We start from the raw sequence: 57671 nt of genomic DNA, 5'->3' as shown, positions 1-57671 counted from the left end.
CGACCCCAATTATTTAGCCCGGTTTGATTCCAATATTTCCCAGCAACAAAATATTTTGGCTGCACTCAGCCGGGACCTGGGAGGGTATAGTGACGAAAACACACGGCGGTTTACCTCGGTGTTCAATTTAAATTATGTGATTCCAACAGTAAAAGGCTTGAGTGCAAGGGCGGCATTTGCCTATGACAATAATTACGGCCTTGCCCAGACTTTCAACAAGGCATTCAACTTATACACTTACACCAATGGCGTGCAGTCGCCGACGCTCAATAATGCACCGTCGAATTTGACCGAACGATTCGATCAAAGCACTAAAAATGACTTACAACTTGGATTGAACTACCAGCGTAGCTTTGGCAAACACAACCTGAGTGCCCTGGCTCTTTATGAGAATATCGATAATGCTGCTAACTTCACGCAGACCTATATCCAATACGCTATTGATGCCATTCAAACTACTAATGCGGGGATCTTGTCTACATCACAGGCGACAGGTTCGAAGAGTGCGAATGCTAACATTAGCTATGTGGGGCGCATCAATTATGATTACGCCGGGAAGTATTTGGCAGAATTCGGTTTCAGGGAACAAGGTTCATCTTACTTTGCACCCGGGAGCAGGTATGGATTTTTTCCCTATGGATCGGTGGGCTACCGGCTATCGGAAGAGCCATTCATCAAAAATAATTTTAAATGGATTGATAACCTGAAAATCAGGGGATCGTACGGTAAATTAGGGGATGATGTGGCTGCCGCGCAAGGTTTCCCTTCCTTTCTGACGGGCTACGTTTATCCTGCCACCGGAAGTACATTATCTCCCGGTAGCGGGGGCTCGAAGGTAGGCAGTGTGTTTGGGACCTCTGGAATCACCAAGGGCGTAGACTTCCGCAGTGTCGTGCCTAGTCTAACTTGGTACGAGTCGAAAACGACCGATATTGGATTGGAAGCCTCATTTTGGAAAGGTTTGCTGACATTTGAAGCCGATGTTTTCCGGAGGGATCGAACCGGGTTATTAGCCGGTCAGATCGCCTCAATCCCAAGCGTTTTCGGAGCTGCACTTCCAAAAGTTAACCTGAACTCAGACCGGACACAGGGTTTTGAAATCATATTGGGACACCATAATAAGATCGGCCAGTTAGTGTATAACATATCCGCCAACATGGGATATAGCCGTTCGCAATGGCTGCACTTTGAAGAGACGGCTGCGAGCGACCCGTATAACAATTATCGTACGAAGTTTTCCAACCGTTACTTCGATCAGATTTTTGGATACAAGGTCATTGGTCAGTTCCAAAATTACCAGGAAATATATGCAGCTCCTATTCAGGACGGAGCCGGTAACCGGACACTCTTGCCTGGAGATTACAACTATGAAGATACCAATGGGGACGGGATTATCGACCAACGCGACCAAACTGTTCTGGCAACCGGCGGTAACCGTCCGCTTACCTATTTCGGGGTCACCTTCGATTTTCAGTATAAAAACTTCGATTTGACGGCCTTGATACAGGGAGCGACTAATTATTCCATAACCTATCAGGATCAACTGAGCCGTCCGTTCTTTCAACCTGATGCCAATCCGGTTGCGTTATACTATGACCGTTGGCACCGCGCTGATCTGTTCGACGTTAACAGCGCCTGGATACCCGGCCGTTTTCCTTCGACCGGTGTCCGTCAAAATTACAAGGATGCTGGCTTCGTTAACATAGGCAATGGCGGGAATGGCAATGCCGCGGAGTCCAACTTCTTGCAATACGGTAATTCACGAAGCATATTTGACGGAACTTATGCCCGGTTGAAGCAATTGCAGATCGGTTACACCTTACCCGCAAAAGCTTTGTCAAAGCTTCATATAGCTAGATTCCGCGTTTTCGCAACAGGTTATAATCTGTTTACCGTTAACTCAAAAGCATTGGACTTCGTTGATCCCGAATTTACAAACTCACGTTTGTATGGCTATAATTATCCCTTAGTGCGCAACTACAACATAGGTGCCCAAGTAACTTTTTAAAATCAACGTGTATGAAAAGCATAAAAATTTTCATGATTATTATTCTTCTTACAGGTTTAGGTGCTTGTAGAAAGAACGTACTGGATGTAGAACCTACCAATCTTTTAACACAAGATGCCGTGTTCAGTTCAGTTGCTGGCGTTGACGCGGTATTTGCTCAACTCTATGCAGATATCCCTGTCGAAGATTATTCATTTAGCAACGGAAGTTTTGGCGCTTTTCCGGGCGCTGGTAACCAATATACTGCCAATTGGAGTGATGAGGCTTATGACTCAAATACCTATACGATGGATGCCGCGGTGTTTGACCGGTTATTTCAAAGTCTGCGTAACGTGAATGTCGTCATTCAGCAACTTCCAAATTATGCAACCAACTTCAGCTCAACGCAATTAGCTACCTGGCAAGGTGAGGCTCGATTTATTAGAGCTTACATCTACTTTGGTTTGGTTAAGTACTACGGCGGCGTGCCGCTGCTTACCGCCCCTCAAGCACAGCCTGTTTCCTTGCCCCGTGCCAAAGAAGTCGAAATATGGGACCTGGTAAAGTCTGATTTAGACTTTGCGGCAGCAAATATTCCGGAATCTTATAATACTTATGGCCGTGCTACCAAATGGGCAGCGCTGGCACTTGAGTCCAGGGCAATGTTACATGCCGGATCAATCGGTCTGTTTGATAACACTAATAATTTGACAACCACCGGCGGAATAAACGGGGTGGATGCGGCTCATGCCCAGACGTACATGCAAACTGCTTATGATGCTGCTAACGCAGTGATAAAAAGCAACAAGTTTGCCTTGTTCAACAAATATCTGCCCGACCTGCAAAAAAACTTTCAGTACCTTTTTTATGAATGTAAGCCTGGAGACACTAATCCTGAAGCTATATTTGCCAAAGGGTACGATTACAACTCCACTACGGGTGACCGCACGCATTCACAGGACCTGATGGTGCTGCCGATGTCGATACAGTCGACCAGTGGTTATGGCAACCGCTTGCGGACCAGCATGGATCTGGTAGAAAAGTTTCAAAATACGGATGGTACGACCACTGTGTTTGCGGTTAACCAGGATTATCATTTTCCGTCTATGAGTGCGGCTTTTCAAAATAAAGAAGCCCGGTTCGGCGGAACGATAGTCGCTCCGGGAACGACATTTAGGGTAGTGAGAGGAACATCGACCCCAGCCGTCATCACAGGTCAGCGTGGAGTGATTTTCAATAATACCACGTATGTAGCGAGTACCTACAATCAATACTTCAACACAGCCACCCGAAGTTTTACCACAACGACCACGCCTTATCCAGGCTCTGGTAACTCTTCAATCGATAACATCCCGTTTTGGCTTAAAAAGTGGACTGACCCGGTAACTGATTATGCGCTGATTAATCCTTTTACATCGCGTACCTCCTGGCTGGATCTGCGTTATGGTGAGGTTTTATTGAACTTTGCTGAAGCGTCCTTCGAACTGGGGAAAGGAACTGCTGAAGCAACCGATGCGCTCAACTTACTGCATGTGCGCGCTGGTCTCAAATTATTAACCACTGTTGATAGAGCAACTATACGTCATGAGCGTTATGTAGAACTTGCTTATGAAAACCGCGTATTCTGGGATTATATCCGCTGGAGAACCTTAACAACTGACTTTGTTAACCGGCAGCAATTCGGATTGCAAATTTACTACAACATCGACACCCAGGATTGGGTGCTTCGCAAAGTTCCGGGAAATACCAGAAACTATCTGCCCAGAAATTATTACGCTGATATACCTGCACAGGCTCTAGCAACGAATCCAGAGTTCGCCAAACAGCCAAACAGAGGACATAATCCAGGTTACTAAATTATACAAACATGAAAAATTTGAAATATCTATTCATTCTATCTTGCATGATGTTTGTCTTTGCAAGTTGCAAGAAGGATAACTACGACGCACCCGATGCCTCGATCCATGGTGCCCTCACCGACGGAGATACGGGGGGACCGCTTGAGCTTTCTCAAGCCGGCAGTAACAGCAATGTAAGAATGATCGTCAATAATCCAGCAAAATATCCGACGCCTGGAAATTTTGATCTTGCTGTCAAAGGTGACGGTACATTTTCGAATTCCACGGTCTTTCCTGAAAGCTATAAGGTCGTGCCGCTAGCCCAGTCAGGACCGTGGCAGTACCTAGGCGGCGATTCTACACGGGTTACCCTGGCATCCGGCCAAGATGTTCGTGTAGACTTTAAGGTTTATCCTTTTTTCCGGATCACCGCACCAAGCGTTGCTGACAGCACCGTTACTTTCACAGTCACCAAGGCAACAGCAACACCGGCAAGTAATGGTTTAACCACGGCTAACAACCTGCTTCTACTGATCAACAATTCCGTTATTGTCAACGAAAGCGTAAGTTCTAACCGGGTTGGTTCTTATTACCAGAACCAGTTCCAGTTCACCGTGACGAATGCGATTTTAGGTAACCCATATACACCGGCAGCTGGTACTGATGCAAGTACCGGCAAAACTTTTTCCTTTAACTTTTCTAAGACGCATTTGCCTAAAGGAGAGTACTATTTGAGAGTTGCCGTTTTAGGTTCTGGTTCGAACGGAAAGTATAATTACAGCCCGGTGGTTAAATTTACCATTCGCTAAACCGCTTAAGCTGGGTTGACTGTACCACGGCAACCGTTCGCTTCGACAAGCGATAGATTTTACTGAGTATTTTTACTTGAACGGGGATAGATTCTATCCCCGTTTATTATTTGCGGATCTTGCAAATTAGGGGTAAGTGTCAGCCGCTAATATTTTACATAATGGCATCAAAAACAGCTAAAATCAGCTGGAACTATGAATCCTGCAGCAGCCCGCCATTTTTTCATTTTCCCTAAGCACTTTCATAACTGCCATACGAAACGTTAAATGGCTTGTAAAGCAAAGTTCTTTGATTTGCCGTCTACGCGAGTAACCCCGCGTCCAGCGTAAATAGTGACCTTTTAGGTTCTGCGGATTGCTGGCGTATGTATCAAATTCATCAGTAGCAGGTGAATCCCCATTACACTTGTATTTTAGCACAGGTAAAAAAAGGGTGGACGATACACGGCAGCTCCGGCAAACATGCGGGTTTAGGAAGTTGCGATGGGACAGAAGCGGATAGGCAAGAATCTCCTAGGAATTGTGCGGTGTCAGCCTTATGCCGTTTTCACCCGCAGTTAAAACACAAAAAAAACGTCCCGGTGACCACCGGGACGTTCTGTGAATCCAATTATTACCTTGACTTTATTTTATTGGTGAGACGTGGGGTGTGTAGCAGTGAGTGCGATCTGACCCTTGATCATTTTTGCACCGTCGCCAGTCAAACGAAGGTAGAAATCCGAAGAACACGCAACACCGTCAGCGTCCAGCGTCAGGAAGTACTGGTTCGTTGGAATCATCGTGCTGTTTTCCGCTGCTTTAGCAATGGCGGTCGCTTCATCATATTCGTCAAACATGGCTACGTAGGCGCTGTTGATCCCGCGGTTTCTGATGTTGTAAAATTGCCGCCACATGAAATCTCCATGTAAGCGGGGAACTTCATTTCTTGGGGTGTTGGGTTTCCAATTAGACCAGGCAAAGCCAGGGAAGGTGACGGGCTGAAAGTCTAGATTATTTGAATTACAGTACGCCAAATCACCTTGCATAAGCGTAGAATAGGTATCAGCCCCCGCAAGATTATTGAATGTGCCGACACTCCAGGGCGAAATCATGTTGGCTGCATTGTAAGCCGGTAAATTAGCTGTTTGTGATCTCCAGTTACGTGGCGTTCCGACGATCACATAACATCCCTGGGCTTTGAACCAATTGATGACCTCTGTCCAGCTGGTTACATTGCCTGGCCGGCCTGACACGCCAATTCCCCAGATACAGACCACGGGTTTCCCATTTTGCTTGGCATAAGCCGTTGAGGCAGTATGGGTCTGCATGGACGATGTCCAATCGCTTTTGATTTCCGTTTGGAAGTTTGTCCAGCCCGATATATCATACATGACATAAAATTTACGGCCGTAGTTCTCAGCCTGATTACGCGCCTTGGCCATAATGCTGTTCCTGAAATCCCGGTCACGGTTATCCGAATACAAGTACCCGCCAAATCTTTGTACAGCAGCGCAGTCGATACCGTATTGCTGCATCCATTGGAAATGTTTGGCTACGGTCTGGGCAGTCCAGGAAGAAAATAGCTTTGCCGGCTGACCATTTCCCAGGTTGGCATAGGAAGTTTGATAGGTTGTCAAATACTCCCGTACGTCCGGATAAAGTTCAAAGCTCTGGTTGCCGGGACCCGGCGTGCCGGTAGCCGCCCAATGTCTCCAGGAGTTAAACGGTGAGCCGTCTCCGCTGGCACCAAACCAGCCTTGGTAGCCAACAACCAGTTTGCCTACGACATCACCTACAGGCGAGGCCGCTTCTTTTTTTTGTGGATTCTCAAGGGACGCCTGGTCCTGAGTGACCTCTTCTTTCTTGTTACAGGAAACTACGCCTGCTGCCAGGAGTGTGCAAAATAGCAGCGTTTTAAATTGATGAACTAGATTGTGCTTCATAATAATAGGTTTTAATTTATATGGTAAGTACCTTTTGAGGTAATAATTGGAAGCTGAAAATATTCAATCTGCGTTAAGGTGTTTGGAATGCCCATTGCTGATTGTTGCCGCCATTGTTTGGGTAGATGTCGATCAGAGCACCGGCTGTGGGACTGTTTCCCTTTACTTCCATTAGTTTACCGCTTTGTACACTCTTAATCGTATAATACCCACCGGACGTTGGCATGACTATCCATTTTTGATTATCCGTGCCTTGGTAATCGTATAAAGACAGGTTAGTGCCGTCTGCTATCGCTTGGCCTGTCACACTCAAAGAGCGTGAGCTCTGAACACCGACAATCTTATACTGGCCATTGCCTAAGCTGCTGACTGTCCACTGCTGATTAGTGCCGTTGATATAAGTCCATTGCTGAATAGAGGTGCCATTGGCTGTTAGCTTATCTTTAGCATCCACTGCAAGTCCGCTGCTGCGGCTGACGATTTTATAAGTGCCATTAGCAATAGCTTGTACGCCACCTACATACGGCGCTAGGATTGGCTTAAGCAAATTGGCCACCTTGATATGGCCGCTGACGCTCGGATGGGTACCATCGGTATAATCTGCTGATCCGGCGGTAAGCCAGCCCCCTGTATTGATGTAATGAACTTTTTTGTCCCCGGCCTGGTTGCGGACCAGTACAGCGTTAGCGGTGGCTGACGCTTTGGTGCCGGAAAAAGTTCTGAGGACGAAAATTTCGGCATTCGCGAATTTGCTCCGGACAGTCGCCAAAAAGTCTATATAGTTAGTTTGGAACGTAGCATCCGGTACGCCGTTGTTGGTGTCATTAGTACCCAGGTTGATCACCACAACTTTGGGTGTATAAACGGCGAAGTTCCAGTTAGGGGAGGAGGGGTAAGCTAAAGATTGTGACTTCAGATATTGCGTTTGCATACCCGTACCGGTAAATCCGTTACTTAGATTGATCCCTGGATAAGCAATCTGCGTGTGTTCGCAATTTAATGCTTCGGAGCATACCCACGCATAATCGGACACGTTCGCCTGCGGATCGGTATAACCCGCAGTAATGGAATCGCCGATGTATTCAATCAGATTAGTGGAAACTGGCGGTGCGCTTGTACTAGCGCCCGCGTCAAGTACCAGACCCTGGAAATTAAAGACATAATTGTAATCTTTTCCCTGTGCCAGGCTTAACGTATGGGTGCCGTTAGCAAGCAGGGATGGAGTCAGGTTAACCGTTCCCCCTACATTCAGAAAGCTCACCCAAGGGCCGTTGTCTATCTTGGCATAATAGTTACTTGTATTCCCTAATTTTACTTTTACAGAAGTACCGGTAAATCTTACGCGAAAGTAGGCGCCGCCCCAGTAACTGACGTACTGCGCGGGGTTGGAAAAATCCCAACGGCCGAAATATTTGATATTCGTGTCATCCAGCGCACCGTTATTCGCAAGCGTTGCCTTGACTGTTGCTGGCGGGCTTTCGGGAGAGGGTGGATCAACTGCGGTTCTCTTCGAACAACTAAACGAAAAAAGTGCAAGAATCATTAAAAATGTAAATTTTCTCATGGTTTTGATTTTGGTTTTAAATGAAATTAATGGGTAGGTAGCGTATTTAAATACGTAGAAATTGGTTGGCATTTAACTGCTGGTTTAGTAAATATCTTCTTACACGTTAATAAAAGATTAAAAAAGTATTAACCATTTTTACTTACGCTAACTTTTATATTCTTGCAGGTTGTACACACCAAATACCTGCCGGAAAGTGCGGTTTTCCGGAGGTCTATGGTGCAAATGCAAATAGCCTGGACTGCCTATGCTAGTCATTCGAAGCAATGAAAACTCATGTTTTCTGCCGAAATTCTCTTTAAGTAATTTACCAGGGTCAGCGTTAATATTTTATTAATGTTTTTTTAGGCGGATATCTTTAATTGCGCCTTATAAATGAAGGAGCATTGGGTATTCTGATTCCAGATTGAACTGGACTGGTGCTGAAACCTTGTTCACGACTAGATTACATGAAATATATTTTAACGACTCTGGGGTGTTGTCTGTCCCTATTTTCTTTGGCTCAAAATGCCGGACTGAGGCTATGGTACAACGAACCCGCCGGCCAGGTTTGGGAGCGGGCGCTTCCGATTGGTAATGGCCGGCTTGCAGCGATGGTATATGGCAATCCTGAAAGAGACCTTGTTAAGTTGAATGAAGCAACGGTTTGGAGCGGAGGACCGAACCGGAACGACAGCGAAACGTCGTTGGCTGCTTTACCGGAGGTGAGAAAGCTGATTTTTGAAGGAAAAAATAAAGAGGCTGCTGATCTTGCGGCACTTAAAATCAAATCCAATCGTATTAACGGGATGCTGTATCAGCCTGTAGGCAACCTCAATCTTTTTTTCCCCGAACATCAGAAGTATCAAAACTACTACCGGGAACTGGACATTGCGAGGGCGGTCAGTAGCACGACTTATGAAGTTGGTGGCGTGCGGTTCAGGCGGGAGTATTTAGCCTCACAGCCTGACCAGGTTATTGTCATTCATCTCACAGCCAACAAGCGTGCCAGCATCAGTTTTTCCGCAGGACTGACCAGCACTCAGCAAGTTAAGACATCGGTGCAAGATAACATGCTGGTGATGAAAGGGGTTACCAGCGATAAAGATGGCGTGAGAAGTCAGCTTCGGTTTCAGTCGCAGATCAAATTCAAGGCTACAGGTGGAAGGATTTCGTCGAACGATTCTACCCTGACCGTCACGAATGCCGATGAAGTTACAATCTATGTCGCCATCGGCACCAATTTTGTAAACTACCATGATGTGAGTGCAGATGAGACGAAGCGCGTGTCAAGCTCTATAAAACAGGCTTTTTTCAGAAGCTATGCTCAAATACTTACCGCACACGTTGCTGCCTATCAACGGTACTTTAATCGGGTAAAGCTTGATCTGGGCACTAGTGACGCTGTCAATAACTCAACTGATATCCGTATCCGTGATTTTGCGAATGGGTACGACCCTCAGCTGGTAACCCTATACTTCCAGTTTGGGAGATACCTCCTGATCTCTTCCTCGCAACCCGGAGGACAACCCGCTAATCTGCAAGGTATCTGGAATGATAAACAATCACCGCCATGGGGTAGTAAGTATACAATCAATATCAATACGGAAATGAATTACTGGCCGGCCGAGGTAACCAACTTGTCAGAAATGCACCTCCCGCTTATTGATATGGTCAACGACTTAGCAATAACCGGTCAACGAACGGCAAGGGAAATGTATGGCGTGGGAGGATGGGTCGCCCATCACAATACCGACCTCTGGCGTATAACGGGTCCTGTTGACGGCGTTTTCTCTGGAATGTGGCCCTCAGGCGGAGCGTGGTTAAGCCGTCACTTGTGGGAAAAGTATCAGTATTGCGGGGATGAGCACTACCTTAAATCTGTATATCCGGCTTTAAGAGGAGCCGCTCAGTTCTATTTGGAATTCCTCACAGAAGAACCGGAACATAAATGGCTTGTTATTTCACCTTCGCTCTCGCCTGAGAACGGCCCTGGCGCTTACAAGGGTGCTTCCATCGATGCAGGTGTAACGATGGACAACCAGTTGGCGTTCGAACTGTTTTCCAACGTGATTAAAGCAAGTCATATCCTGGGTGTCGACCAGGATTTTGCTGACAAACTACTGGCCGCCCGCAGGCGATTACCGCCCATGCAAGTCGGACGTTTTAGCCAATTGCAGGAGTGGATACATGACCTGGATAGCCCTAATGACAAGAACCGGCACGTATCTCATTTATTCGGTTTGTATCCTGGAAATCAGATTTCTCCCTACCATACACCTGAGTTAACCAGCGCGGCCCGTACATCGCTGATTTACCGCGGTGATGTATCGACCGGTTGGTCTATGGGGTGGAAAGTGAATCTCTGGGCCAGGCTGCTCGATGGTGATCATGCCTTCCAACTGATCAGGAATCAACTAACACCTACGGGCGTCAACAAGGGCGGCGCAAATAATGGTGGGGGAACTTATCCGAACCTGTTCGACGCCCATCCGCCCTTTCAGATTGATGGAAATTTTGGTTGCACGGCAGGCGTGGCCGAGATGCTGATGCAAAGTCACGATGGTTCCATTCATCTTTTGCCTGCTTTGCCTAAGGGCTGGCAGCGAGGACAGATTATGGGATTGAGAGCTGTTGGCGGTTTTGAAATCGTCGATATGCAGTGGAATAATGGAAAGCTCCTGAAAATAACGATTAAATCAAACCTTGGCGGTAATTGCCGTTTGCGTGTGCACAGTGCCCTGAAAGCGGAATCCCGCTTGAAAATCCGGGTTGCCGAGGGAGTCAACACCAATCCATTTTATCAGCCGGATACGATTCCGATGCCGCTGGTCTCGGAGAAAGCCCGGTTGGCGCTTATGGTTGTCAACGCAGGCCTGCTATACGACTTTTCTACAGAAGCGGGTAAGGTCTATACGTTGAGGGCTAAGTAACTGTTTACGAACGTTTAGAATAGAATGAAAAAGCAGGTTTCCCTTGTCCGCACTTATTTTTCTACGCTATGTAAGGACGGCACACTGGGCATTAAGCATGCGGACAAAGATGGCGCGGAAATAATTTTGAAACCCAAAACAAAGGTCCACGTTCCGGATAACCGGTTAGCAAAGCTATCGGGTCACGGTTTCGTTTCGACGGGCCTTGTCTCGAAAGTGAGCGATGCCGTTGGATCACAGGCTATTCGCTCATGTATTAACCAGAAAAATTTAGCGATGTATAATAAGCAATTCAATTTCCTGATTCTTTTCCTGGCCGCTTTTGCAAAGGTATCGACCGCCCAGCAAATGCCCTTTCAAAATGTGAACCTGCCCTTCGAAAAGCGAGTTGACGATCTGATGTCGCGCATGACATTGGAAGAAAAGGTAAGTCAGATGGTGGATCAATCCAAGGCCATCCCCAGGTTGCAAATTCCGGAATATAATTGGTGGAATGAGTGTTTACATGGCGTTGGCCGGGCTGGACTGGCAACCGTATTTCCGGAGCCTATAGGTTCGGCCGCTTCGTTCGACGCCGATCTGATTTCCAGAATTGCAGTTGCAACCAGCGACGAAGCCCGCGCAAAGCATCATGAGGCGCTTAGAGATAACCAGCACGGCCGGTATCAGGGATTAACTTACTGGTCGCCCAATATTAACATTTTCCGTGACCCGAGGTGGGGCAGGGGAATGGAAACCTACGGTGAAGATCCTTACCTCACGTCCGTGATGGGCGATCAATTTATCCGAGGCTTACAGGGAAATGATCCTAAATATCTAAAGCTGGTTGCCACCGCCAAACATTACATGGTGCATAGTGGCCCGGAGATCGGCCGGCATCAGTTTAATTCTACTACCGATACTTATGACTTCCTAGATACCTACCTCCCGGCTTTCAAAAGTGCCGTGAAAACGGGCGGATCTTATTCGATCATGAGTGCTTACAACAGTTACAATGGCGTTGCTGCACCGGCTAATGTGTTCTTACTTTCGAAAGTTCTGCGGCAGGAATTGGGCTTCAATGGTTACGTGGTCTCTGATTGTGATGCTGTGAAGGATATCTACACCGGACATAAGGAAGCCCGGAGCAAGGAGGAAGCCGCGGCGATGGCGGTGAATGCGGGAAATGATCTCAATTGCGGCGACACCTACCTTACTTTGGTCGGCGCCGTCAAAGCCGGCCTGATCAGTGAAGAAAAGGTCAACCTGTCGTTGCGGCGATTGCTACTGGCCAGGTTCAAGCTGGGTATGTTTGATGACGAGAAGTTTGTCAAGTACGCGGCGATCCCTTACAGTACCGTTAATTCTGCGTCTCATCAGCGATTGGCACTGGAAGCAGCACGGGAATCAATCGTGTTGCTTAAAAACCAAAACGGATTACTGCCGCTGAAAAAGAATTTGACTACGGTTGCTGTAATCGGTGCAAATGCGGATGACAAGGAAGCGTTATGGGGCAATTACAATGGTACGCCCGGGTTCACCGTGACGCCGCTTGAAGGTATCCGCAAGAAGCTTCCCGGCGCTAATGTAATCTACGCCAGGGGATGTGAATTAGTAGAACAGTCAGGTAGTGATACCGTTGCCGCCCAAAAAAACTTCCGGGAGGCCCTTGCTGCCGCGGAAAAAGCGGAGACGGTCATTCTTTTTATGGGGCTTTCACCGCGCCTGGAAGGAGAGGAGCTGCCGATTAAAATAAAGGGATTCGCCGGGGGGGACCGCGAAACCATTGCCTTGCCGCCTATTCAGCAAAGACTGATCAAGGCCATTTATCAGACCGGTAAGCCGGTTATCCTGGTATTGTTAAACGGCAGTGCTGTCGCTATCAACTGGGAAAAAGAAAACCTGTCCGCCATCATCGAATCCTGGTATGGAGGTCAGGCCGCGGGTACCGCGATTGCCGATGTGCTCTTTGGCGATTACAATCCTGCGGGCCGTTTGCCTGTCACCTTCTACAAAAGTGAGAACGACTTGCCGCATTTTCATGATTACAGCATGAAAGGCCGTACCTACCGGTACTTTACCGGCGAAGTTCTTTATCCGTTTGGTTATGGGTTAAGCTATACCCGTTTCCGGTATAGCCAACCCACTGTCCCCGGGAGCATTCTGACCGGAAAGTCAGTCCGTGTTTCGGCCCGGGTAACGAATACAGGCAAAGTGGCTGGTGACGAGGTTGTGCAACTCTATGTTAGACACCTCGCTGATGGAGTAAGGAAACCCTTGATCGCGCTGAAAGGCTTCAAAAGAATCCATCTAAAAGCCGGAGAAACAAAGGTCGTACCGTTTATGCTCAAGCCTGATGACTTAGCGCTGGTAAGCACCGGTGACCGTCTCGTAGAACGGGCCGGAGCGGTAAATATTTTCATTGCAGGCCAGCTGCCCTTGGTTGCAACCCACCCGTCTGGTGTCAACCTGGTCGTTCAACGGTCTATGATCAAAGGGGATGATTTCGTTTTAGACTGAACCGGAAATAAACTGATCTGAATTTTTGAAGACCTTATTGCTTGGTGTGTTTAATGTTGATAGTAACAGGAAGTACTTTACCTGCCAAATTTCCGGCAGATCTCACGGCCTGACCTTTGAGACCGATCCGGCAGGATCAATTCGGCTGACTAAGAAAGTGTATACCGGAAAACAAACCTTAACTAATTTAAAATACCGTTTTATGAGAACCATTCTATTCTACATGCTCGTACTTACAGCCGTGGCCGGCTGCAAAACGCATAAACTTTCCTCAGGCGGGGTATGGCGTTCGGTGTCTGCCCCAACAGACCGGCCGGACGTCCCAGGGTCATTGCAAGACCAAAATCTGCGCTTCGTAGGCCGGTGGGATTTTTCAGGCACAAACAGTGCAGTTAGCTACTGGGGAGGTGCCTATGTGAAGACGGCGTTCTCAGGAACTACTGCGCAAATGGTAACCGGGCATCGTTCTAATTTCTTCGTGAAAATAGACAACGGTCCGTGGACTAGTCTTCTTGGTGTGGGTGATACGGTCAACCTGACGCCAAATCCGTTAACGAGTAACTGGCATACGCTGACCGTTGCGCAGGGAAAAGATTATGATTATGTCTTTGATTTTAGGGGATTCGTTTTTGATAAAGGCGCGCAGACGAATTCACCGTCTTTATCGCCTGTATTGATCGAATATATAGGTGATTCTATTACTGCGGGTTATACGGATGAGCAGGCGAATGTTTCTGATTACGCTTGGATAGCATCCGAATTACTCGGCACCGAACACACCCAGATCGCTTATCCCGGCATCAATCTTGCCAGCGGCTACGGTCGGGTAAAAGGCAATGGCATGGACTGGCAGTATACCAAAGCGAGGTCTCTGAAGTATTCCGATGCCGCTGATTGGGATTTTAAGCGTTATGCCCCTGCAATAGTGCTTATCAATTTAGGTACAAACGATAATAACAACAAAGTTCCGGATTCCACTTTCATGCAGGCGTATGTATCTCTAATGAAAACGATACGTCACCATTTCCCCAAAACAAAGATTTTTGCCATGCGAACTTTTCTAGGTGTGAAGCAGCAGCCGACAATCAATGCCGTTAATCAAATGGTCAGAGAAGGTGATAAAAGGGTTTTTTATCTGGATACATCGGGATGGATAACGCCCAAAACAAGCGATTATAACGATTCTGCCCACCCCAGTGTTTCGGGCCAGCAAAAGGCTGCACGTTTACTGGCCGAAAAGCTGAAGTCTTATTTGTAATGCAATAAAGCTGTCATCTGATCACTGCTAGCTTCCATCGGCGGATCGAGCGGGAGCTGACAGAAGGTTCATGGACGCCGTTACTAAAGTTCCGTTGCCATATCGCGCGGCGGTCAGTGAGTAGGACTAAACAGTCCGCCCGGCAAATCTGGCCAAGCTAGCACTTTACATGCGGAGCTGGTCCGGATAAGCCTGTACAAAGATGGCTTTATTGGCAGGGTCATAGAAGCCGGTACAGCATGGATTTTACGTTAGAAAGGCCGCTTACGAACAGATAAAATATGGCGAAAAGTTTCACCAGATGATGATACCGTGAGATCGCCTGCTTTTGATAACAAGAAACCGCAGTCTTCAATCAACAAACGTAGACAGTTAATCTGACGAAAAGTATGAACAGGCATCCCCTCACTTGAATAATAATTTGTATGAAGAAATATCAACAACCGGTCCGCGGATTCATGAATTGTCTGATCCACATTTCAGCTTTCCGTATTTTTTGTTTTGTCGGGCTATTCTTCCCTGGATTAGCGCAAGCCCAGACCCGCCTTTCGAACACAGTTGACCTGCAGCGAATGAATTGGAGAGCTTTCCTTCAGCGTAATGATCTGATTTGGAAAGACAGGTTACCCGACAGCTGGGACACCGGTGGCTTCCTGGGCAACGGCTCGCTCGGAACGATATTTTGGCAGAGGAAACCAGGTGGAATGGACTTTGAGATCTCCCGTAGCGATCTGTACGACCACCGGGAGGACAAAGACGGTAAACGGGTGTTATATTCGGCAAACAGGCTGCCCAACGGCCATTTTACACTCAAGTTTGGTGACGACACCTTAAAGGGAAGCATGCGGCTCGACCTTTGGAATGCGGAGTCAGTAGCGGATATAAGAACGAAGGAGGGGATCCGTCAAGTAAGGGCTTTTACAGCGGCGAACCGGGATGTCATTATCATCCAAGTTTCCGGTGAGAACTCCGCCGAATTGCAATGGTTCCCGGATACGGCGAAATCTACCAGAGGCGGGCTGCCTAAAGGGTACCAGGCTTACCCGGTGCAGCAATGCAGACGCAACGGCGGCGTTACGGTCAGCGTTCAGGATATGCCGGAAGACGAGCGCTACGGAACTGCAGGTAAGGGATCTGGCCAGTATGCGACGGCATGGCGTAAACAAACCACGGGTAAAGCGACTATCTGGTACATCAGTTTGAAACGAACCTTACCGGGTCAGGACGCCGAAAGGAGCGCCGTCGGTGAAGTCCGGGCTGCGCAGCTGTTGGGAGTTGAACGCCTGCGGCAGGAGCACCAAGCCTGGTGGCATCAGTATTATCCCAAAAGTTTCCTCAGCATTCCCGATGCGCCCATGGAGAGCTTTTACTGGGTGCAGATTTATAAAATGGGCGCAGCCTCGCGCAGCGGTGGCCCCATCCTCGATTTGATGGGGCCATGGTTCAGGCAGACTGTGTGGCCGGCCATTTGGTGGAATCTGAATATACAGCTGGCCTATTGGCCTTACTACATGGCTAATCATCTGGATGAGGCCGAGCCATTAGCACGCACCGTCTGGGAGGACCGGGAAATGCTTGCAAAGAACGCTGCGCCGTTTCAGCAGGATTCGTATGCTATCGGGAGGGCAAGCGGGCCGGGAGGGTGGAGTCCGGTCGGTACTGAAGTCGGCAATTTGCCTTGGGTAATGCATAACCTTTGGATGTATTACAGAAGTACAATGGATGACGGATACCTTCGCCACCAATTGTTTCCTTTGATGAAAGGCACGTTCAATTACCTGGATCACATCACCGTGCGAACTTCCGATGGCCGGTTAATGTTGCCTAAAACAGCTTCGCCCGAGTATACAGATGGAGTGGAGAACAGTTCCTATACACTGGCCTGCCTGCGCTGGCTGGCCGCAACCATTATTACAGCGGATAAGAGGCTGCATTTGGACGATTCGATTGCGCTAAGATGCCGGCAGGTGCTGAATACGCTGGTTCCCTATGAAACGGATGTCCAGACAGGCTTGATGGTGGGCAAAAATTTGCCGTTTGCCAAATCACATCGGCACTGGTCACATCTTTTTGCGATATATCCTTTTCATGAAATGAAGTGGGAAAATGCACAGCAACGGCCGTTGATCAGAAAGTCGCTGGAAAACTGGGTCAGTATGCCACAAGCCTTTGCCGGATATTCGTGGTTAGGAGCCGCTTCCATGCTGGCAGCCGGTAACAACGGGGATAAAGCCTTGGATTTTTTACATTTATTCATCCGGAAGTCGCCGCTGCCCAATACCTTATACCGGGAAGGTTCTCCTGTGATTGAAACGCCCTTAGCGTTCGACCGGACCTTGCAGGAAATGATGATGACTTCATTCGATGACACCATCCGCATCTTTCCAGGCTTACCGGCTAAATGGCGGGAGGTTAGCTTCGCCAATTTTAGAGCGGAAGGTGCATTTCTGGTCAGCGCCAAGCGCGCTAAGGGTGTGACAACGGTAATTGTCATCAAAAGTCTCGCTGGTGAGCCCTGTGTCGTTCAAACCGGGTACGCCAGCCCGATCAGGGCTGTTGGGGTAAACAAGGAAAGGGTGAAAATACTGGATCATGGCCGTGTGGGGCTACACTTGGCAAAAGGGGAGACGGTTATTCTGTTTCCTGGCAACGGAGCCGAGAGCCTCGTATTTCAACCGGTCGTCCGAGTTGATCAACCAGAGCTTTGGGGTGGGAGGAAAGCTGCTGTCGATGACAAAGATTAAGGTTGAAGGGTTGCTTCCATTAATGTTTAATTAAGCTTTTATTAAGTTGCAGGGCTAGTTTAGTAATTTCTACAGTTAGCAAAAATGAAGTTATGGAAGTATTCCGGAGGTTAACCTTTTTGTTTATTACTTTATTGTTGGCAATAACAAGCGGCTTCGCCCAAAAAAACCCTTTTGTTACTCATATGTATACTGCCGATCCTTCCGCACATGTCTGGAAGGATGGCCGGCTGTACGTTTATCCCTCCCATGATGTAGACCCTCCACGCGGTTGTGATCTGATGGATCGATACCATGTTTTTTCAACTGATGATATGATTAACTGGAAAGACCATGGGGAAATCCTCAATGCGAGCCAGGTGCCTTGGGGGAGGAAAGAAGGAGGTTTCATGTGGGCCCCGGATTGTGCTTACAAAAACGGCACCTATTATTTTTATTTTCCGCATCCTAGCGGAACAGAGTGGAACAAAACCTGGAAGGTAGGAATCGCCACCAGTAAAAAGCCTGACCGGGATTTTAAGGTTCAGGGATATCTGGAATTGGGCAATGATAATTACGCGATGATTGACCCCTGCGTCTTTGTGGATACCGATGGCCAGGCGTATTTCTATTATGGAGGCGGAGGAAGATGCGCAGGAGCGAAACTGAAAAAAAATATGGTTGAATTGGCCGGACCCCTGCAATTTATGGAGGGCCTGAAAGACTTTCATGAGGCGACATTTGTCTTCAAACGAAACGGCTTATATTACCTGACGTATGCTGATAATAACCGGGTAGACGGAAAAGGAGCCAACCGGCTGAATTACGCGACAAGTAGCAGTCCGATGGGACCCTGGACCTATAAAGGTGTTTATTTGGAGCCGACGGGTTGTGATACCAGCCACGGCTCGGTTGTTGAGTTTAAAGGCCAGTGGTATGCCTTTTATCATAACAGCTCGATTTCCGGTCAGGGAAACCTCCGATCCATCTGTGTGGATAAACTTTCTTTCAATGCTGATGGTACTATGCAAACTGTTGTGCAAAGCAAGTAATATGGAAGAGAAAGTCGCGGAATCGTATACGCTTGATCAGATTTTCATGGATCGTCCCGATAACGCCGAAATTCAGCTGGACCTTTTTAAGGATTACGCGAGTAAAGTAGCGCTATATCCGACATTTCATGAGTATTTCCGGAACAGGCAACCTCTGCTTTTAGCACAATGGGGTGACAAAGATCCCTACTTTTTAACACCGGGGGCGCTGGCATTCGAAAGTGACCTGCCGAATGCCATTGTGAAGTTTTATGATGCCAGTCATTTTGCCCTGGAGACACATGTCGATGAATTAGGCAACGAAATATTACTCTACTTAGCTACATTGCCCAGGTAACTTAAAAGTTGATGCCGGATAAAAAAGGCACCCGAAACGGGTGCCTTTTAATTGATCTGTTAGGCGGTAACCGCTTATCTAAATGGCTTCGACTATTTTTTAAATTCCTTTCACTTCCCCGCCATCCATTCTGATATCAGTACCCAGCAGCCATTTGGCGCCAGTTGATACTAAGAATGCGATCAGTTCTCCAATTTCACCAGGCTCACCAAAACGCTTGATATGCGCGTTCTCCAGGAATTTATCTTTAGCTTCCTCCATCGTCAGATTGTTTGCGGCCGACCATTTATTCAAAAAGTTTATCCTTCTGTTACTCATTACCGGGCCTGGCGACACACTGTTTACCTGTATACCGTCCAAGATGCCCTGTTCAGCAAAGGCTTTGGCAAGCGCACTAATTGCAGCATTAATGGTTGCAACTGCCGCGAAACCCGGCTTTGGGCTTTCAGCTGAGTTCCCGGACATAAATATGACCGATCCCTTTGAGGCTTTCAATGCAGGCCATGCTTTGATCGTCAAGCGACGCGAACCGTGCAGTTTCATTTCTGCGCCATCATTCCATTGCTCATCCGTCATCTCGAAAAGATGGATCTGAGGAACGGCACCGGCGACGTTCACCAGTGCATCGATTCTTCCGAATTTGTCTTGAGTTTCATTGATTACACGGTCTGCTGATTCAATCAGGCGTAAATCAACTGGGATTACCAGAGCTTCCGCGCCCGTTTCCCGGATAATCTTAGCGGTCTTATTTAGTTCTTCGCCTTCTCGTGCCACCAATACAAGGCCGGTAAAATCTTTTGCTAACCTGATCGCTGTTGCTCTTCCTATACCCGAGCTCGCTCCGGTGACAATCCCAATTTTTTTTTCCATAGTAGGTAATCGTTAAAATTTTATTTATGAGGCTTTTTTTATCAAAGGTTTCAGGTTTGTCACCTTTGAAAGTTCAGGAGTGAGATATAATAATAAACAGCAAACTACGAGTCCAAAACCAAACCGTGGAAACCAGTACGAAATGATCGTCGCAAAACAGAATATTCCCAAAGTTGTGAATGAACGCATATGTAAAAGGCGATGTGTGGCGTTGGGCCCTGACCTGTCCATTGTGTTACAAAGCGTTTCCCATACCAGCCACAAATAGGTGCAGTTGACCAGGGAAAAGTCAAATGCATACATGATCACGGGGACTGGTTGTAATTTGGTATCCGCTACCCACTCCGTCAGAAACGGAATTAAGGAAACTGTAAAAAGGTGCGCAAAGTTGGCCCACATTAATTTAAGGGTAGCCGCTTTGGCATGCCTCAGAAGATAATGGTGGTTAATCCATACAATCGCTATAAAAATATAGCTTGCACCATAGCTGATCCACGTCGGCCACAAATGACTCAATGCTTCAAACGTAGGTTCTTCCGGTTTTTTTAATTCCAGAATCATTATCGTAATAATGATCGCAAATACACCATCTGAAAAAGCATAAATCCGCTCGGGCGTCGAATCCACTTTCATGTTCATCCCTTTAACTTCCTTCATGATCGTTATTTAAATTGCTTTCCATATCGCATTTACAAACCAGTTTTTTTGATCTGTGAAGCTTGCTACTGTTTTAAAGGAGGCTTGGTTTCCCAGTTGTCTAACCTCGTCAATGCTGTATTTTTGAGATATTTCTGTAAATATTTGTTCATCCTTAGCAAATGTGACGGTGACCGGGCCGGTCGCAATTTTCATCGTTACTTGCTGGTCGGTCAGGCTGATCAGATAACTTTTGCAACTACCGGTTTCAGGATCATAAAAAGGATAGTGCTCGAAACATGAAAGGTCAAAATCGGCATTGAGTTCCCTGTTGATCCGTTTTAGAAGATTAAGATTAAAGGCACGGGTGATTCCGCCTTTATCGTTATAGGCAGCCAAAACGGTTTTAGGGCTCTTTTTAAGGTCCAAGCCAATTATTGCAAGATCACCTGGTTTCAAATGTCCCCGCAATTCCCGGCAGAAATTCGTTGCTTCTCCCGGTGGCATATTCCCAAGGTTGGAGCCCAAGAATAAGACCACTTTCCTGTTTGATGAAAGCTCTCCGGCTTTTTCTAACATATCAAAATAGTCCCCGTTCATACCTTTCACCTCCAAACCTGGGACCGCTTCCGGCAAATAACGACCTAGAAATTGTATGATGTTTTTTGAGATATCGATAGGCACATATTTGAAATTTGCGCCCATATCGGCCAGATACCGTAGTAAATGCACAGATTTGGTACAATCGCCGGCTCCGAGTTCGATCAGGTCAAATGCTTTACCTGGTGCCATAATTACCTCGGCTAACTCAGCGGTTTTTTGCGTGAATATCTCCAGCTCACATTTGAACGGATAATATTCCTCGCAGTTCATGATCTTCTGAAAAAGCTCGTCACCTTCGTCATCATAAAAGTATTTTGATGGTAACCGCTTTTGAGTTGAGGTTAGACCCTCTAATATATCCCCGCAAAATTCAGGTATTCCTATCTTAACTAACTGATCTTGTTTTAACTGTATGTCATTAAGTGTATTCGGTTCCATTGTATTATTAAAGACAATTCAATATAATGCTGTATTAGTCCAAGAGCTCCCGAATCTCCTGGAGAAGTTTTTCTTCATCTTCATTGTTGATCGGCTTAGGTTTTAAGGTCAACCCAAGGAGTAACATAGCGGTCGCAATAACAACGAGAGTTAACATAGGCACCTGGAAGCCACCTGTCAGGTCACGCAATTTTCCAAGTAACAACGGGCCGCAGCTTGCTAGTAAGTATCCGATCGTCAGCACAAATGCGGTCCAGGCGTTCGTTTCGTCAGGATGATTGGTATTATCCAAAGGAAGTGTCATGCCTAGCGTAAAAGTTCCACCCAGCCCAAAGGCCATAATCGCTATCATCACAAAGGGCGCAAATCCCGGGTTAAATGCGATCATTAACAACCCTGAAAGCGCTATTGCAGAACTAGCCACTAACCAGCCGCGCCGGTCGACGGATTTGCTGAGCGCGCCGAATATGGGGCTGGACAGCATAAAAAAGAAGGTAAAACATCCTAATATGTAACCTGCCGAATTGATGGACATACCGTGTTCGATATACAGCGTTGCCGTCCAGGCCAGCAAAGAGTAAAATAGGAAATTCACACAGGCAAAGAACAAGGCGATACGCCATGCCATACCGTTTTTCCATGGTATTTTTGAGCATCCCGGATCCCGCGGGATTTCAGGAAGTTTACTTTCTTTAGCGTAAACAAATAGCCATGCAATCAGTCCGAACAATGCAGGAAGTGCCCAGATCCCTGTCGCTTCACGCCAGCTATTGGTCAACTTGAGAATAGGCGCGGTTGCCACCGCCGATAGGGTACTGCCAAGGGATAATGAAGTTGAATAAATGCCCATCACGAGTGCGGCTTTTGCCGGGAAGTTTGCTTTTACAAACCCACTCAACAAGGCGCCTGCTATAGCAATGCCAGTACCAATACCTACCGTTGTAAGTAATAAAGTCGTTAAATTATTACTGTAAGCCCTTGCAAGAGTAGAAACGGCAATCACGACCAAAGAGCCTATAATGAGTGGGTTCCTTCCCATTTTATTGACAAGCCAGGGGATCGTTAATGCAAGGACACCCATGAGCAGGTCGGGTATTGATATTAACAGCGCGGCTGAAGCGTGGGATAAACCAAAATACCCTTTTATACTGGCAAGACTAGGCCCTATCGACACCAAAGAGGGTCTCAATGCCAGCGCCACGAGGATTATCCCAATTATTGCGCGTGTATTGTTATTGATAAAACTTTTATGCTCTTTCATTTTTACACTTTATTAACCGGAGCCCTTTCCTTACAATGCCGTTTAATGATGATTGTCCACACGATACATTTCTCAGGTTTTGCAAACAAAGCCCCGCCCGGAAAATAATCGCTAGCAGATCAAGCCATTTTCTTACTCTTTTTTGTTCTCCAGTTCCTCTTTCTATTAAGCTTAAAATGTAAAACAACCTTTCGGCTGCTTTACATTTTGTCGGTCAATATATTAAGCCGGTAGTGTAGCCAAGAATTCTAATATTTCAGATCCGATCTCATTTACATGCGTTTCCAGCGCGAAATGGCCTGTATCAAAGAACTTTACTTTTGCATTTGGCAGATCACGCTTAAAGGCTTCCGCACCGGGAGGTAAGAAAAACGGATCCTTATCGCCCCAGGCCGCTAAAAAGGCTGGTTGATTTTTCCGGAAGTAATCATGAAATGTTGGATATAATGCTACGTTACTCGCGTAATCTTTAAAAAGGTCCAGCTGGATATCCACATTACCTTCCCGGTCAAGGAAATATTGGTCTAAGGTGTAAGATTCTGGTGCAACAAGGGTAGGATCACTTACGCCGCTTAAATACTGCCATTGGGTGGTTCCAAAATCACAAAAGCCGCGCAGGTTATTCCGGTTTTCTTCGGTCGGTTCCGCCCAGTATTTTTGAATAGGGTTCCAGCCTTCACTTAACCCTTCCACGTAGGCATTCCCGTTCTGGCTGATAATGCCGGTGATCTTTTCCGGGTTGGCGACTGCTAAGCGATAACCCACCGGAGCGCCATAATCAAATACTTGAAGCGCGAATCTTTTTAACCCCAATTGGTCGATCAAGCCTTGTATATATTTAGTCAGGTTATCAAAAGTATAGGTAAAGTCGGTATTTTTTGGTGCGTCTGTAAAACCAAAGCCAGGAAGATCTGGCGCGATCACATGGTACTCTTCACTTAACAAGGGTATGAGGTTCCTGTACATATGTGAGGATGTTGGAAACCCATGTAATAACAATACGGTGGGTGCCTCTGCCGGACCTGATTCCCGGTAAAAAATTTCTAGGTCTTCAACTTTTGTTTTCTGATACTTTACTGGTTGTGTTTTCATGATGTTATGGATTAGTTTTATTGAATTTTTGAAAGCAGACAGCTTTGCTCGACTGATTTCTGATTTTGAACTCCTAAAAAGATTTTTATAGTTTCTGCTATTTCCGAATGATGTTCTTCTAATGCAAGGTGGCTGGTATCATACACATGCAACGCTGCTGATGGCACATCTTTCTTGATCGCTTCAGCTGCTGAAAGCGGAAAAAACGCATCATTTTTACCCCATACGAGTAATAAACGGGGTTGCGTATCTTTTAACCATTTTTGCCAGTTTGGATATTCCGCTATGTTCGTACGGTAATTATATAGCAGATCTAATTGTATTTCCTCCTGTCCTGGGCGGTTCAGGTAATACAGCGCGTTGTAATAGTGATCTGGGTTGATCTGGGTGAGATCCTTTGCACCATGCAGGTAAAATAATTTTATGCCCTCCAGTGTCAATAAAGGTTTTACCAGGCTGGTGGTTTCTTCATTCCGATCTTCCAGGTACGGCGCTGCATCTCGCATTGCAGGGCCGAGTCCTTCTTCATAGGCATTTGAATTTTGCAATATGTAATCGCTGAATAAACCGGGTGTGCGGGTAGCGATCCGGAAGGTTAACGGACCTCCATAACCTAACGCGTACACCGCGGGGTGTTCCAGGCCGATTCCAACTATGAACTTCTCTATCGTTTTTGATAGATTATCAAAGGTATAATCATAAACAGACGGACTTGGGCTATCGCTGTTACCAAAACCCGGGCAATCAGGAGCCACCAGGTAGTAATCATCTTTCAGGTCATTCATCAGTTCCTGGAAGGCGCTGGACGCATTAGGCACCCCATTCAATAGCAGGATGTGTTTTTTTGATACGTCTCCCGCTACCCGGTAGAAAATGTTGATTCCGTCGATGTTTACATTCCTATAATTTACTGTGTTATTTTTCATATGATCTTGGTAAATAAAAATTATATATAAAACAGACAACTCTGTTTTAAAAGTAGCAAATTAAAGAAGCTTTTTAATTATTTTACTGGCCGAAATTATCGGCCAGGTATCCAGATGAACCTTGTGGCCGATTAGTGCCCCTTCAAAAAGCGTATAAATTTCGTCAGCCAGATCTTCATTTTCTAAAGGTGCCAATGCTTCGGCAAACAGCCTGCGTACATTATCCTTTTGTTTTTTCACCTGCTCCCTGATCTTGTCAGAATTTTCCGGCAATTCGTAAACCATATTTAGAAAATGGCAGCCATAGAAGTCCTCCGTTTGGACCAGATCTTCCAAATATTCGAAAACCGCTAACAATTTTGCCTTCGGAGTTTCCTGCTTTCTTATTACTTCGGCGAGCGACTCTACAGTCTGTTCCCCTGTAGATTCTAAATAAGCGATCAGCAGGTCTTCTTTTGAGCGGAAAATCTGATAAAAGGTTGACTTAACAACTCCGGACTCTTTAATGATCTGATTAATGCCGGTGTTACTGTAGCCTTGTTTGTAAAACAAACGTGCCGCTGTAATGACGATTACCTCTCTGCCTGACCTCTTTTTCATAAATCAAAGGTAAACAATTATTATTAAAACAGACAAGTCTGTTTTAATAATAATTAGATCGATTTCGATTTGTTGGCATAACTTGTTGATATACAGTTGAATTATTTTAAAAAGAAGTGCAGAATACTACTATCAGGCAAATTCAAGGACGATATTTGATAGGTAATCCAGCTGCATATATTAGGAATGGAACATTTACAATGGAAAGAAGCTTTCATACAGTTCCGTTTTTCCCACTGCATTATAGATGTAAAAGACGTCATTGGTATTGCTAACTCCGGACAAAAGGTCAATTTCAAATCACATATTTTGTGGGTAGCGATTGACACACTGATAAAGAGTATGATTACATCTGTATCAGCAGTTATAACCCTTTGTTGATCTACAACAACCGCGTGCGGCATTCTTCCAAAAACCGACTGCATTGATGTACCGTCTACGCATAGCTGCATCAAGCCGAATGGCTTGGTTTCGGAAATTCTGCATCATGTCTTTCCTTATATACCGTCCAGATAGCCGGAGGGTAATTTTCGGGTTCAGTAGTCGTGATTAACTGTCCTCCTTTTATCATGCCTGTTTATGAAGCCGGTTTAAGATCTCTTGGGCCCCATAGATAGGTGCAATGTAGCCTGCAAGCCTGAACCTCTAATGAAACATTTTACATGTTTGGTTTCCGTTTGAACTTACAAATAATTAAAAACGCGACGAAAAAGGTGGTCAAAAAACGTTGAGATTTCCGACCATTGCTCTAAAGTTCCCGATGAAGTGTTTTGCGCATCAACACCATCAGTTCCCTGGCCCTCCGGCCAGGGAACTGATGGTTAAAATTATTTAGCTGAGTAATGATGTTGCAATTTGAACCGGCAAACTTAGGGTTTGGTGAACCGGACATTTGGCTGCAATTTCCCGTAGCCGCTCTTTTTGCGCTTCATTCAGATTGCCAACGAACCGCAGCTTTTTTGAAAAAGTTTCTAAATGGCTAGGCACACCCGTTCCGTTTGTCATATCATCCTCGTGTTTACGGGCATAGGTGGTGTAAACATAGATGTCTTTGAGATCCCATCCCTTCTTTGCCGCGTATAAGCGGATCGTCATCGTTGTACATGCCGCCAGGGCTGCACTTAGGTAATCGTACGGTGACGGACCGAGGTCTTCGCCTCCAATTTCTATGGGTTCATCCGCAATTAATGAATGACTTACGGTTTGCAGCGCAGTCATGAACCGGTGTTCCTGCAAATTAAGGTGACCTACTAACTGTTCTCCTGCTGTATCCAGCATTCTATTGGGCTCAAACGGAATATAACGGGAAGCCCAGGCAGCAATGATTTCAGCAGCATATAAGCTATCTGCTTTTTTTGTCAGCAGATGATCCGCATCATCCAGTGACACGAAACTTTTAGGATGCCTTGCGCTGTGATATAAACTTTGAGCATTTTCAATACCCACAATGGAATCACCAGGCGCGTGTAAGAAAAGCACTGCCTTATGCAGTTGCGAAAGAATATCATTCAGATCAACATTTTCCATTTCTTCAAGAAATGTTTTTGTGATCTTAAATGGGCGACCGCCAATATTGACCTCCCACTCCGGTCCACCAGTTTCGTCGGTGTTCGTGACACTGATATGTTTTTTTACATGATCGACTCCTGCCGGTGCGCCAATTGTCGCTACAGCTTTGACCTCGGGTAACATTGCTGCTGCTGCAATTACGGCAGCGCCGCCTAAAGAATGTCCCACTAAAAGGGATGGCGCAGCATAATGTTTTTTCAGATGTTGAGAGACGGCGACCAGGTCGTTGATATTTGCAGAGAAATGACTTTCTGAAAATGTACCTTCACTCTTACCAAGGCCTGTGAAGTCAAAACGAACGACTCCAAAACCGTGAGTTGTAAGCGCAGTGCTGATGTGCCTGACAGCATTAAGATTTATGTTGCAAGTGAAGCAATGGGCAAATATTGCATAATGCGCGGGCTGTCCATTTGGCGGCAAATCAAGATAAGCGTTCAGTCTGTAACCCTTATCATTCATAATTTCTAGTTTTTGGCTTTCCATGATGTGAGGTGGATTTTTATTGCACTTGCTTGTTCCTTATCAGGCGTAAATGCAATCTTCTCTTTTTTGTAAGATCAGTTTTGCATGCGTAATATTTTTGTTGTTAATGTGTTTGCCATCATCGGATATATTTAAAATGACATCTATAAAAATTTGAATCGATTTGCGGAGACGAATTCTATGGTATCTCTCTGCCGTCCCCGGAATTTCTGCTTCGCTAATCATTTTAATTACTTGTGATTCGATTGCTGACACATCAAAGTGGTGCTGGAAAAGAAATGCGTAGTCCGACAGGTCTACCGGAGTACTCTTCCCCCAAGCATCAAAAAATGATTCTTTAATGTATTGTCCCCAGTCCATCATCTTGTTATCTTGAGTCATTGTCCGGATTATTACAAGTTTTTTTAAGTAATAAGGCCTGTACAATTTCGCACAGGCCTTTACATGTTATATTCATTAAATCGCGGGTGCTGCCGGAAAATCTATGGGCACTGCAGTCAAGGCAAAAATATAATTGGTGATGGTTTTGTCACCAACTACTATAACTACATCGATAAGCGATCCTTCATTGTAACCCGCAGTAAAGAAGTTTTCTACCAGTTGCGGGTCAGCATGACCTTTATTTTCTGCAATACTTTTGGTGACTTTTACCAGTGCATCTAATTTAGGGTCGAAGGTGATTTCGCCGCGACGGATTTCTATAATTTGGTCATCTGTAAAACCTTGCATTTTTGAAATGGCTGTATGTGCCGCCAGACAATATTCACAGCCGTTTACCTGGCTGACAATCAGGTTTACAACTTCTTTTTCTTTCGGCCTAAGAGACGTCTTAGCGCCGGATAAGACTAAATAGGTACCTAAGGCATTTTCGGAGTGCGCGTAGACTGCGAACAGATTTGGTACGGTCCCTATATTTTTCGTCAAGGTGTCAAATAGTGCTTGATTTGCTGTTGATACTTGTTCTCTTGTTGGAACTGCAATTGATTTCATGATATTATTTTTTAATGTTATTGATAAATTAATTATTTTGACAAAGCTGCCAGATGGGGAGGCATTAATCTAATTGGTCTTGCGTTGCGCTAATACGGCTTTATGTCCAAATTTGGTAATCAGGTAGAAGGATGCTCCAAGATTGATGATGTCCTTAAAAAGGAAGAGGCCTAAAAAGCTCATGTAGTTGATGCCGTTTACAGCGACCAAAGCTCCGGGCGTCGTGATAACCATGGTACTGGTTATGAAAAACATGACAACTGCAATAGCCCCTCCAATGATACCTGCCTGCGGTTTAAACAAACCGATGATGATCAATATTGCTGCCACCACTTCTGTTAAACCGATCAGGTCCGAGCCCGGATATACGCCGAACACTTTAAAATGCCAGCTTATCAGGGGACTGTTATCTACCAGTGGTACAATACCGTCGGCTCCCGGTACCGTCATTTTGTAGGAACCCGCCCATAAAAGCATAACGACCATCCCGGCCGTAATGACGAGGAAAGGAACGTTATGACGGCTTACCCATGAGGCGGCCTTAAGTGCGATATTTTCTTTTTTTAAATCGTTTAAATCAAGGTTGTGTAATTCTGAGGTTTTCATTGTTTAAGTTTTTTGTTTTTGATTATTTGATGATTCAAAGGTCGATCAAAACTATCATCGCAAAAACGACAGGACTGCCCGACAAGTGGTCTGGATTTCCCGATTATCACACATACCCTCTCAAATATCTTTTAACGCACTAATAAGTTGGCCTTTTTTTTTACGTCCATCACCGATTGGCCCGTCAGCCTTTTGAAAAATTTACCGAAATGCCCAGCATCTTCGAAGCCTAATTCGTACGCGATTTCCTTTGCCGTTTTATCGGTGTAAAAAAACAAGCGTTTCGCTTCCTGTGCGAGTCTTTCCTGAATAATTTGTATAGGAGTTTTGTGATTGTACAGCGCAAATAAGTTTGACAAGGTTTTAGGTGATTTATAAAGCTGACCTGCATAGAAACTGACCTGGTGCTCTTTTTTATAATGTGTCTCGACAAGGAAATTATACTTACGGATTATGTCGAGTTTATCAACGGGCAGGTCATTATTTATATATTGATCCTTTGCTAAACGGGTCACAATAATGATTAACCGTTTTAAGAGTACCTGCATCATTTCACCCTGAATCTGATGCGTTGTCTCGAATTCATCCTTAATCATTTCCAGCATCTTTTCCATTCTATCTAAATCATCCTCACTCAGCCGGATGAACATCTTTTCTGGCTGACCGTAAAAAATAAAGCCAACACAGCTAACCTCCTTGTCATGGTCCACTATGCAATAGAAATCCCGACTGAATTGCCACGCAACGATATCTGTAGCTTTTGGTAGATAAAAATTTTCGCTGGTCATTAAGCAATGGATCGTATTAGCGGGGAAGTTATAGGAGTAGTTATCAATAACGATGGCCTGGTCTTCTCCACGGTTCCAGGCAATGGTCAATAATTTCTCCTTTTGATCTTTGCCATAAAAATCGCGGTCAAAAGTTGATTCTCCGGAAACCATTCGGAATAGGGCATTAGTTTGTCCATGAAAGTACTGGTGTATCATTACAACTTTAAGTATTAGTTCATCTATCTGTATCTTTTTAGTGTCTTTTCAACGCAATCACTTATAAACCTTTTATCAGCGCGTGAACAAATTGTTATCAATTCTCGATGGGTTATAAGTAGTGCTGTTGGAAAGGATGAGATACTGAACAAATATAATAAAACAGACTGACTTGTTTTTATTTTTTCACAACTTATTCGTTTATCTTTCTGGCTAAAAAGAGCAGCATCGATTGCGTTGAAGCCGGGTTAATAGAAGAGCTTAATTCACATCTATTTTTAATCATGGACCGGTTATATACTCATAATTTTGACGTAAAACAGACTTGTCGGTGTGTGCAAAACTTATAGATTTGTCTTATGCGCAACGAGAGAAAAAATGCTGTACGACAAACTATCATTGATACAGCTTCCCGGCTGTTTTATAAACAAGGATACTTAAATACCGGAATCAATCAGATCATAGAAGAATCCGGTGTCGTGAAGTCTACCCTCTACACCGCTTTTCGTACTAAGGAAGATATTCTCATGGAATATTTGATTCAATCCGGAGCTGCAACGGACGAAGCCTTAAAGACCGCAGCAGACAAGGGTAAAGATCCCAAAGCGAAAATTTTATCAGTTTTTGATTATCTCATTAAGCTTGTTCAGGAAAAGGACTTTAACGGTTGTAACTTTTTAAACTTGATTTCTGAAGTTCCCATGGACGCCGAACGTGTTGTGAAACAAATTCAAAAGCAAAAGAATGGCGTCAGGGCATTGTTTTCAGGTATACTGGAATCGGTCGAAAAGGAGTCCCTTGCGGATGAAATTTATATTCTTTTTGAAGGAGCGCTTATAGCCAACAAAGTTCACCATAAAGTATGGCCAGTTGAAAGCGCCAAAAAGATAGCCGAAAAATTGCTTTCTTAAATGCGGTATGCCAACTGGAACAAGGAGGATTAACTATTTGAGCAGCTAAAAGAACTTAAAACGGTCCAGCTTATGGATTCGTACCAACATCAACTTTCCATAATAAAACAAAGCAGTCTGTTTTTTTTATAGCTTGTACTACCTTTAAATGTTAAAGAGATCGCAATTTTGAACTTAAACTCACTCAAGATGGAAATCAAACCACAGCCGACGCAAATCTTTAGCGATATACGCATGAATTACCGTGTCAATCGACAAAGAACAGAGGAAATTTGCAAGCACCTGGAATTAGAAGATTATGTCGTTCAGCCCATTGCGGATGTAAGTCCACCTAAATGGCACCTCGGTCATACATCATGGTTTTTCGAGACGTTCATATTAAAGCCCTACGTTCAGGCTTATCAGGAATTCAACGCAGAATTCAATTTTGTTTTTAACAGCTATTATGAAGCTATTGGAAAGCGCGTTATCCGGACGGATCGGGGGAACCTAAGCCGCCCGACCGTGATGGACGTCTATAAGTACCGCAGGTACGTGGACAATGCCATGGATCATTTATTGAAACACATCAATAACCATCCGGAACTTCTGCAGTTGGTAATTACTGGACTTAATCACGAACAACAGCACCAGGAATTACTTCTGTCAGATATCAAATACATCCTCGGACATAACCCACTGTTTCCAGTTTACCATAAAGACGAAGCTCCTTTGCCGGCTTTGACGACCGAGTCGCCCAGTATGATTACTATCAACGAAGGTATTTATGAGATTGGTTATAAAGGGGAGGGCTTTTATTGGGACAACGAGAAAGGCTTGCACAAGGTATACTTGAAGCAGTTTGAGATCAGCGATCGGCTCGTAACCAACGGTGAATTTATGCAGTTTATTAACGATGGCGGTTATAAAAACTTCGAATTCTGGCATGCGGAAGGGTGGGAGTGGGTCAACTCGAATCAGATATATTCGCCTTTGTACTGGCATTTGATTGAAGGACAATGGATGAATTACTCATTTCGTGGTTTAGAGCCGGTTCGTGAAAGTGAGCCTGTTTGTCATGTAAGCTATTATGAAGCCTATGCGTATGCTGCCTGGCGAGGGATGAGGTTGCCGACCGAATTCGAATGGGAAACAGCCGCTAACCGTTTTTCCTGGGGCGAGCGCTGGGAATGGACCGCTAGTGCTTATTTACCATACCCGGATTTTACTAAAGCTGAGGGAACTTTGGGGGAATACAACGGTAAATTTATGATCAATCAGCAGGTTCTGAGAGGAGCCTCCGAAGCTACACCATTAAACCATAGCCGTCGTACATATCGTAATTTCTTTCAAACACATCAAAGGTGGCAGTTTACCGGAATTCGCCTAGCACAATAATCTCAAAATAATAAGGCCTGCAAAAAAGTAGAAGACCTTGAGTGCCCGGCATTGGTAAGTCATTTTAAGTCGTTGATGATTACTTGTAGTAGAATGACGGCTCATCAAAATTTCAGATTAAGGGGTTAGCACTTGCCTTTAATGCGCAGACTGTCCAATCTCCCGGTTACAAAGCATTGAGTCCTCAGATTTGCATGTATCAAATCTGTAAAACAAAGGTTGACGCACTGGTTTCGTGAGGGGCTAACGATCGGCAATTGCTCGAACTGCCTTGCTTTTCATGCTTTCTACGTCTGACCAGTTCACATTACTGACCTGATACCGGTAAGTACCTCCAGCTTTGATACTCGTGTCGCGGAAGGTCATTTCCGGTGCTGGTATCGGTGCCGGCTGGTCTCCATCGTTCCAACGCTGATAACCGGTTTGCTTGCTATATTTGGTCTTGGTACGGTATTGGAGCTTTTGAAGATACTTTCCGTTCCTATAGATGATAAATGTCTTGATGCCGCTTTCAAGATCGGGAAAAGCATTCCAGTACAGCACGATCTGGTTCTTAAGGGAGGTCGTCCGAAGATTAAAGGGGGCGGGTGGCGGTGTATGATCGGTTACAGTACCGCTTACCATATACTCCGCCCATTTCTCTGCAAGTGTCCTGGTCGGAAACCAATTCGAGGCAAACTGGTTTCCGATATAATGTTTGACTGGGGCAATCGCTTTTGTAGCCGTATCGCCCAGCCAACCATTTTTTGCAGGAATATCCCGTAAAGTGCTGTCTCCCGCACGAATCGGCAGCCTCATTTTTAAGCAGGCGTCTATCCAGGGAATTGCCAAAAACCTTAAATCATGAACTTGGTGTCCATCCATGGCAGACTCCACAACTGGGTTGACAGCATGCGCCCAGAGCGCGCCGCTTTTTCTGCCGTTTGCTACAATCTCCGCATTGTTATAACAGATATCTTTGATACCGTTATGATGAAGCATCGGCACTTTACGCGCTGCGGCTATAGGAGAAATATCCACGCCGCAGGCTTCCGCAACGGCTACAGCAACCCGCCCTGGGTATTTTCCCGCCATCGCTGTGATCCAGAGTGAGCCTCCCGAATGGCCCCATAGCGTCCAAGGTACTGATTTGACTTCTGGGTGATCCGTCTTGTCAGCTAACCTGTTGAGCATTTCCAGGAAAACCGGCTCAGAGCCGTTATCCGGATTATACCAATTGATACAATTCTTAGCATTGCCACCTGAAATGAATTTGGGGGCTACGAGAGCGGAATGCCACTTTTTTGCCAGCTGCCGCCATTGGACATCATGCATCATCTGTTCGGCATCACCCTCCCGCGTGCAGCCATGTAAGTGCACGATGATCGTTCGTATAGGTCCAACATCATTCGGAATCCAGGCGTAGCAGGTCGCATCGTCAATCAAGTTCCCCTGCTTGGGGATGACGAAGTCATAAAGCTGTCCGTCTGCCTGGGATTGCCTGTTCAGGGTATAGGCGGAGATCACGAAAGTACTCACTAAGAATATTAAAAGCGTTAGGGTTATGCCGGATTTAAATTCGCTATTCATTTAGCAATTGATTTTTATAAGGGATAGTTAATTTCCTGGACCTTTGCCAAGATAGGACCGGTTAATAACAAAATCTTAAAAAAACCTTAACGGGGAGATAGCGCTTCCGATTGTCAATGCAAATGGATAGGATAGAATTCAGCAACATTGACTTTCAATCCGTAAATCATAAACACTGTTGTAAAGCGCAGCACTTTTCAGTAATTTACGATCATCAGATGTCCTATTAACCGAGTTCAGGCCTAACCTTTCATAGCATAATAAGATAACTATCTGTTGACCCTTTTAATCACATCAAAGATTTGTAGCACTAAAATACTGCATCCTACTACGATGACTGAGTCTAAGATAAAATTCACCGCCGAAAAGGAGTCGACGCTTCCCACACCCATCTCTGCTTTAAAGTGTCGCGTTTCAAAGAAGGTAAACGGAAATCCAATACTTGCAAGTGTGGTATCATTGAACCGCACGGAGCAGGCCATGAAAATTACAAAACACAGCAAAAGGTACATCGACCGCATCATATATTGAAATAACCTAATAATTCAAAGATTTGATTTTCAGTGTGCACCTTTAAGTTTTGAAAGAAGATAAGACACGCTAGCGTACTTTCTCAAAAATTTAATTTTAGCAACTTTGATTCGCATTTCGCTAATTTCTTCGTTTCCTATTAAATACGCTGACCCGGACCGGCTGCTAATCTTCGAAGAGTTTAAAGGTTTTAACCCGCTTTCTTGCTTATTTTACATAAGCTGTTATAAAATCAATTGCGTGTTTTGGATTGTCTTGAATCAGGTAATGCCCTTGGCCTTTTCTGATGATTACGGTGATATTACCCCCTAATCGTTTGTATCGCTTTTGGGCTAGTAGCGTTTGATTATTTGCGGAGTTATCCAAGCTGCCGGAAATAAGTAATAAGGGGACTTTGGCTTTCGCCAATGGTCCAAGATTATCAATAGGTTGTATTTTTGACATCAATCGGGTTTTTAGAACCGGATTTTCAGCATATATACAGGCAACCTTATCAGGGTTTTCGGTAGCCCAGGCTATTGATTCGCCTGCTGCTCCACCATATCCTTCAATGACCGGCTTGGTGGAAAATCCATTGCCGATAAAGTGTTTGTAAATGATGTTCCATTGTTCAAGTACCGGGCCATCATAATCATAAGGCACAGCACCGGTAACAATAAAGAACCCTTTAGCTAACAGCACATTATCAACTGCTGCATCTCGCTTAACATAGTCAGATCTAAAAACCCAAGGATGACCAGGTGCAGGTTTATTGGGCTCAAGTACTGTAACGAATGATTGTATGCCACGTAATTGAACGTGGTATTTGGCGTAACAACCTGTGAATAATGGCCCGCGAAAAGTAATATCAGCTCCTTCAGCAGGAACGTTCTTTGTCACAGATGTCGTATTATAAAACCAGCTGCGACCATAAGCACCCGCTGCAAAAGCTGGAATAGGCGCCTTAACCTCGTTTACGCTATGCTCAATAAAGTCTGCAATGATTTTCGGGTCGTGCAAGCTGTGCGGATGATGACCAAAACCTTCTTTTACCATTACCGATATGCGGCCACCGAACTGCAAATAAATATTTTCGATTGGTAGGGAGGCTATCTGATATAAAGGATCAAAACTTCCACAAATATGCAGTAAGGGCACATCATATTTTGCCAAATTGCCCAATTTCATCAATATGTCGTTATTGGCAGCTGGGTTATCGGCATAGATACAGGAAACCTTATCCGGGTGATTGGTGGCCCATGTATATTCAAATTCACCACCACGGCTCATACCAACGAAGGCGGGTTTAGAGGATAAGCCAAGATTAGTTAAAAATCTATACCATGCATCCCATTCTTTGCCAGGGCGGAGTGCCGCATTCGCAGAAATATAAGCTATATAAAAGCCACGATGCAGCAGTTCAACTTCGCCCTGGGGCTGGTGATCCCAATAGCAGCCCTGCCACGACCACGGATTTCCCCGGGCAGGTTTATCAGGCACTATTATTACACAACGGTGTTTGCCTTTAGGCGGATCCGTTATGCCAAACCTCTCGCCTTCAGGAGCTTTAAAAGGAGTTATTTCCAACGTTTGATCATCCATAATGAAATCATAACGAACGAAACCCTCATGCCAGGTGCTTCTCTCACCGTTAAAAACCACCGTTTGTTGGGCTTTCAGGGTATGTGTTAGGAATAAATGGAATAATGTTATACAGAATACTTTACCTGCTTTCATGATGATTATTTTTCCAGAGTGTTGTTTTTGCTATTTTTACTTACGGTACTCGGACAGTTAATTGCGCTTTTCTTTATTCATTTTATTTCATTTCTAGCCGCCTCATCAACAGCCTAGGTGCGCGTCATCTTAGTAATGTACCCTATAAAAAATTTAATCCAGGTCTATTGTTATGATGGCTTTGTGTGTTGCAATTCTTATAGGATTGTTTATCCTCTTGATCGTTAATGATTTTATACAAATCGCCCTAGTGAGTCGCAGAAATTTTTGTTCCTTGCGTTATACAGGCTGAACTTAATAGGGACACTGATAACCAACCTAGGAATACCGATTTCAAAAATTTCTTTTTCATAATCTAATAAAGAGTTTTGATCTAAGCTATTCGCTACAGTATCAGCTGTCTTGCCAAAACGAAAATAATTATATCAGCCCCATCAGTAAACTATTTATCATTTGCGAGCAAAACAAATGACAAATGTTAATTGCAACTTAAAAAAACATTAATTCGCTTGAATCAAGTTCATTGAAAATTTCAAAACAGCACATACTCATAATGCAATCTTTTTATTTCCGATTAATGCCAGCCACTTAATAGGAAAAGGCCTGGCAAATTGAATAGCTCACCTCCCTTGGGAAATTAGAGTTAAACCAATCAGAATAAATTATTATTGAAAAATTAGCTAAGATTTTAGGTAAATGATTATACCGTAAATTTTATATTTTCAGAATGATTTAGTTATTTTACCTAACGAAAAGCAAGTAAGAGATTCTGGCGTGAATCATGCACCACAGGAGATAAAAGTACATAATTCGTTGAGGTTCAGTTAATTAAATTTCGGGTTCATTTCCCTCCCTCACCGCCAAGTTGATCATCAAAACACATCTAAATCCTGTAATTCAATAAATTACAGGATTTTTTCGTTTCCAGGGTTGCTCGTATTATAATGAAGGGAGACCTTTAGATTTTTAAGGAAGATCTGATCAGGGAAATCACAGTTATCTTAAGCAATAAAGAATAGAGTAAGAATGAATAGCTAAGAAGCTGTCAGGCTGGAAGGATGCTCAATGTTTCACCAAACACGCTTCAGGCGCTACGGGTGAGTGGTAAATTACGGTTTACCAAGGTCGGCAGCATTTTTTATTACAAGCAGAATAATATAAATCAGAGGTTAAATTTAGAAACACAATTGCACCTTTTTATAAGTCTATCTAGGTACACTCTTCAGGAAGTTTAAAATAAATATAAAGAAGGTATAGGACGCAAGTATTAAGTGTATCTATCTACCTGCCGAAATCCGGCGGAAGGTGCTACTTTTCAACGAACCAACTTGCTATATAAACGGTGAATGTACCGAAGAGACCTACCCCTGCTGTCATTAATACCGCCGCAATGATCCGACCTTCCGTGGTTACCGGGAACTTATCACCATATCCCACCGTAGTTATTGTCACATAAGACCACCATATCGCATCTTCAGCGGATTTGATAATGCTTGCGGGGTCCTTTTCGACTTGCAAGATCGCTATCGACGAAAATATAATGAGTAATACTGCAAGAATAGCTACGGATGTGAATGCACCCTTGGCCTTGTTTCTGAATACGTGTTTAACGAACATCTGGGTGGAGCGAAACGCCCTGATCAGGCGCAGGAGCCGTATCAGTCTCAGTACCCTGCCTGCCCTTAGGTAACTCACTGCAGGAATACTGGATATAAGATCAATCCAACCCCATTTCATAAAAACAACTTTGTTTTCAGCACGATAAAAGCGAATACAAAATTCAGCGAAGAAAAACACACATATCACATTATCAATGTAGGTCAGTAGAATGGAGGTTTCTTCAGGGAGTTTAAAGATGGTATCCGTCAGAATAGCCAGCAAAACGTAAACGGACAGGACAAATACGATCAAATTCAGTGGACCAAGCTGGTTGTTTTTGTTTGAAGCGGTGAACATTGGTTTGGGTTTACGACGTTAAAGTAAGAATTAACGGGTTGATACTAACAGGTTTTTTTTATATTAACAGCCTGTATGAATACAACCAGCCATCCTAAACCCGAAATAGTTCTCGATCATTCTCCCGCCATCAATTTTGCTTTCCAGCAAAACCATGTCCCGGTTATCCGCAGTTTAACTATCAAAAATAATTCTGGACTACATTGGGAAAATGTAAAGTTAAATATTGAATCGGAACCTGATTTCGCGGCCATTTGGAATGGTGATATCAGTATTTTGCACAATGGGGAAGAGCAGGTCTTCAAGAATATTCCCATCCACATTTCGTCGAAATACCTTGCCGAACTAACCGAACGCGTTTCAGGCAAGTTTATACTGACCGTAACTGCAGGTAACGATGTGATCTTTCGGGAACATTACCGCATAGAGCTTCTGGCCTATGATCAATGGAACGGTGTTGCTGTCCTGCCGGAAATGTTGGCGGCCTTTATTACGCCTAATCATCCTGAGATCGTCAAGATCATTAAAAATGCTTCGGAATTATTGAAAACGTGGACGGGCAGCCCATCGTTCGATGAGTATCAAAGCCGTAATCCAAACCGTGTCAGGAAACAGATGGCTGCTATATTTGAAGCCATAGTCGCAATGGACCTCGTGTATTGTACCGTGCCGGCAAGTTTTGAAGAAAGTGGCCAGCGCATCAGGCTGGCCGATAATATTTTCCATAACAGATTGGCGAACTGCCTGGATCTGTCTTTGCTTTACGCAGCCTGTTTGGAAGCGGTAGGCATTCATCCCCTGATCATCATCATCAAGGGGCATGCCTTTGTAGGTGGCTGGCTCATCGACGAGTCGTTTGCAGATACCGTTAATGATGACCCATCCTTGATCACCAAGCGCACGGCAGATGGCATCAACGATATTGTAATTCTGGAAGCAACCAGTATGAATGCAGGTAACCATGCTTCGTTTGATGATGCTGTACGATCGGCCGATCAAAAAATGATGAGGACCGAAGACTTCATTCTTTTCCTGGATGTAAAACGGGCCCGGTTCAGTTCCATCCGCCCGCTGCCGCTTCGAATTCCCACGCCCGCTGGTTGGGAGATCGTTGAAGAAGCGAGGCTGACCAAAGAAACAGCCTTGCCGGAGGATATCTTTATCGGCGAAAAGCTGATCCATGCTGATAAGATAGCTGTTTCCAAGCAAAGGCTTTGGGAGAGGAAGTTGCTTGACCTCACCCTTCGCAATAGCTTGTTGAATGTAAGAATTACTAAGAGTGTGATCCAGTTCATCACCATTAATGCGGGTAAGCTGGAAGATGCGCTTGCAGATGGTACCGAGTTCCAGGTGCTGGCCAAGCCCACTGACTGGAGTAACAATCCACGGGATACCGGGGTATATGAAGCCTTACATCAATCAGACCCCATTGCCGACCTGGTTAAAAATGAACTGTCACAACGGCGGCTGAGAACTTATTTGTCTGATCTTGAACTTGATTACAGCCTCACCAGTCTGTACCGGTCTTCCCGTCTATCTCTGGAAGAGAATGGCGCTAATACACTCTATGTTGGTTTGGGTTTGCTAAAATGGTTTGAAACCGACCTTAGCGAACGCCCCAGGTATGCACCCATCTTATTGCTGCCTGTAGAGATCGTACGTAAATCGGCGCAAAAGGGCTATGTGATCAGGAGTCGGGAAGAGGAAACAATTATGAACATTACCCTGCTGGAAATGATCAGGCAGGATTTTGGAATCACGATCGGTGGTTTAGAAACATTGCCTAAAGACGAAAGCGGGATAGATGTCAAGCGCGTTTTCAATATCATTCGCCAGGCTATCATGACCAGATCAAGATGGGACGTGGAAGAGCAGGCCCTATTGGGCACTTTTTCTTTTAGCAAATTTATTTTATGGAACGATATTCATAATAACGCAGATAAGCTGGCTCGAAATAAGGTAGTAGCAAGCCTTATCTCGGGTAAATTGGAATGGCAGCCGGATGCTGAAGCAGATGCTGCATCTATAGCCGACGACCAATTGCATCCGGGGGCTGTTTCCCTGCCTATCAGTTCAGACTCATCCCAATTACAGGCTATAGTCAGTTCGGGAGAGGGAAGAAGCTTTGTACTGCATGGCCCTCCGGGAACAGGCAAATCACAAACCATTACCAATATCATCGCCAACGCCTTGTATTCAGGTAAACGAGTGTTATTCGTGGCCGCTAAAAAAGCGGCCCTGGATGTGGTGGAGAGCAGGCTGGAATCTATCGGTATCGGTCCTTTTTGCCTGGAACTGCATTCCAATAAATCGAAAAAATCTGCCGTACTGGAACAGCTGAAAGCCGCTACAGAAGTGATCCGGAGAGAACCGCCTGAAATCTACCAGGCTGAGGCTGAGCGCTTACTCAATTTACGTAACGAGCTCAACGTTTACGTGACCGCATTGCATGAAAAATATCCTTTCGGATTTTCGCTGTTTGAGTTATTTACCAGGTACAGCCGCTTGCCGCAAAGCCCCGACCTGGTCAATTTCTCGGCAGATTCGTTGCAGGCATTAACTGCGCAACAGCTAACGGTTTGGAGAGATGCCGTACAAGAATTACAAGCTGCCGGTCAATTGATCGGGCATCCTTACGGCCACCCCTGGCAGGCGACCCGGATCGCACAATATAATCTTCAGCTCAAACAGGATATAAAGGTGGTTCTTGAAGATTTGTTAGCGCAATTAAACAATTCTGCTGAGCAAACGCAGAAGGTGAGCGAGGTACTGAAGGTTGGGCAGTTGGTCAGAACAAGAGAGCAGGAAACGGCGCTGGCGGTTTTAGCGGAAGTTTTCCAGCAAATGGAAGATCTGCCGGCTTCGATGCTGCGCACAGATTCTTTGGAGCAGACAATGGCCAGGGTGGTGGAGATAGCTGCACATGGGCGTAAGCGAGATAATATCCGTGCAGATTTATTAAGCCGTTTTCAAAAAGAAAGCTTGACTTACCCGGCGTCCGGTACGCTTGCGGACTGGAACATCGCCTCGGGGCAGTGGTTTTTACCACGCTGGTTTAAGCAAAGGGCTTTGTTGAAGGATGTGAACCGCCTGTCGTTATCCGGCGGAATCGAAAAAGATGGTGTACCGGGAGCCCTGCAGCAGATTATCCAGTATCAAGACGAGCAGGAAATATTGGCCAAAGCAGAATGGTTGCCTCCGGTAATAGGACACCTCTGGCGTAGTGGAGATGCTGATTGGGACAGGGTGATCAAAGCCTGTGAACAGGTTATTCAATTGAACAGGGCAGCAGGCACGATCATCGGCTCAGCCGGTTTAAGAGGCTGGCGGCTGCAATTAGCAGATGAGTTTGCAGAAGGGAGCCAGGCCTTTATTTCCGGCCATTACAAGCTGCTGCAAGCTTATGTAAGTTCCAACCGAACCCTCTTACAGCTACAGGACAGGCTTGCCTCGCTATTGGGGATCAACTTGAGCACTCCGGAAGAGCAGGGTACGGATTGGAAAAAAATGCTTTTTGCTGCGGCATCCGAATGGTTAGCACATATCGACTCCTTGAAAGATTGGTTCAATTGGCTGACAGCCCGGCAGAAAGCCTTGACAAACGGATTGGAGTCGTTGGTGGCCGCTTATGAAAGCGGAAAAGTGCAGACCGGAGACCTTACACGACAGTTCGAGAAAGGGTTCTACCGTTCTGCCGCTGAATATATCATTGAAAGAAATGCACAACTGGCAACCTTCAACGGCAGCCTGTTCGACGAGAAGGTCCGTCGTTTTCGCGAGATCAGCAAGGATTTTGAAGAGCTGACCAAGCAGGAGCTATACGCCCGACTTGCTTCAAGAATTCCATCATTCACACAAGAGGCATCTCAAAGTTCAGAGATCGGGATGCTGCAACGCAATATCAGGAATAACGGACGTGCCATGTCTATCCGCAAGATATTTGATGCCATTCCCAATCTTTTGCAGCGTTTAACACCTTGCATGCTCATGAGTCCGATCTCTGTGGCGCAATACTTTGATGCTAACAGCGCCAAGTTTGATCTGGTAGTGTTTGACGAAGCCTCCCAAATGCCGACTTGCGAAGCCGTTGGCGCCATAGCCAGGGGCACTAGTGTGATCGTTGTTGGAGATCCTAAGCAAATGCCGCCCACCAGTTTTTTCGCAACCAATAATGTGGACGAAGAAAATATTGACAAGGAAGACCTGGAAAGCATACTGGATGATTGTTTGGCGCTATCCATGCCATCACATCATTTATTATGGCATTATCGCAGTAAGCATGAAAGCCTTATCGCGTTCAGTAATGCCAAATATTATGAGAACAAATTACTTACCTTTCCATCCACAGATGATATTGTAAGTAAAGTGCAGTTCGTGCACGTGCCCGGCTTTTATGATAAGGGTAAGTCAAGGCAAAATAGGTTTGAAGCTAAAGCGATTGTAGATGAAGTGGTACACCGGCTGTCTGACCCTGAATTGGCGAAACGAAGTATTGGTATAATTACCTTCAGTTCCGTACAGCAAGTGCTGGTGGATGACCTGTTAAATGATGTTTTCAAGTTGCGGCCGGATCTGGAAAAAATTGCTTTGGAACGTGATGAACCGCTATTTATAAAAAACTTGGAGAATGTACAGGGAGATGAAAGAGACATCATCCTGTTCTCCATTGGTTACGGGCCGGATGAGCAGAGCAAAGTGAGCCTTAATTTCGGACCGATCAACCGGGAAGGTGGCTGGCGCAGGTTAAATGTTGCCGTGTCGCGGGCTCGTTACGAAATGAAGGTCTTTTCTACTTTACAAGCAGACCAGATCAACTTGAACCGCACAGGATCAGAAGGGGTGGCCGGACTAAAAGCATTCCTGGCTTATGCCGAAAAAGGGAAGACGGCATTGCCCATCAGGACAAGCCCCGAAAATGATCCCGGTGATTCTTTCGAAAGCCTTATTGCTAAAGTACTGCGCGAAAAAGGGTACAACGTGCACACACATATCGGTTGCTCTGCTTATAAAATCGATATCGGCGTAGTGGATAAGGACAATCCTTCAGGCTATATTTTAGGGATCATGACCGATGGCGTTAATTACTATAATGCCAAAACATCGCGTGACCGGGAGATCGTTCAGGTCGATGTATTGAAAATGCTGGGCTGGAATATGCATAAGATATATGCAACAGCCTGGTGGGAAAAGCCGGATCTGGTAATAGACGGCATTGTTACAGCCATTCAGCATGCTGAAGAAAATAAAGTGTCCCTACCCACCGCAGAAGTTCCTAAAGCCGTTGTACAAGAAGCCCCAATCGTATTGAACCGGACCTATCAACCGCCGGTTCAAAGGGAATGGGCATCGGAGCCCCCGGTTACTGCAGGTGTTGCGTACGAAATTTGCCCAATTGAAATTGTGCTGACCAGCTCGAATGAGGATATCCTGCTACCTCAAAATAGAGGAAAGTTGAAAACGCAGATCTTTAATGTTCTGGAAATTGAGGCGCCGATCAGCAAATCGTTGTTGAGCAAAAGGGTGCTTGCGGCCTGGGGCATCACCCGCATGGGAACTAGGATTGCTGCTCATCTCGATCTTTTATTTGAACAATTGGGCATGACGCCGATTCCTTGCACCTATAATGCCTTCTTTTGGAAAAAAGATCAGAATCCTGCTGATTACAAACAGTACCGCGTGGCGGTAAATGAAGCGCAAAAGAGAGATGCCGGTGACCTGCCGCCCCAAGAAGTAGCCAACGGTGTCAAACTGATTTTACAAAACCAGATCAGTTTAAATAGGGAAGACCTTGTGAGAGAAACGGCAAAACTATTCGGTTACGCGCGTATAGGCAGCAATGTAGAAAATGTGATGAATGCGGGGATCAATCAGGCTGTTGAGCTGGGCTTTGCGATCGTTCAAGGAGAACGTGTTGTCTGGCGGGCATCGTAATAACGTTTTTTTTACCCGTAATAAGGAAAGAATGGTCCATCCGAATCGGCCTTTTTTCAGTTGTTTTAAATAGGGGTTCTTAAAGTCTTATTAAAGCGGTTCCAGTAATTGTTTAGTTATGCCTGCAGTTCAAAATTTCAAGTTCATCTCATTTTTGAGACTCCTAAACATATACTTAAGGCAAAATGGTCTGCCGATATATCAGACTTAATTGTCTTAACCAATAGCTAAAGGCTAAATATTGAATGAACTGGTCTGACTTTGATCTGTTGTGGCTACCAGGCGTATGCACTTGGATTTTGCTAACTTAATATACCACCGACCATATGAACAGAACTTATAGATCAATGACGTTAATTTTATCACTTCTTTAAAATAATGAGCTCAAAATCCATCGGATGGTTGGTCGGCATTTTTGTCCTTTTTCCAATTTTTGTATTCATCTACAACAGGGTTATGGTTAGTGAAAACGATGGCGCTAAGTACTTGCAAGTTTATCTGCAGCAAATAATTCCATACAAAATTGTGGTTCCACAAATGAGTACTGCTTATACTAACCAATTAAAAGTTGAATATGACAGCTACAGAGCGGGAGCTAACCCAATAGGTTTTAAAGGGATTACTGGCCAACTTATGCTGATCTCTATCTATGATAAAAAAAGCAGGAAATTTTTTAAGATCTATCTATGTGATATAAATCGGCAGCGTACCTTTTCACTGGCCGATAAATTGGAAGGAAAAGAAATCTTGGTATATGTTAACAAAGAAGATCTTACAGATTCGGACTATGGAACACAAAAGAATCCTGTACCTGTGTTTAATTTTACCGGAACGAATGAAAAGATAGCTGTAGAATCAACTGATAATAATAATAACTTAGTAATGCGCAGCTTGGAACCAACAAAGCCGGAATGCGAACACAATGTACTTACCTACCTAACATATTTAATGTCTGAAGATGCCTTCAAAGCACGGTTTTTAACCAATACGAAGCATTAGCTATTCGGATTTTGTAATGGTTTACTTTGAGGACCGGCAATACTTTCTTGGTAACGGAATAGGCGTTTAGGTGGATGTGATACCATTCTACTGCGTTGGTTCATTATGGATATAACAGAAATACGAAGATATTTAATGTAAGGAATCAGCAACAAAGAGATGATGGCAAGAAATATCTTTCAGGATTAATAACAAGAAGCGTTTTACTAATACATAGTAAAACGCTTCTTTATCGACCAGGCCTAAAAGGAAAGCTTTTGCCCCTGCCAACCGGTGGTTCTCAAAAATTGTTCCCAACTCAAACTTTCCGGGTTTATCTGCCGGCTCCATGACCAGTCACGGTCTTTACTGAAATAACCACAGTCAACCGCATATGCTGTCATGCCTAAAATCTCACGTACTAAAAATTCGTTCAAACCAAATTCAGGGAAATGATGAAGTAATTCATCGCGCGTATATGCAGAACTGTAAACAGCGCTCTTGCCGGTGACCTGGTTAAACGTTTCGATCATTTCCCGGGGTGAGATTATATCGCCTATCACTGGCAGCGATTTACCGGCATATTTGGCTGAGTCGGATAATAATTCCAAAACTGCCGGTCCGGTAGCTGTAAGCGGGTCGACGAATGGTGCGCGGAAATCTTCAGGTAAATAAATCGGGAATACCAGCGTATCACCCTGCATTTTAGGCGTGTAAAATTCAACCAGGTTGGTGTAGAAGAAAGCCATGTAAATGAACGAGCTGATAACTGGCAGTGTCCGGATATACTCCTCGATTCTGGCTTTGTCCGTAAAATGAGGAGCAAACATTTTACCTGCTGTAATACGGTCAACATTCTCCAGGCTGCTGAAGATAATACGAGGTACACCCGCTTCAACTGCGGCATCGGCCAACTCCTTACCTAATTCAAATTCATGCGTTGCCGGCGGGGCGATATTGGGCGTCATTAAGAAAACACCGTCTGAGCCACGAAAAGCTTCAACAAATTCTTTTTGGTATCCCTGATCAAGCGGTATGTTCACCAGTTCAGCTCCCTGTGCTACTAAATGTAGTGCCTCAGGAGAGTTAATGCGGCGGGTAATGCCCCGCACTCTATACTTGCCGCTTGCTAAAAGCGTTTGAGCTGCGCTACGTCCTTGTTTGCCTAAAACACCGGTGATGGTGATGAGCGGCTTATGTTGCCATGGTGTTCTTTTCATGATTAAATGGTGAACTATAAAAATTATAGTTGCGAAACTATGTATAGCTTTATAGCTTTGCAATAACTATCCATAAGGATAGCTGCAACAAATCGAAGTAAATGAGTATAGAATGTAAAAGCGATCTGATAAAGGTGAATAATAAGGTTTATCCATGTACGGTAAGCCTGGCGATGGATTTGGTGGGCGGAAAATGGAAAGTGGTAATGCTATACCACCTAAAAGATACGGGTAAGCGTTATAGTGAGCTTGGAAAGGACATGCCGGGGATTACTGAAAGAACATTAAGCCTGCAGTTAAAGCAATTGGAAGAGGATGGCCTGATCTCGAGAGAGGTCTTCGGAGAAAAGCCACCTATCAAAGTTATTTACAGCTTAACTGATTTTGGCCGTTCCTTTATACCTGTACTTGATGCAGTTCTTGGCTGGGGAAATCAGATCGCCTTGCAAAAAGGAGAGTTTGTTAATAAGCCTTTAAAAGGTATTTAACACTCAGGTATAATATCCTGCTACGTCCGCTTTTAACGGGTTAACTATCTTTAGTTATAGACAATTTTGGTACTTCTAAAAAAGGTAAATTAGGGAGTAGGTAAGATTGAATAATATAAATCACTGTAGATCTATATTTAAGGCTTGGGCTCAATCCCTCCGTCACCACTATAAGCCTGTCAAAATATTAAAAACCCTCTAAATATCAATTTAGGGGTTCTTTATACTGCTTGGTCAAAGCATTAAGAAAACCATCTGTATAAAGGGAAATATTAGTGTTTATCTAGCTACTGTTCATGATCACCACAAGCTATTGCATCAGAATGCAATTTTCAACATTTGTCCCCTGTAACTAACCGCTTTGCCCCCCTCAAACTACTTTAAGAATGTGGAGATTTGCTTGACTGACTTAGGAAAAGCGTTGAATATAAGTCTGCAATCAACTTTTAAAAGTATTTCAACATGCGTTAATTCAATTACGCGATAGAGGAGTAATTACACTTAAAATATTCAAACCGTATCTTTTATTATAAGGAAATTGTTCTCCCGCAGAGGGCTAAAATATTGTTCGGCCAACAATGGAGTGTCCTGTCTTCTCCAAAACAGGATGGGGAAGCCATGACCCAGAATAGCGGCAATAATTTAATCAAACCAAAAATGAAAACTTTAAAAATCTATCTTCCAGGCATTTTTACTTGTATATTTCTACTAGCTTTTTCGTCTAAGGTTTCAGCGCAAACTGAATACAAATGTTATTTCCAGTATACCTATGGAGATTATTATGGCTTTGATTCTTACGGGACGTTTGAAATGGGTGATGACCCGTATTATTGTCCGGAATATCATGTAGCACCGGATACTGAAATTTATCTTGAGCCACGAAAATTTACATCAGGAGAATTAAGCGGATTTGGCTCCATAAGTCTTTATGCCGGTAACCCGGAAAGCTACTTTAATTATGGCCAATACGGTACTTTGCAACTGAGAGCCGGGCAGTATGCGCTTCTTAAAGCAGAATATTACACACCAACAGGTATGATAACCAAGTACATTTATTTGTCGTCATTTCAATAAATCTATTTGTAACTAGCTGTATCTTATTTAGTAAACCAGGGCATTCGACTTTACTGTTACGCATTAAGCCAGATAAGCATCGCTTTTAAAGCCAGCGGTTTTGGGTATGCGTTTAGAAAGCCAAAAGAATACTTTTGCCCGCGCTCCTTTATTAATTCGGAGCATGAGGTTGTAGTAAAAGTATAGCTTAGTTATTTGTGATGAAATTAAGTTTAATATGGGTGGTTACCTCAACCACCCATATTAAACTTAAGTGTCAGCAGCACCAGTTTTCTAATCAATATATGTTTATGTGGGGCTGATTGCATAGGTGTTGTAGTTCGTTAAACCGTTGTAAATGATTTTTAAATTACACCTAGTTCGCTTGATTACTACTTAAATTGTATTTGGCTTTCAGTTGGACTCTATGAATAAGTTATTGCCTTTAACTACTTCCTCTACAATTATTAATAACAAGGCCCCTAAGTAGGAGTTAGCCGTTAAGAATGTAAGATGGCAATATGTTTAAGTGATCTGCTTATGCTAAATCACTTTTCTAACTAGCGAACAGATACCACTATCTTATGCAGGAATGATATTTAAAGAGTGGACATCAAGTTTGCGACTTAAACATTAAGCCAATAGCTCGTCGTAAAATTTGTCATCCATGAATCTTTACTAAATCGTTTAAGTTAACTAAGTTTGCTGTAGCAAATCAATTTTAAAGTAAGGTGACTTTAGGAGCTCAACAATGATTAAATAGATAAATTGGTTATTGATGGGTGAATGCGGGTCTAATCCTGTTACACGAATTTAGATCTTAAACAGAAGTAAAACCGTATTACGCATCGAAGATAGAAGACTATCAAGATTATTAGCGAACCGTATTTTAATTTTATGCTTTTCAGATTGAATGTGATCATTAATCAAGCAGTTTAGTATCTCGTGAGACAGAAAACCGGCTATTCCGATATCGAATTGCATTTTATGGTTTCGTTACGGTCCTTTTAATTGCTTGAGAAATTCAACTTAGTTGTAGGTTATTTACTATAAGCACTGCCGCGTTTGAGATTGATTTGAATACGCGGAAGCAGTTTAAGATACATTACATGAACCAAGATGTTATCTATTATAGCTAACCAAGAGTGAGAATACATGATGATTGTAAAATTAAAATCACATGAAAGTACACTAACCAAAAATCTAAAATGAAAATAATTTCAAAAGGTATTTTTCTATCTGTTTTTTTGCTCAAAGTTATTTCGCTGCAGGCGCAACCATTTATTCATCCGGGAATATTACAAAGTCAGGAGGACTTAGTCCGTTTGAAGAAAGGAGTTCTTAACTCTTCCCAGCCTCTCTATGCCGGTTATTTAGTTTTTAAGGCGCATGCTCAATCACAACCCGACTATAAAGTGCAGGGGGCTATGCCTACCGTAGGGAGAAACCCAACAGTTGGGCAAGCAATTTATGATGCAGATGCAAACGCTGCTTACCAAAATGCCATTATGTGGACTGTAACAGGTGAGCAGCGCTATGCAGAAAAGTCTAAAGAAATTATTAACAAATGGGCTAGCACACTCCAAGAAATTACAGGTAGGGATGCTGTGCTGATGGCCGGACTCGGGCCATTTAAAATGGTTAATGCAGCAGAAATTCTACGGTACACAAATGCTGGTTGGAGATCAGATGACATTAAAAAGGCCGAGGTGCATTTCAAAACGGTGATTTACCCGGTAATCAAAGATTTTGCGCCATTTGCTAACGGAAATTGGGATTCTGCCGCCCTTAAGACAATGATGGCTATTGCTATATTCTGTAATGATCGCATGATGTTTGAACGGGCTATTGTTTACTACCAATATGGCTGGGGCGACGGAAGTTTACCCAATTATATCATTAATGAACAAGGTCAATGCCAGGAAAGCGGGCGTGATCAGGGCCACACACAACTGGGGATAGCGCACCTGGCTGACTGCTCGGAGATGGCATGGAACCAAGGCCTTAATTTATACAGCATTTACGATAACCGCCTCCTGAAGGGATTTGAATACACTGCTAAGTACAATTTAGGTATGGAAGTGCCTTATGTGCCTGCAATGGACAGAACTGGTAAATACTTACATCCTCGTATTTCGGAACAGGACAGGGGGAAGTTAAGAGCTGTTTATGAAGAAGTTTACAACCACTATGTTCATCGTATTAGTGCGCAAGCGCCGTATACCCAGCAGGCGGCAGAGAAAGTCAGGCCCGAACTGCAGGGTTTGCCAGGCGCAGATCATATTGGCTTCGGAACTTTCCTTTATTCGAGAGCAGACAATGGTGCCAACAAAAATAGATCGCATAACAACATTTTGGTTGCGCCTGCAGGACTTCATGCAGAATATGAAAGCAAATCTATTCACTTAACTTGGGTCCCGGTTATTGGAGCAACATCTTACATAGTAAAGCGGGCGCAAGATGGTGAAGGTACCTTTAAAATAATTGCTAAAGGCATTAAACATGCTGCTTTCTATGACCTGTCTGCCGCTAAAGGCAATCAATATCGTTATACGGTATGTTCTGTAAACGGAGAAGTGCAAAGTTCAAACGCCTATCCTTTAGCAATTAGTGCTGGATTGCCTTCAGGATGGAAGCAAACTGATCTTTCCGCTAAGCGTCAAAGTGTAGTAAATTACATTGACAACACGTTTATCATTCAAAGTAGTGGAATGGGCATGGATGTTCCCTATGATAAGGCTATGTTTGTGACCAAAGCAGTTAATGGTGATGCTACTATCGGAGGGAAATATATTCCACAATTAAGTTCACAGTTTACAGGCTTTGGTTTAACATTCCGTGAGGCGTCAGATGTTGGGTCAAAAAGCGTTGAAATAGTTGTGTCGCCCCGATCGACATCCCAAATCGAAGCACCTGGATGGGTAGTGCAATTACGGGCTCGAACTGCATCATCAGATAGTTCCGACATTATTTACACGTCGCCCGTTATCAGCGAACCTGCAGTCACTTACAATCGGTTAACTGGCCCGGTATGGTTGAAATTGGAGCGTGAAAACAATTTGTTCACAGCTGCTTACTCCACAGACGGTAAGACGTGGATGACAGCTGGTTCAGCACAATTGAATTGCAAAAAGAGTGGCGATTTTGGGATGTTGGTTTATTCCGGAATAAAAGATGTACCTACTACGGTGAGGTTTGGCGAGGTGAAGATTACGAGGTAATTCATATAAAGAAGTTTGATTTGACAGTTTAGCCGTAACTACTTCAACTGCCTTGCAGTTCTATCTCTTTACCTTATTCACAATGTCGGTCTGTTTTTGGCTCGTAGCACTTTCGAGGTGAAAAGAGATAATGCTAGTATTTAAGCTAATAACGGATTGTATTTCTAATAGTAAATTAAAATCGATTTAGTTTTTCACTTTTCGTAATTTGCGTTTTAAAAATCTCTCGAATACAAGACTGCTGAACGTTGATGATGAAAAAAAAATTATCTATAAAGGATATTGCTGAACAGCTCAATGTATCCAAAACAACAGTGTCTTTTGTCTTGAATGGTAAGGCAGATGAAAACGGTATCAGCAAGGCCATGCAAAAAAAGGTCTTAAAGCATATTGAGAAAGTTGGTTATAGACCTAACAGAATGGCTCAAGGCCTTCGTACCGGCCGCAGTAAAACTATTGGAATATTGATTGAGGATATTTCAGATGCTTTCTTTTCTACAATTGCCAGGCGTTTCGAAGAGATATTAGGGAATAAAGGTTATCGTATCGTTTATGGTAGCACGGAGAATAACACGGAGGTCACAAAAGATCTTATCCAAGTGTTCCGTAACCATCAAGTGGACGGATTTATCATTGCTCCGGCGCCAGGAATTGAACAGGCAGTGCAAGAGCTAATTGATGACAAGATACCAGTTGTATTCTTTGACAGGCCGCTTGCAGAGGTAGACAGCAGTTGTGTTTTAGTTGATAATTTTAAAGGTACCACCCGGGCTATTCAGCATTTTCTGGATAATGATTATCAACATATTGCAATGATTACATTGGCTTCTGACCAAGCGCAGATGAAAGAACGCGAAAGGGGATACCTGGAGTGTATAAAAGAGGCAGGTCGGCAATCCTATGTAATGAAATTGAAATACCATGAACAAAAAGAAAAGACAGTAGCTGATATTGAAGATTATTTGAAAAATAACCCAAATATCGATGCCGTATTTTTTGCAACCAACTATCTGGCCGAGAATGGTCTTGAAGCAATACTGAACCTTGACCTTAAAATCCCACAACAAATAGGTATTATCGTTTTCGACGACGCTAATCTGTTCCGCCTTTTCAAACCTTCAATCACGGCAATATCCCAACCTATTCAAGCTATTTGCGACCAAACCGTTCAACTAATTCTGGAACAACTGGACAATGATGGTGAGAGTGCCCCAAGAGTTGTCCAATTAGCCACTTCCCTTATAGTTCGAAATTCTACAACTCGCAAGCAAGTTGTAATGCTTTAAATAATCGGGAAATTAGCGAGCTTTCATTAGTATCTGTAAAGATCATCATAAGTGCTGTTTGTTTAAATACTATGGAATCAACGTGTTTAAGTATTCAGCGTTTACCTGGTTTTAAGCTCTTTTAATTCACTTGTACCCGTTTAACGCTATTCTTTTTAATGCTTAAAAACGTGTGTTTGCAATGAAATAGTTTTGAAGCTTGAATGATGAAGTATGCCAACTCATAATCTTGTTTCTCCAGCTTTTTACAGCGTGCACCTGCATTGTTTACAAATGCGCTGATTCCTCCACTCACGCCAAGTAATGTAAAATCACCTGCTCTCCACTTAACTGATTTAGTAATTTACTGACCGCTTATACTGGTAGACGTTTAAACAAGACATACAGATAAAGGGGTATAGCTATTGTTAAAAATTCAATTAAAGTGACTTTATTTTAAGAAAAGTGCAGATTAAATTAAATCCGCGCTCTGGATTCCTAATAGATTTTAGAAGCTAATGAATTTTAAGCAAATCACACCTGCGACATTAACTTAATCGATTTAGTAATTATTTTTGAACGCGAGCTTCTTTCTATTCTGCGGCTCATGATAACTGAACTTTATAGTTTTTTTGGCAACGCGATTTAAGGACCATGCTTTAAAGATGGCTTGTTAGTAAGCTATCTTATCGTTAAAGGGCCGTCAGAGATAGATTAAAGTACGCATCTATAAAGACAACGGTTCGGTAATGATAACTGGAGCTTGCTGCTCAATAATAAAATGTTTGCAGGCAGGCGTGATGATGTAGTTAACATGGCCAAACATTTAGAAATTATAAATAGAAGATTAAGGAATATTACCATGAAATTGGCTATTAAACACATTGCTGTCTTATTTTTAAGTTGTCTATGTTTGGTTTCAAATACCTATGCACAACAACCATTCTCAGCAATCTACAATATAAATTACTGCGCCAGCCAGGCTAATAAAGTACTTAAGCTTATACCGAACAATTCTGAGTTGAATATGCCCCGAAATATTCAAAATGGTCAGAATAAATGGAAATTTACAACCTACCGGGATTGGTGTAGTGGCTTTTGGCCCGGTGAACTTTGGTATTTATATGAAAGCACGCACAATAAAAAATGGCTGTCTGAAGCCGATAAATTTACACGCCAATTAACGCCGATTGCCAGTGAGCCCGGATTTGATCATGATTTGGGTTTTCAGTTGTTCAACAGCTTTGGTAACGGCTACCGTTTAACCAAAAATCTGGAATACAAAGCGGTTATACTTAAGGCAGCAGATTCGTTAGCTACACTATTTAATCCTAAAATCGGAACAATATTATCTTGGCCTCAAAATGTTAAACGTATGGGGTGGCCGCATAATACAATCATCGATAATATGATCAACTTAGAACTGCTGTTTTGGGCATCTAAAAATGGGGGCCCTAAAAGATTATATGAAATTGCATCTACCCATGCAAAGACAACTATGAAGAACCATTTCCGTCCAGATTATAGCGCCTATCATGTGGTAGTGTACGATACAGTAACCGGAAAGAAAATTAAAGGCATTACACACCAGGGTTATTCAGACAGCAGTATGTGGGCAAGGGGGCAGGCATGGGCCATATATGGTTACACGATGTGTTACAGGGAAACTAAAGATCCGCAATTTTTGCATTTTGCACAAAAAGTAGCTGGTATATACCTTGCAAAGCTTCCCGAAGACATGGTGCCATATTGGGATTTTAATGCACCCAATATACCAAACGAGTCTCGTGATGCGTCAGCCGCAGCAATTACTGCGTCTGCTTTACTCGAGCTGTCAACCTTTGTGAAGGATAAAAGCCAGGCCCGCTTATACCGTCAAAAAGCTGAGCAAATGCTAAAAGCGTTATCATCAGCTCAATATCAAAGTAGGGATGTAAATTCGGCAGCGCTATTGCATTCTACCGGGCATCATCCTAATGGCTCCGAAATTGATGCATCAATAATCTATGCTGATTATTATTACCTGGAAGCCCTTGTCCGGTTAAAGAAACTTCAGGTTGGTAAGCGTTTATACCAAAATCTATAGTCATGAAGACAAGTCGTTCTTTGCTGTCATGTTGGCTAATACAAGTGTCGCGTCGGGGATTCAACAAGATTGCTATAAACAAAGCAGTGGTTACCTGTATAATACAACTGATGTGTGTGATTTGCACATCGGCCGAAGGACAAACTACGGCCATTCAGCATACTGTATTAAAATCTCCCAACGGAAACCTGCAGATCGACTTTCATCAGACGGGGGATGAAGGGCACCGAAGGATGTACTATTCAGTCGATTTTTATGGAAAGACGGTGATAAAGGAATCCGAACTGGATTTGCGGCTGGATAACAATTTATCTGAAAAGGCAATGGCACTGCAGGTAGATACTCATCAAAGATGGTTTGAAAATCTGAAAGTGACCGGGGTTGTAACATCAAGCAAAGATTCTTTGTGGAAGCCGGTCTATGGCGAACAAGCCCAAATCAGAGATTGCTACAATGCAGCTACCATAGCGTTTGTTAAAGATGATAATCCGATCTATGTAATGTATCTTGAAATTCGTGCTTACGATGAAGGAGCCGCTATTCGCTATCGCTTTCCAGAAAATCCGAAAGGTACATACTATAACATAACCAGTGAAAACACTGAATTTTCGTTACCAGATGGAACAATGGCCTGGCTTGCCAATTGGGCGCAAGCGCCTTATCAAAAACTACCACTTAAAAATTGGCCTGGTGAAAGTGAACGACCGCTAACACTGGAGTTGCCGGGCGGCATTTATGCTTGTCTCGCAGAAGCGCAGATGGTTGACTATGCACGGGCCAAGTTCCGTTTAAGTAATGATAAGCCTAATACACTCGTTACCTCAATGGCAGGCGAGGCAGCTTTGATTTCCCCGGTAGCTACACCATGGAGAGTCATTATGGTTGCGAACTCACCAGGGGCGTTAATTGAGAACAATAGTTTGCTGCTGAATTTAAACCCTCCTAATCAGATTCAAAACCCGGGGTGGATTAAACCCGGAAAAATTATGCGCGTAATGAATTTGACTACAGCTGAGGCTAAAGCGAACATCGATTTTGCTGCGCAACAAGGTTTACAGTACATATTATTTGATTGGAAATGGTATGGCCCGGCATTCAGTTTCAGCTCGGATGCCACCAAAGTAGCTATTCCTGATTTCGACCTGCCAGGTATTATTCAGTATGGATCTAACAAGGGAATAGGTGTCTGGCTGTATGTTAATCAACAAGCCTTGCTTGCTCAAAGCGATAGCTTATTTACTTATTACAAAAAATGGGGTGTAAAAGGCGTGAAATTTGGTTTTGTACAGGTGGGTTCTCACCGCTGGACGACCTGGCTTGAAAAAGCAATTCACCAAGCCGCCGACCAGCAGATCATGGTGAATATTCATGACGATTGGCGCCCTACCGGAGAGCAACGTACCTGGCCCAATCTAATGACAGCAGAAGGGATTCGTGGAAATGAGGAAATGCCCGACGCTACACATAACACGGTACTGCCGTTTACGCGATATATAGCCGGAGCGGCTGATTATACGATCTGTTACTTTGATAAACGTATTAAAACAACTCATGCCCATCAACTGGCGCTTGCAGCCGTGTATTACAGTCCTATTCAAACATTATTCTGGTACGACAGGCCGTCTCAATACCACGGTGAACCTGAACTTGATTATTGGAAAAAGATTCCTACCAGTTGGGACGAAACTAAAGTTATTGCAGGCTTACCCGGTCACTATATTGCCACCGCTCGCAGAAGTAGAGATGATTGGTACGTTGGCATCATCACCAATAACGATGCGAGGAAACTCAGCCTTCAATTAGACTTTTTAAAGAAAGACAGCCAGTACACGGCTACCATTTACAGTGATGATCCGGGGCTAAATACCACCACACATGTCAAGGTGCAGACAGTTAGGGTAAATTATAAATCTGTTCTACAAGCTAATTTATTTGCCTCAGGAGGAGAAGCAATTTACCTGACACCCTCAAAATAACCGATGCTTTTTTTACTTTTTTGTTAATGAAGATACCAAGCGAAGAGAAGTTCATTATTAGTGCCGACATAGGCGGATCGCACATTACTGTTGCTGTAATTGATTTGCTTAATAAATCTATAGTAAAAGATACCCGTACGAGACGCCCCGTCAACGCACAAGATTCGGCAGATAGAATTCTTTCGGTATGGTCTGATGCTATTAAAGCGGTATTGACGGTATTTCCGGAAAAAATCACGCGTTTAGCATTAGCCATGCCAGGCCCTTTCAATTATGAAACCGGTGTTTCTTTCATCAAAGGCTTGCATAAGTATGAACTTCTTTACGGGATTAATGTGAAAGAAGGCCTGGCAAGCCTTCTCAAACTGGAACCTGAAAATATCAGGTTTCGTAATGACGCGGAAGCGTTAGTGCATGGCGAGGTAATGGCTGGATCCGGACAGGATTGCTCCCGTTTAATCGGATTTACGCTGGGGACGGGAATGGGATCGGCAGTGAGTATGGCGGGCGTCACAACTGATGCCAATTGGGGAAGCGAGTGTTTTGGTAGCAGTATTGCCGATGATTACTTTTCAACGCGCTGGTTCCTTAAAGCATATTCACTTTTGGCAGGCGTGAGTTGCAACAATGTAAAGGACTTAGCCGAACTTGCCGACGTTGATAGTAATGCGAGCAGTGTCTTTCTTTCTTTTGCCAGAAGTTTTGCCGCATTTATAACGGATAAGGTAGTTAGCCATCAGCCCCAAAAAGTGCTGATTGGAGGTAACATTGCAAAATCAAAACATTTGTTTTTGAATGAGTTACAAATACAATTAGCGCCATATATAGACCCCAACTTTGTTGTAACAGACCTTTTGGGCGAGGATGCTGCCTTAATTGGTGCTGCATTCACCTTTGAGCATAATCTTCACAACCAATCTAAATCTTAACCACCTAACATTGCATGGAACAAAAAGCGACTTTTACTGAAAGAAGATATCTTATCACTTTCATATTTGTAACATCGTTATTCTTGATGTGGGGATTGCTACATTCAATGAGTGATGTTTTAAATAAACATTTTCAAAATGTACTTCAGCTGTCAAAATCTCAATCTGGCTTAATTCAATTCTCTGTATTTGGTGCCTATTTCGTTATGAGCATTCCTGCGGGCTATTTTTTAAAGAGATTTGGTTATAAACCTGGAGTCATCCTGGGGTTAAGTCTATTTGCTATTGGTACCTTTCTGTTTGTGCCGGCAGCCAATGCTGGTTCTTTCGGCTATTTCCGGATTGCCTTGTTCGTATTGGGTTGTGGTATGGCAACACTCGAGACAGTAGCTCACCCCTTCGCAGCTGCCTTGGGCGATCAACGTACCAGTGATCAACGCGTAAATCTTTCCCAATTTTTTAATGCAGTAGGTGCAATTGTTGGTCCGCAAATAGGCGAATAC

At 44.0% G+C, this 57671-nt stretch carries 39 protein-coding genes (2 of these 39 running past the window's edge); 21 read left to right on the top strand and 18 right to left on the bottom strand.

The window, feature by feature from the left end; translation table 11 throughout:
* The 3 genes in view from ABDD94_RS14850 to ABDD94_RS14840 are tightly spaced (at most 11 nt apart) and all read left to right on the top strand, a layout consistent with a single transcriptional unit that may run on beyond the window.
* On the top strand, positions 1–2008 hold the 3' portion of the coding sequence (locus tag ABDD94_RS14850; protein ID WP_345952905.1) for a TonB-dependent receptor. 1256 nt of this gene lie to the left of the window's left edge; 2008 of the gene's 3264 nt are visible here — the last part of the coding sequence; its start codon lies off the left edge, out of view; the stop codon is at positions 2006–2008.
* Positions 2009–2019: 11 nt separating this feature from the next.
* Complete coding sequence (locus ABDD94_RS14845; protein ID WP_345952904.1) at positions 2020–3843, top strand: RagB/SusD family nutrient uptake outer membrane protein; 1824 nt, start codon at positions 2020–2022, stop codon at positions 3841–3843.
* Between the two features lie 11 nt (positions 3844–3854).
* Complete coding sequence (locus ABDD94_RS14840; protein WP_345952903.1) at positions 3855–4634, top strand: DUF3823 domain-containing protein; 780 nt, start codon at positions 3855–3857, stop codon at positions 4632–4634.
* Positions 4635–5263: 629 nt separating this feature from the next.
* On the opposite strand, the gene ABDD94_RS14835 is transcribed toward ABDD94_RS14840, so the two are convergent.
* On the bottom strand, positions 5264–6556 hold the full coding sequence (locus ABDD94_RS14835) for a glycoside hydrolase family 71/99-like protein (RefSeq protein WP_345952902.1): 1293 nt from the start codon (positions 6554–6556) through the stop codon (positions 5264–5266).
* Between the two features lie 73 nt (positions 6557–6629).
* A complete protein-coding gene (locus tag ABDD94_RS14830; protein ID WP_345952901.1) occupies positions 6630–8192 on the bottom strand; it encodes an RICIN domain-containing protein in 1563 nt (520 codons plus the stop codon).
* Positions 8193–8569: 377 nt separating this feature from the next.
* Here ABDD94_RS14830 and ABDD94_RS14825 point away from each other — a divergent pair, with 377 nt between their 5' ends.
* The 6 genes from ABDD94_RS14825 (at position 8570) to ABDD94_RS14800 (ending at position 18901) form a co-directional block, all read left to right on the top strand.
* The gene (locus ABDD94_RS14825; RefSeq protein WP_345952900.1) at positions 8570–11032 is read left to right on the top strand and encodes a glycoside hydrolase family 95 protein; all 2463 of its coding nucleotides are present in this window, start codon (positions 8570–8572) and stop codon (positions 11030–11032) included.
* Positions 11033–11056: 24 nt separating this feature from the next.
* Entirely contained in the window at positions 11057–13531 is a 2475-nt protein-coding gene (locus ABDD94_RS14820; RefSeq protein ID WP_345952899.1) for a glycoside hydrolase family 3 C-terminal domain-containing protein, read from the top strand.
* Positions 13532–13556: 25 nt separating this feature from the next.
* A complete protein-coding gene (locus ABDD94_RS14815; protein ID WP_345952898.1) occupies positions 13557–14789 on the top strand; it encodes a GDSL-type esterase/lipase family protein in 1233 nt (410 codons plus the stop codon).
* Between the two features lie 425 nt (positions 14790–15214).
* Positions 15215–17533: a glycoside hydrolase family 95-like protein gene (locus ABDD94_RS14810; protein WP_345952897.1), complete on the top strand. Its 2319-nt coding sequence runs from the start codon at positions 15215–15217 to the stop codon at positions 17531–17533.
* Positions 17534–17625: 92 nt separating this feature from the next.
* Positions 17626–18564, top strand: coding sequence for a family 43 glycosylhydrolase (locus ABDD94_RS14805; RefSeq protein ID WP_345952896.1), 939 nt, complete (start codon positions 17626–17628; stop codon positions 18562–18564).
* A gap of 46 nt (positions 18565–18610) precedes the next feature.
* Positions 18611–18901, top strand: coding sequence for a hypothetical protein (locus tag ABDD94_RS14800; RefSeq protein ID WP_345952895.1), 291 nt, complete (start codon positions 18611–18613; stop codon positions 18899–18901).
* Between the two features lie 99 nt (positions 18902–19000).
* On the opposite strand, the gene ABDD94_RS14795 is transcribed toward ABDD94_RS14800, so the two are convergent.
* The 12 genes from ABDD94_RS14795 to ABDD94_RS14740 form a co-directional block, all read right to left on the bottom strand.
* Positions 19001–19771, bottom strand: a complete 771-nt coding sequence (locus ABDD94_RS14795; protein ID WP_345952894.1) for an SDR family oxidoreductase — start codon at positions 19769–19771, stop codon at positions 19001–19003.
* 24 nt (positions 19772–19795) lie between these two features.
* Entirely contained in the window at positions 19796–20428 is a 633-nt protein-coding gene (locus tag ABDD94_RS14790) for a TMEM175 family protein (protein ID WP_345952893.1), read from the bottom strand.
* Between the two features lie 9 nt (positions 20429–20437).
* The gene (egtD, locus tag ABDD94_RS14785) at positions 20438–21448 is read right to left on the bottom strand and encodes an L-histidine N(alpha)-methyltransferase (protein ID WP_345952892.1); all 1011 of its coding nucleotides are present in this window, start codon (positions 21446–21448) and stop codon (positions 20438–20440) included.
* A 34-nt stretch (positions 21449–21482) separates the two neighbouring features.
* Entirely contained in the window at positions 21483–22709 is a 1227-nt protein-coding gene (locus ABDD94_RS14780) for an MFS transporter (protein WP_345952891.1), read from the bottom strand.
* A 222-nt stretch (positions 22710–22931) separates the two neighbouring features.
* A complete protein-coding gene (locus ABDD94_RS14775) occupies positions 22932–23801 on the bottom strand; it encodes an alpha/beta hydrolase (protein WP_345952890.1) in 870 nt (289 codons plus the stop codon).
* A gap of 17 nt (positions 23802–23818) precedes the next feature.
* The gene (locus ABDD94_RS14770; protein WP_345952889.1) at positions 23819–24727 is read right to left on the bottom strand and encodes an alpha/beta hydrolase; all 909 of its coding nucleotides are present in this window, start codon (positions 24725–24727) and stop codon (positions 23819–23821) included.
* Positions 24728–24787: 60 nt separating this feature from the next.
* Positions 24788–25327 carry a TetR/AcrR family transcriptional regulator gene (locus ABDD94_RS14765; protein WP_345952888.1) on the bottom strand — a complete coding sequence of 180 codons (540 nt, stop codon included), beginning with the start codon at positions 25325–25327 and terminating at the stop codon, positions 24788–24790.
* 831 nt (positions 25328–26158) lie between these two features.
* Positions 26159–27379 (bottom strand): alpha/beta fold hydrolase, encoded by a 1221-nt coding sequence (locus ABDD94_RS14760; RefSeq protein ID WP_345952887.1) that lies wholly within the window; start codon positions 27377–27379, stop codon positions 26159–26161.
* A 39-nt stretch (positions 27380–27418) separates the two neighbouring features.
* Positions 27419–27760: a hypothetical protein gene (locus ABDD94_RS14755; protein WP_345952886.1), complete on the bottom strand. Its 342-nt coding sequence runs from the start codon at positions 27758–27760 to the stop codon at positions 27419–27421.
* Between the two features lie 75 nt (positions 27761–27835).
* The gene (locus tag ABDD94_RS14750) at positions 27836–28369 is read right to left on the bottom strand and encodes a carboxymuconolactone decarboxylase family protein (protein ID WP_345952885.1); all 534 of its coding nucleotides are present in this window, start codon (positions 28367–28369) and stop codon (positions 27836–27838) included.
* Positions 28370–28438: 69 nt separating this feature from the next.
* Positions 28439–28975: a DUF417 family protein gene (locus tag ABDD94_RS14745; RefSeq protein ID WP_345952884.1), complete on the bottom strand. Its 537-nt coding sequence runs from the start codon at positions 28973–28975 to the stop codon at positions 28439–28441.
* A gap of 131 nt (positions 28976–29106) precedes the next feature.
* Complete coding sequence (locus ABDD94_RS14740) at positions 29107–29961, bottom strand: helix-turn-helix domain-containing protein (protein ID WP_345952883.1); 855 nt, start codon at positions 29959–29961, stop codon at positions 29107–29109.
* A 359-nt stretch (positions 29962–30320) separates the two neighbouring features.
* Between ABDD94_RS14740 and ABDD94_RS14735 the strand changes: the two genes are divergently transcribed.
* Positions 30321–30872, top strand: coding sequence for a TetR/AcrR family transcriptional regulator (locus ABDD94_RS14735; protein WP_345952882.1), 552 nt, complete (start codon positions 30321–30323; stop codon positions 30870–30872).
* Between the two features lie 189 nt (positions 30873–31061).
* On the top strand, positions 31062–32249 hold the full coding sequence (gene egtB / locus ABDD94_RS14730) for an ergothioneine biosynthesis protein EgtB (RefSeq protein WP_345952881.1): 1188 nt from the start codon (positions 31062–31064) through the stop codon (positions 32247–32249).
* Positions 32250–32492: 243 nt separating this feature from the next.
* Here the strand turns inward: egtB and ABDD94_RS14725 are convergent, their stop codons facing one another.
* The 3 genes from ABDD94_RS14725 to ABDD94_RS14715 all read right to left on the bottom strand — a co-directional run bounded on the left by ABDD94_RS14725 (position 32493) and on the right by ABDD94_RS14715 (position 38021).
* Positions 32493–33818, bottom strand: coding sequence for a PHB depolymerase family esterase (locus ABDD94_RS14725; RefSeq protein WP_345952880.1), 1326 nt, complete (start codon positions 33816–33818; stop codon positions 32493–32495).
* Between the two features lie 738 nt (positions 33819–34556).
* On the bottom strand, positions 34557–36065 hold the full coding sequence (locus tag ABDD94_RS14720) for a hypothetical protein (protein WP_345952879.1): 1509 nt from the start codon (positions 36063–36065) through the stop codon (positions 34557–34559).
* 1308 nt (positions 36066–37373) lie between these two features.
* Positions 37374–38021: an ion transporter gene (locus tag ABDD94_RS14715; RefSeq protein ID WP_345952878.1), complete on the bottom strand. Its 648-nt coding sequence runs from the start codon at positions 38019–38021 to the stop codon at positions 37374–37376.
* Positions 38022–38096: 75 nt separating this feature from the next.
* Between ABDD94_RS14715 and ABDD94_RS14710 the strand changes: the two genes are divergently transcribed.
* Entirely contained in the window at positions 38097–43952 is a 5856-nt protein-coding gene (locus ABDD94_RS14710) for a DUF3320 domain-containing protein (protein WP_345952877.1), read from the top strand.
* Positions 43953–44330: 378 nt separating this feature from the next.
* The gene (locus ABDD94_RS14705) at positions 44331–44951 is read left to right on the top strand and encodes a hypothetical protein (protein ID WP_345952876.1); all 621 of its coding nucleotides are present in this window, start codon (positions 44331–44333) and stop codon (positions 44949–44951) included.
* Between the two features lie 242 nt (positions 44952–45193).
* Here the strand turns inward: ABDD94_RS14705 and ABDD94_RS14700 are convergent, their stop codons facing one another.
* Positions 45194–46150: an NmrA/HSCARG family protein gene (locus tag ABDD94_RS14700; RefSeq protein ID WP_345952875.1), complete on the bottom strand. Its 957-nt coding sequence runs from the start codon at positions 46148–46150 to the stop codon at positions 45194–45196.
* Between the two features lie 101 nt (positions 46151–46251).
* Here ABDD94_RS14700 and ABDD94_RS14695 point away from each other — a divergent pair, with 101 nt between their 5' ends.
* The 8 genes from ABDD94_RS14695 to ABDD94_RS14660 all read left to right on the top strand — a co-directional run.
* The gene (locus ABDD94_RS14695; RefSeq protein ID WP_345952874.1) at positions 46252–46638 is read left to right on the top strand and encodes a helix-turn-helix domain-containing protein; all 387 of its coding nucleotides are present in this window, start codon (positions 46252–46254) and stop codon (positions 46636–46638) included.
* A gap of 657 nt (positions 46639–47295) precedes the next feature.
* Positions 47296–47712, top strand: a complete 417-nt coding sequence (locus ABDD94_RS14690) for a hypothetical protein (protein WP_345952873.1) — start codon at positions 47296–47298, stop codon at positions 47710–47712.
* Positions 47713–48899: 1187 nt separating this feature from the next.
* Positions 48900–50912, top strand: coding sequence for an alginate lyase family protein (locus ABDD94_RS14685; protein ID WP_345952872.1), 2013 nt, complete (start codon positions 48900–48902; stop codon positions 50910–50912).
* Between the two features lie 251 nt (positions 50913–51163).
* Entirely contained in the window at positions 51164–52198 is a 1035-nt protein-coding gene (locus ABDD94_RS14680) for a LacI family DNA-binding transcriptional regulator (protein WP_345952871.1), read from the top strand.
* A 1006-nt stretch (positions 52199–53204) separates the two neighbouring features.
* Positions 53205–54263, top strand: a complete 1059-nt coding sequence (locus ABDD94_RS14675) for a glycoside hydrolase family 88 protein (protein WP_345952870.1) — start codon at positions 53205–53207, stop codon at positions 54261–54263.
* 2 nt (positions 54264–54265) lie between these two features.
* Positions 54266–56239, top strand: a complete 1974-nt coding sequence (locus ABDD94_RS14670) for a glycoside hydrolase family 97 N-terminal domain-containing protein (RefSeq protein ID WP_345952869.1) — start codon at positions 54266–54268, stop codon at positions 56237–56239.
* Positions 56240–56265: 26 nt separating this feature from the next.
* Positions 56266–57168: an ROK family protein gene (locus ABDD94_RS14665; RefSeq protein ID WP_345952868.1), complete on the top strand. Its 903-nt coding sequence runs from the start codon at positions 56266–56268 to the stop codon at positions 57166–57168.
* A gap of 14 nt (positions 57169–57182) precedes the next feature.
* Positions 57183–57671, top strand: the beginning of a protein-coding gene (locus ABDD94_RS14660) for a sugar MFS transporter (RefSeq protein WP_345952867.1). It continues 750 nt past the right edge of the window; 489 of the gene's 1239 nt are visible here — the first part of the coding sequence; its start codon is at positions 57183–57185; the stop codon falls past the right edge of the window.

This window comes from Mucilaginibacter sp. PAMB04168 (assembly GCF_039634365.2).
GTDB lineage: Bacteria > Bacteroidota > Bacteroidia > Sphingobacteriales > Sphingobacteriaceae > Mucilaginibacter.
Note: the sequence above shows the minus strand (reverse complement) of the source record. Positions and strands in the feature narration are given on the sequence as shown.

What these genes read in the sequence shown, in the direction of transcription:
- ABDD94_RS14845 (WP_345952904.1), top strand. Translation starts at nt 2,020, where the DNA reads ATGAAAAGCATAAAAATTTTCATGATTATTATTCTTCTTACAGGTTTA.
- ABDD94_RS14840 (WP_345952903.1), top strand. Translation starts at nt 3,855, where the DNA reads ATGAAAAATTTGAAATATCTATTCATTCTATCTTGCATGATGTTTGTC.
- ABDD94_RS14835 (WP_345952902.1), bottom strand. Translation starts at nt 6,556, where the DNA reads ATGAAGCACAATCTAGTTCATCAATTTAAAACGCTGCTATTTTGCACA.
- ABDD94_RS14830 (WP_345952901.1), bottom strand. Translation starts at nt 8,192, where the DNA reads ATGCCAACCAATTTCTACGTATTTAAATACGCTACCTACCCATTAATT.
- ABDD94_RS14825 (WP_345952900.1), top strand. Translation starts at nt 8,570, where the DNA reads ATGAAATATATTTTAACGACTCTGGGGTGTTGTCTGTCCCTATTTTCT.
- ABDD94_RS14820 (WP_345952899.1), top strand. Translation starts at nt 11,057, where the DNA reads ATGAAAAAGCAGGTTTCCCTTGTCCGCACTTATTTTTCTACGCTATGT.
- ABDD94_RS14810 (WP_345952897.1), top strand. Translation starts at nt 15,215, where the DNA reads ATGAAGAAATATCAACAACCGGTCCGCGGATTCATGAATTGTCTGATC.
- ABDD94_RS14805 (WP_345952896.1), top strand. Translation starts at nt 17,626, where the DNA reads ATGGAAGTATTCCGGAGGTTAACCTTTTTGTTTATTACTTTATTGTTG.
- ABDD94_RS14800 (WP_345952895.1), top strand. Translation starts at nt 18,611, where the DNA reads ATGGATCGTCCCGATAACGCCGAAATTCAGCTGGACCTTTTTAAGGAT.
- ABDD94_RS14795 (WP_345952894.1), bottom strand. Translation starts at nt 19,771, where the DNA reads ATGGAAAAAAAAATTGGGATTGTCACCGGAGCGAGCTCGGGTATAGGA.
- ABDD94_RS14790 (WP_345952893.1), bottom strand. Translation starts at nt 20,428, where the DNA reads ATGAAGGAAGTTAAAGGGATGAACATGAAAGTGGATTCGACGCCCGAG.
- egtD (WP_345952892.1), bottom strand. Translation starts at nt 21,448, where the DNA reads ATGGAACCGAATACACTTAATGACATACAGTTAAAACAAGATCAGTTA.
- ABDD94_RS14780 (WP_345952891.1), bottom strand. Translation starts at nt 22,709, where the DNA reads ATGAAAGAGCATAAAAGTTTTATCAATAACAATACACGCGCAATAATT.
- ABDD94_RS14775 (WP_345952890.1), bottom strand. Translation starts at nt 23,801, where the DNA reads ATGAAAACACAACCAGTAAAGTATCAGAAAACAAAAGTTGAAGACCTA.
- ABDD94_RS14770 (WP_345952889.1), bottom strand. Translation starts at nt 24,727, where the DNA reads ATGAAAAATAACACAGTAAATTATAGGAATGTAAACATCGACGGAATC.
- ABDD94_RS14765 (WP_345952888.1), bottom strand. Translation starts at nt 25,327, where the DNA reads ATGAAAAAGAGGTCAGGCAGAGAGGTAATCGTCATTACAGCGGCACGT.
- ABDD94_RS14760 (WP_345952887.1), bottom strand. Translation starts at nt 27,379, where the DNA reads ATGGAAAGCCAAAAACTAGAAATTATGAATGATAAGGGTTACAGACTG.
- ABDD94_RS14755 (WP_345952886.1), bottom strand. Translation starts at nt 27,760, where the DNA reads ATGACTCAAGATAACAAGATGATGGACTGGGGACAATACATTAAAGAA.
- ABDD94_RS14750 (WP_345952885.1), bottom strand. Translation starts at nt 28,369, where the DNA reads ATGAAATCAATTGCAGTTCCAACAAGAGAACAAGTATCAACAGCAAAT.
- ABDD94_RS14745 (WP_345952884.1), bottom strand. Translation starts at nt 28,975, where the DNA reads ATGAAAACCTCAGAATTACACAACCTTGATTTAAACGATTTAAAAAAA.
- ABDD94_RS14740 (WP_345952883.1), bottom strand. Translation starts at nt 29,961, where the DNA reads ATGATACACCAGTACTTTCATGGACAAACTAATGCCCTATTCCGAATG.
- ABDD94_RS14735 (WP_345952882.1), top strand. Translation starts at nt 30,321, where the DNA reads ATGCGCAACGAGAGAAAAAATGCTGTACGACAAACTATCATTGATACA.
- egtB (WP_345952881.1), top strand. Translation starts at nt 31,062, where the DNA reads ATGGAAATCAAACCACAGCCGACGCAAATCTTTAGCGATATACGCATG.
- ABDD94_RS14725 (WP_345952880.1), bottom strand. Translation starts at nt 33,818, where the DNA reads ATGAATAGCGAATTTAAATCCGGCATAACCCTAACGCTTTTAATATTC.
- ABDD94_RS14720 (WP_345952879.1), bottom strand. Translation starts at nt 36,065, where the DNA reads ATGAAAGCAGGTAAAGTATTCTGTATAACATTATTCCATTTATTCCTA.
- ABDD94_RS14715 (WP_345952878.1), bottom strand. Translation starts at nt 38,021, where the DNA reads ATGTTCACCGCTTCAAACAAAAACAACCAGCTTGGTCCACTGAATTTG.
- ABDD94_RS14710 (WP_345952877.1), top strand. Translation starts at nt 38,097, where the DNA reads ATGAATACAACCAGCCATCCTAAACCCGAAATAGTTCTCGATCATTCT.
- ABDD94_RS14705 (WP_345952876.1), top strand. Translation starts at nt 44,331, where the DNA reads ATGAGCTCAAAATCCATCGGATGGTTGGTCGGCATTTTTGTCCTTTTT.
- ABDD94_RS14700 (WP_345952875.1), bottom strand. Translation starts at nt 46,150, where the DNA reads ATGAAAAGAACACCATGGCAACATAAGCCGCTCATCACCATCACCGGT.
- ABDD94_RS14695 (WP_345952874.1), top strand. Translation starts at nt 46,252, where the DNA reads ATGAGTATAGAATGTAAAAGCGATCTGATAAAGGTGAATAATAAGGTT.
- ABDD94_RS14690 (WP_345952873.1), top strand. Translation starts at nt 47,296, where the DNA reads ATGAAAACTTTAAAAATCTATCTTCCAGGCATTTTTACTTGTATATTT.
- ABDD94_RS14685 (WP_345952872.1), top strand. Translation starts at nt 48,900, where the DNA reads ATGAAAATAATTTCAAAAGGTATTTTTCTATCTGTTTTTTTGCTCAAA.
- ABDD94_RS14680 (WP_345952871.1), top strand. Translation starts at nt 51,164, where the DNA reads ATGATGAAAAAAAAATTATCTATAAAGGATATTGCTGAACAGCTCAAT.
- ABDD94_RS14675 (WP_345952870.1), top strand. Translation starts at nt 53,205, where the DNA reads ATGCCCCGAAATATTCAAAATGGTCAGAATAAATGGAAATTTACAACC.
- ABDD94_RS14670 (WP_345952869.1), top strand. Translation starts at nt 54,266, where the DNA reads ATGAAGACAAGTCGTTCTTTGCTGTCATGTTGGCTAATACAAGTGTCG.
- ABDD94_RS14665 (WP_345952868.1), top strand. Translation starts at nt 56,266, where the DNA reads ATGAAGATACCAAGCGAAGAGAAGTTCATTATTAGTGCCGACATAGGC.